Origin of the sequence: Pseudomonas sp. URIL14HWK12:I5 (genome assembly GCF_900176445.1) — a bacterium.
In the GTDB taxonomy this organism is placed as follows: Bacteria; Pseudomonadota; Gammaproteobacteria; order Pseudomonadales; family Pseudomonadaceae; genus Aquipseudomonas; species Aquipseudomonas monteilii.
This window is the reverse complement of the sequence record NZ_FWXQ01000008.1, coordinates 230,687-288,357: the sequence shown is the minus strand read 5'-3', so window position 1 is coordinate 288,357 and position 57,671 is coordinate 230,687. Positions and strand designations below refer to the sequence as shown.

General features: G+C 62.4%; 52 protein-coding genes and 1 tRNA gene (2 of these 53 running past the window's edge). 34 read left to right on the top strand and 19 right to left on the bottom strand.

The window, feature by feature from the left end:
* The 7 genes from apaG to B9A31_RS19770 all read left to right on the top strand — a co-directional run.
* Positions 1-302: the 3' portion of a Co2+/Mg2+ efflux protein ApaG gene (gene apaG, locus B9A31_RS19800; protein ID WP_019099225.1), read on the top strand. 79 nt of this gene lie to the left of the window's left edge; the window shows 302 of its 381 coding nt (coding positions 80-381); the start codon falls outside the window, past its left edge; it ends in the stop codon at positions 300-302.
* A complete protein-coding gene (locus B9A31_RS19795; protein WP_016715768.1) occupies positions 302-1,168 on the top strand; it encodes a symmetrical bis(5'-nucleosyl)-tetraphosphatase in 867 nt (288 codons plus the stop codon). Before apaG ends, B9A31_RS19795 begins: the two co-directional genes overlap by 1 nt.
* Positions 1,169-1,182: 14 nt before the next feature.
* Positions 1,183-1,515: a thiosulfate sulfurtransferase GlpE gene (gene glpE, locus B9A31_RS19790; RefSeq protein ID WP_016715767.1), complete on the top strand. Its 333-nt coding sequence runs from the start codon at positions 1,183-1,185 to the stop codon at positions 1,513-1,515.
* 284 nt (positions 1,516-1,799) lie between these two features.
* A complete protein-coding gene (locus B9A31_RS19785) occupies positions 1,800-3,722 on the top strand; it encodes a PrkA family serine protein kinase (RefSeq protein WP_019097136.1) in 1,923 nt (640 codons plus the stop codon).
* Between the two features lie 130 nt (positions 3,723-3,852).
* A complete protein-coding gene (locus tag B9A31_RS19780; protein WP_025754030.1) occupies positions 3,853-5,127 on the top strand; it encodes a YeaH/YhbH family protein in 1,275 nt (424 codons plus the stop codon).
* Positions 5,124-6,692, top strand: a complete 1,569-nt coding sequence (locus tag B9A31_RS19775; protein ID WP_084297287.1) for a SpoVR family protein — start codon at positions 5,124-5,126, stop codon at positions 6,690-6,692. The genes B9A31_RS19780 and B9A31_RS19775 overlap by 4 nt, the downstream gene beginning before the upstream one ends.
* A gap of 55 nt (positions 6,693-6,747) precedes the next feature.
* Positions 6,748-7,863 (top strand): multifunctional CCA addition/repair protein, encoded by a 1,116-nt coding sequence (locus tag B9A31_RS19770; protein ID WP_084297286.1) that lies wholly within the window; start codon positions 6,748-6,750, stop codon positions 7,861-7,863.
* 60 nt (positions 7,864-7,923) lie between these two features.
* Here the strand turns inward: B9A31_RS19770 and folK are convergent, their stop codons facing one another.
* The gene (folK, locus tag B9A31_RS19765; RefSeq protein WP_019097140.1) at positions 7,924-8,433 is read right to left on the bottom strand and encodes a 2-amino-4-hydroxy-6-hydroxymethyldihydropteridine diphosphokinase; all 510 of its coding nucleotides are present in this window, start codon (positions 8,431-8,433) and stop codon (positions 7,924-7,926) included.
* Positions 8,424-8,780, bottom strand: coding sequence for a dihydroneopterin aldolase (folB, locus tag B9A31_RS19760; RefSeq protein WP_084297285.1), 357 nt, complete (start codon positions 8,778-8,780; stop codon positions 8,424-8,426). Before folB ends, folK begins: the two co-directional genes overlap by 10 nt.
* Positions 8,781-8,854: 74 nt before the next feature.
* Here folB and plsY point away from each other — a divergent pair, with 74 nt between their 5' ends.
* Positions 8,855-9,424: a glycerol-3-phosphate 1-O-acyltransferase PlsY gene (gene plsY / locus B9A31_RS19755; RefSeq protein ID WP_016715760.1), complete on the top strand. Its 570-nt coding sequence runs from the start codon at positions 8,855-8,857 to the stop codon at positions 9,422-9,424.
* A gap of 3 nt (positions 9,425-9,427) precedes the next feature.
* Here plsY and tsaD read toward each other — a convergent pair whose 3' ends face one another.
* Positions 9,428-10,453: a tRNA (adenosine(37)-N6)-threonylcarbamoyltransferase complex transferase subunit TsaD gene (tsaD, locus tag B9A31_RS19750; RefSeq protein WP_019097141.1), complete on the bottom strand. Its 1,026-nt coding sequence runs from the start codon at positions 10,451-10,453 to the stop codon at positions 9,428-9,430.
* 204 nt (positions 10,454-10,657) lie between these two features.
* On the opposite strand from tsaD, the gene rpsU reads away from it, so the two are divergent.
* From rpsU to B9A31_RS19725, 5 genes are all read left to right on the top strand, one after another.
* A complete protein-coding gene (gene rpsU / locus B9A31_RS19745; protein WP_003255575.1) occupies positions 10,658-10,873 on the top strand; it encodes a 30S ribosomal protein S21 in 216 nt (71 codons plus the stop codon).
* A 301-nt stretch (positions 10,874-11,174) separates the two neighbouring features.
* Positions 11,175-13,157 carry a DNA primase gene (dnaG, locus tag B9A31_RS19740; RefSeq protein WP_019097142.1) on the top strand — a complete coding sequence of 661 codons (1,983 nt, stop codon included), beginning with the start codon at positions 11,175-11,177 and terminating at the stop codon, positions 13,155-13,157.
* 67 nt (positions 13,158-13,224) lie between these two features.
* Positions 13,225-15,075, top strand: coding sequence for an RNA polymerase sigma factor RpoD (gene rpoD, locus B9A31_RS19735; RefSeq protein WP_019097143.1), 1,851 nt, complete (start codon positions 13,225-13,227; stop codon positions 15,073-15,075).
* A gap of 126 nt (positions 15,076-15,201) precedes the next feature.
* Entirely contained in the window at positions 15,202-18,945 is a 3,744-nt protein-coding gene (locus B9A31_RS19730) for a bifunctional diguanylate cyclase/phosphodiesterase (RefSeq protein ID WP_027610116.1), read from the top strand.
* A 16-nt stretch (positions 18,946-18,961) separates the two neighbouring features.
* Positions 18,962-19,038: transfer RNA gene (locus tag B9A31_RS19725), tRNA-Ile, on the top strand.
* Between the two features lie 129 nt (positions 19,039-19,167).
* Here B9A31_RS19725 and B9A31_RS19720 read toward each other — a convergent pair.
* The gene (locus B9A31_RS19720; protein WP_256576261.1) at positions 19,168-19,455 is read right to left on the bottom strand and encodes a hypothetical protein; all 288 of its coding nucleotides are present in this window, start codon (positions 19,453-19,455) and stop codon (positions 19,168-19,170) included.
* 219 nt (positions 19,456-19,674) lie between these two features.
* Positions 19,675-20,229, bottom strand: a complete 555-nt coding sequence (locus tag B9A31_RS19715; protein ID WP_084297284.1) for a serine acetyltransferase — start codon at positions 20,227-20,229, stop codon at positions 19,675-19,677.
* Between the two features lie 135 nt (positions 20,230-20,364).
* Here B9A31_RS19715 and B9A31_RS19710 point away from each other — a divergent pair, with 135 nt between their 5' ends.
* On the top strand, positions 20,365-20,826 hold the full coding sequence (locus B9A31_RS19710; RefSeq protein WP_025754035.1) for an Lrp/AsnC family transcriptional regulator: 462 nt from the start codon (positions 20,365-20,367) through the stop codon (positions 20,824-20,826).
* 4 nt (positions 20,827-20,830) lie between these two features.
* Here the strand turns inward: B9A31_RS19710 and B9A31_RS19705 are convergent, their stop codons facing one another.
* The gene (locus B9A31_RS19705; RefSeq protein WP_027610118.1) at positions 20,831-21,121 is read right to left on the bottom strand and encodes a hypothetical protein; all 291 of its coding nucleotides are present in this window, start codon (positions 21,119-21,121) and stop codon (positions 20,831-20,833) included.
* A gap of 475 nt (positions 21,122-21,596) precedes the next feature.
* Here B9A31_RS19705 and B9A31_RS19700 point away from each other — a divergent pair, with 475 nt between their 5' ends.
* The 9 genes from B9A31_RS19700 (at position 21,597) to B9A31_RS19660 (ending at position 31,651) form a co-directional block, all read left to right on the top strand.
* Complete coding sequence (locus B9A31_RS19700) at positions 21,597-23,279, top strand: flavin monoamine oxidase family protein (protein WP_016714578.1); 1,683 nt, start codon at positions 21,597-21,599, stop codon at positions 23,277-23,279.
* A 14-nt stretch (positions 23,280-23,293) separates the two neighbouring features.
* Positions 23,294-24,088 (top strand): carbon-nitrogen hydrolase family protein, encoded by a 795-nt coding sequence (locus tag B9A31_RS19695; RefSeq protein WP_027610119.1) that lies wholly within the window; start codon positions 23,294-23,296, stop codon positions 24,086-24,088.
* 82 nt (positions 24,089-24,170) lie between these two features.
* Positions 24,171-26,459 (top strand): pyrroloquinoline quinone biosynthesis protein PqqF, encoded by a 2,289-nt coding sequence (gene pqqF, locus B9A31_RS19690; protein ID WP_084297283.1) that lies wholly within the window; start codon positions 24,171-24,173, stop codon positions 26,457-26,459.
* 171 nt (positions 26,460-26,630) lie between these two features.
* Positions 26,631-26,702, top strand: coding sequence for a pyrroloquinoline quinone precursor peptide PqqA (gene pqqA / locus B9A31_RS19685; protein ID WP_003243383.1), 72 nt, complete (start codon positions 26,631-26,633; stop codon positions 26,700-26,702).
* A 79-nt stretch (positions 26,703-26,781) separates the two neighbouring features.
* On the top strand, positions 26,782-27,693 hold the full coding sequence (gene pqqB / locus B9A31_RS19680; RefSeq protein WP_019097150.1) for a pyrroloquinoline quinone biosynthesis protein PqqB: 912 nt from the start codon (positions 26,782-26,784) through the stop codon (positions 27,691-27,693).
* Positions 27,694-27,702: 9 nt separating this feature from the next.
* Entirely contained in the window at positions 27,703-28,458 is a 756-nt protein-coding gene (gene pqqC / locus B9A31_RS19675) for a pyrroloquinoline-quinone synthase PqqC (protein ID WP_019097151.1), read from the top strand.
* Entirely contained in the window at positions 28,455-28,730 is a 276-nt protein-coding gene (gene pqqD / locus B9A31_RS19670; protein WP_003255595.1) for a pyrroloquinoline quinone biosynthesis peptide chaperone PqqD, read from the top strand. The genes pqqC and pqqD overlap by 4 nt, the downstream gene beginning before the upstream one ends.
* The gene (gene pqqE / locus B9A31_RS19665) at positions 28,702-29,862 is read left to right on the top strand and encodes a pyrroloquinoline quinone biosynthesis protein PqqE (protein WP_019097152.1); all 1,161 of its coding nucleotides are present in this window, start codon (positions 28,702-28,704) and stop codon (positions 29,860-29,862) included. The genes pqqD and pqqE overlap by 29 nt, the downstream gene beginning before the upstream one ends.
* The gene (locus B9A31_RS19660; RefSeq protein WP_084297282.1) at positions 29,828-31,651 is read left to right on the top strand and encodes a S9 family peptidase; all 1,824 of its coding nucleotides are present in this window, start codon (positions 29,828-29,830) and stop codon (positions 31,649-31,651) included. The genes pqqE and B9A31_RS19660 overlap by 35 nt, the downstream gene beginning before the upstream one ends.
* A 33-nt stretch (positions 31,652-31,684) precedes the next feature.
* On the opposite strand, the gene B9A31_RS19655 is transcribed toward B9A31_RS19660, so the two are convergent.
* Both B9A31_RS19655 and B9A31_RS19650 read right to left on the bottom strand, forming a co-directional pair.
* The gene (locus B9A31_RS19655; RefSeq protein WP_009681539.1) at positions 31,685-31,843 is read right to left on the bottom strand and encodes a YqaE/Pmp3 family membrane protein; all 159 of its coding nucleotides are present in this window, start codon (positions 31,841-31,843) and stop codon (positions 31,685-31,687) included.
* 152 nt (positions 31,844-31,995) lie between these two features.
* Positions 31,996-33,276, bottom strand: a complete 1,281-nt coding sequence (locus B9A31_RS19650) for an aspartate aminotransferase family protein (protein ID WP_084297281.1) — start codon at positions 33,274-33,276, stop codon at positions 31,996-31,998.
* Between the two features lie 210 nt (positions 33,277-33,486).
* Between B9A31_RS19650 and B9A31_RS19645 the strand changes: the two genes are divergently transcribed.
* The gene (locus B9A31_RS19645; protein ID WP_012270171.1) at positions 33,487-34,410 is read left to right on the top strand and encodes a LysR family transcriptional regulator; all 924 of its coding nucleotides are present in this window, start codon (positions 33,487-33,489) and stop codon (positions 34,408-34,410) included.
* Positions 34,411-34,690: 280 nt separating this feature from the next.
* Here the strand turns inward: B9A31_RS19645 and B9A31_RS19640 are convergent, their stop codons facing one another.
* The 9 genes from B9A31_RS19640 to bioB form a co-directional block, all read right to left on the bottom strand.
* The gene (locus tag B9A31_RS19640; RefSeq protein WP_019097155.1) at positions 34,691-36,469 is read right to left on the bottom strand and encodes an acyl-CoA dehydrogenase C-terminal domain-containing protein; all 1,779 of its coding nucleotides are present in this window, start codon (positions 36,467-36,469) and stop codon (positions 34,691-34,693) included.
* Between the two features lie 124 nt (positions 36,470-36,593).
* On the bottom strand, positions 36,594-37,877 hold the full coding sequence (locus B9A31_RS19635; RefSeq protein WP_019097156.1) for a GGDEF domain-containing protein: 1,284 nt from the start codon (positions 37,875-37,877) through the stop codon (positions 36,594-36,596).
* A gap of 157 nt (positions 37,878-38,034) precedes the next feature.
* Positions 38,035-39,840, bottom strand: coding sequence for a phenylacyl-CoA dehydrogenase (locus B9A31_RS19630; protein ID WP_019097157.1), 1,806 nt, complete (start codon positions 39,838-39,840; stop codon positions 38,035-38,037).
* 289 nt (positions 39,841-40,129) lie between these two features.
* Positions 40,130-40,426, bottom strand: coding sequence for a hypothetical protein (locus B9A31_RS19625; RefSeq protein ID WP_019097158.1), 297 nt, complete (start codon positions 40,424-40,426; stop codon positions 40,130-40,132).
* A 146-nt stretch (positions 40,427-40,572) separates the two neighbouring features.
* Positions 40,573-41,253: a dethiobiotin synthase gene (gene bioD / locus B9A31_RS19620; RefSeq protein ID WP_019097159.1), complete on the bottom strand. Its 681-nt coding sequence runs from the start codon at positions 41,251-41,253 to the stop codon at positions 40,573-40,575.
* Positions 41,254-41,263: 10 nt separating this feature from the next.
* Positions 41,264-42,082: a malonyl-ACP O-methyltransferase BioC gene (gene bioC, locus B9A31_RS19615; protein ID WP_019097160.1), complete on the bottom strand. Its 819-nt coding sequence runs from the start codon at positions 42,080-42,082 to the stop codon at positions 41,264-41,266.
* A complete protein-coding gene (locus tag B9A31_RS19610; protein ID WP_019097161.1) occupies positions 42,075-42,806 on the bottom strand; it encodes an alpha/beta fold hydrolase in 732 nt (243 codons plus the stop codon). Before B9A31_RS19610 ends, bioC begins: the two co-directional genes overlap by 8 nt.
* Positions 42,799-43,971, bottom strand: coding sequence for an 8-amino-7-oxononanoate synthase (gene bioF, locus B9A31_RS19605; RefSeq protein WP_019097162.1), 1,173 nt, complete (start codon positions 43,969-43,971; stop codon positions 42,799-42,801). The genes B9A31_RS19610 and bioF overlap by 8 nt, the downstream gene beginning before the upstream one ends.
* A gap of 1 nt (position 43,972) precedes the next feature.
* Positions 43,973-45,031 (bottom strand): biotin synthase BioB, encoded by a 1,059-nt coding sequence (gene bioB, locus B9A31_RS19600; protein WP_016714563.1) that lies wholly within the window; start codon positions 45,029-45,031, stop codon positions 43,973-43,975.
* Positions 45,032-45,120: 89 nt separating this feature from the next.
* Between bioB and B9A31_RS19595 the strand changes: the two genes are divergently transcribed.
* The 4 genes from B9A31_RS19595 (at position 45,121) to rarD (ending at position 48,767) form a co-directional block, all read left to right on the top strand.
* Positions 45,121-45,852 carry a ComF family protein gene (locus B9A31_RS19595; protein ID WP_025754042.1) on the top strand — a complete coding sequence of 244 codons (732 nt, stop codon included), beginning with the start codon at positions 45,121-45,123 and terminating at the stop codon, positions 45,850-45,852.
* A gap of 59 nt (positions 45,853-45,911) precedes the next feature.
* A complete protein-coding gene (locus B9A31_RS19590) occupies positions 45,912-46,676 on the top strand; it encodes a TOBE domain-containing protein (protein ID WP_084297280.1) in 765 nt (254 codons plus the stop codon).
* A 164-nt stretch (positions 46,677-46,840) separates the two neighbouring features.
* On the top strand, positions 46,841-47,815 hold the full coding sequence (locus tag B9A31_RS19585; protein ID WP_019097165.1) for a serine/threonine protein kinase: 975 nt from the start codon (positions 46,841-46,843) through the stop codon (positions 47,813-47,815).
* 64 nt (positions 47,816-47,879) lie between these two features.
* Positions 47,880-48,767: an EamA family transporter RarD gene (rarD, locus tag B9A31_RS19580; protein ID WP_016714559.1), complete on the top strand. Its 888-nt coding sequence runs from the start codon at positions 47,880-47,882 to the stop codon at positions 48,765-48,767.
* Between the two features lie 231 nt (positions 48,768-48,998).
* On the opposite strand, the gene B9A31_RS19575 is transcribed toward rarD, so the two are convergent.
* The gene (locus B9A31_RS19575; RefSeq protein WP_019097167.1) at positions 48,999-49,517 is read right to left on the bottom strand and encodes a glycine cleavage system transcriptional repressor; all 519 of its coding nucleotides are present in this window, start codon (positions 49,515-49,517) and stop codon (positions 48,999-49,001) included.
* Positions 49,518-49,966: 449 nt separating this feature from the next.
* Between B9A31_RS19575 and B9A31_RS19570 the strand changes: the two genes are divergently transcribed.
* Positions 49,967-52,144, top strand: coding sequence for a malate synthase G (locus B9A31_RS19570; RefSeq protein WP_016714557.1), 2,178 nt, complete (start codon positions 49,967-49,969; stop codon positions 52,142-52,144).
* Positions 52,145-52,178: 34 nt separating this feature from the next.
* On the opposite strand, the gene B9A31_RS19565 is transcribed toward B9A31_RS19570, so the two are convergent.
* Positions 52,179-52,718 carry a response regulator gene (locus B9A31_RS19565; RefSeq protein ID WP_019097168.1) on the bottom strand — a complete coding sequence of 180 codons (540 nt, stop codon included), beginning with the start codon at positions 52,716-52,718 and terminating at the stop codon, positions 52,179-52,181.
* 116 nt (positions 52,719-52,834) lie between these two features.
* On the opposite strand from B9A31_RS19565, the gene B9A31_RS19560 reads away from it, so the two are divergent.
* The 5 genes from B9A31_RS19560 to B9A31_RS19540 all read left to right on the top strand — a co-directional run.
* Positions 52,835-54,772, top strand: coding sequence for a DUF294 nucleotidyltransferase-like domain-containing protein (locus B9A31_RS19560; protein WP_019097169.1), 1,938 nt, complete (start codon positions 52,835-52,837; stop codon positions 54,770-54,772).
* The gene (locus B9A31_RS19555; RefSeq protein ID WP_084297279.1) at positions 54,769-55,479 is read left to right on the top strand and encodes a 3'-5' exonuclease; all 711 of its coding nucleotides are present in this window, start codon (positions 54,769-54,771) and stop codon (positions 55,477-55,479) included. The genes B9A31_RS19560 and B9A31_RS19555 overlap by 4 nt, the downstream gene beginning before the upstream one ends.
* Positions 55,480-55,625: 146 nt before the next feature.
* On the top strand, positions 55,626-56,144 hold the full coding sequence (locus B9A31_RS19550; RefSeq protein WP_019097171.1) for an RNA polymerase sigma factor: 519 nt from the start codon (positions 55,626-55,628) through the stop codon (positions 56,142-56,144).
* Positions 56,141-57,097: a FecR domain-containing protein gene (locus tag B9A31_RS19545; protein WP_025754046.1), complete on the top strand. Its 957-nt coding sequence runs from the start codon at positions 56,141-56,143 to the stop codon at positions 57,095-57,097. The genes B9A31_RS19550 and B9A31_RS19545 overlap by 4 nt, the downstream gene beginning before the upstream one ends.
* A 108-nt stretch (positions 57,098-57,205) precedes the next feature.
* Positions 57,206-57,671: the start of a TonB-dependent siderophore receptor gene (locus B9A31_RS19540; RefSeq protein WP_084297278.1), read on the top strand. The gene runs 1,970 nt beyond the window's last position; only the first 466 of its 2,436 coding nucleotides appear in the window; the start codon lies at positions 57,206-57,208; its stop codon lies beyond the right edge, outside the window.

The following is a 57,671-nucleotide window of genomic DNA, read 5'->3' as shown; positions in this document are numbered from 1 at the left end:
GTTTCGCGTTCGCCTACACCATCACCGTGCAGAACAACGGCTCGCTCAAAGCCAAGCTGTTGTCGCGGCACTGGCTGATCACCAATGGTGACGGCGAAGTCGAGGAAGTGCGCGGCGCCGGTGTGGTTGGCCAGCAACCCAACATCGACCCGGGCCAGAGCCACACCTACAGCAGTGGTGCAGTTATCAGCACCCGCGTGGGCACCATGCAGGGCAGCTACCAGATGTTCGCCGAAGACGGTAAGCGCTTCGACGCCGAAATCGAGCCCTTCCGCCTGGCGGTGCCCGGGGCGCTGCACTGATGGCTACCTACGCCGTTGGCGATCTGCAAGGCTGCCTGCAACCTCTCAAGTGCCTGCTTGAACGCGTCAATTTCAACCCGGCCGTCGACCGCCTGTGGCTGGTCGGCGACCTGGTCAATCGCGGCCCCGAGTCGCTGGAAACCCTGCGCTTCCTGTACTCGATCCGCCAGTCGCTGGTCTGCGTGCTGGGTAATCATGACCTGCACCTGCTGGCGGCTTGGCACAACGTCGAGCGCCTCAAGAAAAGCGACACCCTGCGCGAAATCATCGAAGCGCCGGATGCCGATCAGCTGTTCGACTGGCTGCGCCAGCAAAAGCTGCTGCATTACGACGAGGCACGCGGCATTGCCATGGCGCACGCCGGCATCCCGCCACAGTGGACGCTCGGCCAGGCACTTGGTCTGGCGGCTGAGGTGGAAGAAGTACTGCGCGACGATGGCCGACTGAAGCTCTACCTCGACGGCATGTACGGCAACGAGCCGAACAAGTGGAGCAAGAACCTCACCGGCGTCGAACGCCTGCGGGTCATCACCAATTACTTCACCCGCATGCGCTTCTGCACCGCCGAGGGCAAGCTCGACCTCAAGAGCAAAGAGGGCCTGGGCACCGCACCCAAGGGCTACAAGCCCTGGTTCGCACACAAGGACCGCCGCTCGCGGCATGTGAAGATCATCTTCGGCCACTGGGCCGCCCTCGAAGGCCGCGCAGACGCGCCAGGCGTCATCGCACTGGACACCGGCTGCGTGTGGGGCGGCGCCATGACCCTGTACAACGTCGACAGCGGCGAATACCACCGCTGCGACTGCGCCGACGACGGCACCCTGCGCCAGCCGACACAACCCACTACACTCAACGACCACACCTGAAGGAAGTAGTACCCATGAGCGAATTCAAGCGCATCCCTCCCGAGCAGGCCTTGGAGCTTCGCAAGCAAGAAGGTGCGGTCGTCGTCGACATTCGCGACCCGCAGGCCTTCGCCGCCGGCCACATCACCGGTGCCCAGCATCTGGATAACCATTCGGTTGCCGAGTTCATCCGCAATGCCGACCTCGACGCCCCGACCCTGGTGGTCTGCTATCACGGCAACTCCAGCCAGAGCGCTGCCGCCTACCTGGTAGGCCAAGGCTTCTCCAACGTGTACAGCGTGGACGGCGGCTTCGAACTGTGGCGCGCCACCTACCCGGCCGAGACCGCCCAAGGCAGCGCCGAATAAATATTTTCATTTTTCCTGCAGCCCGCGCCCCGTGCGGGCTTGCGGCTTATCTGACGAACGGTCGTTCGTAACTTCTGCCCACCTCGCCCCTTGACCTTGCAGATAACCAACTACGCTTAAGCTCAGGCCATCCAAAAAAGGGGAGAGCCGGTACACCGGCGTGCGGGTCATCGGTAGCGTTACAGGGTGTTCTGGGGGGTTTACAGCAATCGGCGAACCCGGTTGCATGCCAGCATCAGCTGACTGATCCGGCGTCGTCTCCACGTATCGAGCGAGGTGACGTCATGAGTATTTTTAGCCACTTCCAACAACGTTTCGAGTCTACGCGCCAGGAAGAACTCTCGCTGCAGGAGTACCTCGAGCTGTGCAAAGAGGATCGCAGTGCCTACGCATCGGCGGCCGAACGGCTGTTGCTGGCCATCGGTGAGCCAGAGCTGATCGACACCTCTACCAACTCCAGGCTGTCGCGCATCTTTTCCAACAAGGTTATTCGCCGCTATCCGGCCTTTGCCGACTTCCATGGCATGGAAGAGTGCATCGACCAGATCGTTTCGTACTTCCGTCACGCCGCCCAAGGCCTGGAAGAGAAGAAACAGATCCTCTATCTGCTGGGCCCGGTGGGCGGCGGCAAGTCGTCGCTGGCCGAAAAACTCAAGCAGCTGATGGAAAAGGTGCCGTTCTACGCCATCAAGGGTTCACCGGTGTTCGAGTCGCCCTTGGGTTTGTTCAACGCCACCGAAGATGGGGCCATTCTCGAGGAAGAGTACGGCATCCCACGGCGCTATCTGAACACCATCATGTCGCCATGGGCCACCAAGCGTCTGCAGGAGTTTGGCGGCGATATCTCCAAGTTCAAGGTAGTGAAACTCTACCCGTCGATTCTCAACCAGATCGCCATTGCCAAGACCGAGCCCGGCGATGAGAACAACCAGGACATCTCGGCCCTGGTCGGCAAGGTCGATATCCGCAAGCTTGAAGAGTACCCACAGAACGACGCCGATGCTTACAGCTACTCGGGCGCGCTGTGCCGGGCCAACCAGGGCCTGATGGAATTCGTCGAAATGTTCAAGGCGCCGATCAAGGTCCTGCACCCCTTGCTCACTGCCACCCAGGAAGGCAACTACAACAGTACCGAAGGCCTTGGGGCCATTCCCTATACCGGTATCCTGCTGGCGCACTCCAACGAATCGGAGTGGCACACCTTCCGCAACAACAAGAACAACGAAGCGTTCATCGACCGGATCTACATCGTGAAGGTGCCGTACTGCCTGCGCGTCAGCGATGAGATCAAGATCTACGACAAACTGCTGGTCAACAGCTCGCTGTCCAAGGCCCATTGCGCGCCGGATACACTCAAGATGCTGGCTCAATTTACGGTGCTTTCCCGCCTTAAAGAGCCGGAAAACTCCAATATCTATTCCAAGATGCGCGTTTACGACGGGGAGAACCTCAAGGATACCGATCCGAAGGCCAAGTCGATCCAGGAATACCGTGACTCCGCTGGCGTTGATGAAGGCATGAACGGCCTTTCGACCCGCTTCGCCTTCAAGATCCTGTCCAAGGTGTTCAACTTCGACCCACACGAGATTGCCGCCAACCCGGTGCACTTGCTGTACGTGCTGGAACAGCAGATCGAACAGGAACAGTTCCCGGCGGAAGTGCGCGAACGCTACCTGCGCTACCTGAAGGAATACCTGGCACCACGCTACATCGAGTTCATCGGCAAGGAAATCCAGACGGCCTACCTGGAGTCCTACAGCGAATACGGCCAGAACATCTTTGACCGCTATGTGCTGTACGCCGACTTCTGGATTCAGGACCAGGAATACCGCGACCCGGAAACCGGCGAAATCCTCAACCGCATCGCCCTCAACGAGGAGCTGGAAAAGATCGAGAAACCGGCCGGCATCAGCAACCCGAAAGACTTCCGCAACGAGATCGTCAACTTCGTACTGCGCGCACGCGCCAACAACAACGGCAAGAATCCAAGCTGGCTGAGCTATGAAAAACTGCGGGTCGTGATCGAGAAGAAAATGTTCTCGAACACCGAAGACCTGCTGCCCGTCATCAGCTTCAACGCCAAGGCCAGCAAAGAGGACCAGAAGAAACACAACGACTTCGTCACCCGGATGGTGGAGCGTGGATACACCGACAAACAGGTGCGCCTGCTGTCGGAATGGTACCTGCGGGTCAGGAAATCGCAATAAAGCGACAAGCTATACACCGCGCGCCCAAGGCTGCCATGCCGGCCTTGGGCGGCGGCAGCTGCTTTGCTGCCATGACGTGCAGCAGCTCGTAGCTTGAAGCGTGCAGCTGTTCCCAGCTACCGGAGGGACCATGAGCTACGTTATCGACCGACGCCTGAACGGCAAGAACAAGAGCACGGTCAACCGCCAGCGCTTTTTGCGGCGGTACCGCGAACACATCAAGAAGGCCGTCGAAGAGGCGGTGAGCCGCCGTTCCATCATGGACATGGAACATGGCGAGCAGATCAGTATTCCCGGTCGCGACATCGACGAACCGGTGCTGCACCATGGTCGCGGGGGCAAACAGACCATCGTGCATCCTGGCAACAAGGAATTCACTGCAGGTGAACACATCCCAAGGCCGCAAGGCGGTGGGGGTGGCGGCGGTGGCCGTGGCAAGGCCGGTAATTCCGGCGAAGGCATGGACGAATTCGTCTTCCAGATCACTCAGGAAGAGTTCCTCGAATTCATGTTCGAAGACCTCGAACTGCCCAACCTGGTCAAGCGTCACCTGACAGGCGCCGACACCTTCAAGACCGTGCGCGCCGGTATCGCCAATGAAGGTAACCCATCGCGCATCAATATCGTGCGTACCCTGCGCTCGGCCCATGCCAGGCGTATCGCCCTGACCGGAAGCAGCCGCGCACTGCTGCGCGAAGCACAAAAGGAACTCGCCCGCCTGCGGGTCGAAGAACCGGACAATTTCACCGATATCCAGGAAGTCGAACAGGAAATCGAACGCTTGAAGGCGCGCATCAACCGCCTGCCCTTCCTCGATACCTTCGACCTCAAGTACAACCTGCTGGTCAAGCAGCCCAACCCCAGCTCGAAGGCGGTGATGTTCTGCCTGATGGACGTGTCCGGCTCGATGACCCAGGCCACCAAGGACATCGCCAAGCGCTTCTTCATCCTGCTGTACCTGTTCCTCAAGCGTAACTACGACCGCATCGAAGTGGTGTTCATCCGCCACCACACCAGCGCCCGGGAAGTCGACGAGGAAGAGTTCTTCTACTCGCGGGAAACGGGCGGCACCATCGTTTCCAGCGCACTCAAGCTGATGCAGGAGATCATGGCTGAACGCTACCCGGCCAGCGACTGGAACATCTATGCCGCGCAGGCCTCCGACGGCGATAACTGGAACGACGACTCGCCCATCTGCCGCGAGATCCTCTCCAAGCAGATCATGCCGCATGTGCAGTACTACACTTACGTCGAGATCACTCCCCGTGAGCACCAGGCGCTGTGGTATGAATACGAACGCATCGGTGAAGCCTACCCCGATACGTTCGCTCAGCAGCAGCTGGTATCGGCCGGCGACATCTACCCGGTCTTCCGTGAACTCTTCCAGCGCAGGTTAGCCACATGACCGCCAGAGCACAGAGACGCCAACCCATTTCCACCGGGTCCGAGTGGACGTTCGAGCTGATCCAGACCTACGATCGGGAAATCAGCCGCCTGGCCGAGCGTTACGCCCTGGACACCTACCCCAACCAGATCGAGGTGATCACGGCCGAGCAGATGATGGACGCCTACGCCTCGGTCGGCATGCCGCTGGGCTATCACCATTGGTCCTACGGCAAGCAGTTCCTCAGCACAGAAAAGTCGTACAGCCGTGGCCAGATGGGCCTGGCCTACGAGATCGTGATCAACTCCGACCCGTGCATCGCCTACCTGATGGAAGAAAACACCATGTGCATGCAGGCACTGGTGATCGCCCATGCCTGCTACGGGCATAACAGTTTCTTCAAGGGCAACTACCTGTTCCGCACCTGGACTGACGCCAGTTCGATCATCGACTACCTGGTGTTCGCCAAGCAGTACATCGCCCAGTGCGAAGAGCGTCATGGCATTGATGCAGTGGAAGACCTGATCGACTCCTGCCATGCCCTGATGAACTACGGTGTCGACCGCTACAAGCGGCCCTACCCCATTTCTGCCGAGGAAGAGCGGCGTCGGCAACAGGAGCGCGAGGAGCACCTGCAGCGCCAGATCAATGACCTGTGGCGCACCATTCCGAAAAGCGCGGGAAAGGGTAACGACCGCGATGACGGGCGTTTCCCCGCCGAACCTCAGGAAAACATCCTGTATTTCATCGAGAAAAACGCCCCGCTGCTTGAACCCTGGCAGCGCGAAGTGGTGCGCATCGTGCGCAAGATAGCCCAGTACTTCTACCCGCAGCGCCAGACCCAGGTAATGAACGAAGGCTGGGCGACGTTCTGGCACTACACCCTGATGAACGACCTGTACGACGAGGGGTTGATTACCGAAGGCTTCATGATGGAGTTCTTGCAGTCGCACACCAGCGTGGTGTTCCAGCCTGGCTTCGACAGCCCGTACTACAGCGGCATCAACCCGTACGCATTGGGCTTTGCCATGTACACCGACATCCGCCGCATGTGCGAAAACCCGACCGAGGAAGATCGCCGCTGGTTCCCCGACATTGCCGGCAGTGACTGGCTTTCTACCATCAAGTTCGCCATGAGCAGCTTCAAGGACGAAAGCTTCATCCTGCAGTACCTGTCACCCAAGGTGATGCGCGACCTCAAGCTGTTCAGCATCCTCGATGACGACCAGCGCGACGACCTGCTGGTGCCCGCGATTCACGATGAAGCCGGGTATCGGGTGATTCGTGAGCAACTTGCAGCACAGTACAACCTGGGCAACCGTGAACCGAACGTGCAGATCTGGAGCGTCGACCGCCGTGGCGACCGCTCGCTGACCCTGCGCCACCAGCAGCACAACCGCAAACCGCTGGGCGACTCGACCGATGAAGTGCTCAAGCACCTGCACCGCCTGTGGGGCTTCGATATCCACCTGGAAACCGTGCAAGGTGAGCAGGTGATAAAGACCCATCACATGCCGCCGCGTGGCGAGCATGGCGAAAGCGCGGACTACGGGCGCATGGACCTGGCGGTCATCCACCACCTCTAGTGCAACGCCATGACGGCCGACAGGTTATCCTGTCGGCAGTTATGGAGAGCTGCACATGCACATCTACAAAGTCGGCGGCGCCGTGCGCGACCGCCTGCTCGGCCGCCCGGTCAGCGATATCGACTGGCTGGTGGTGGGCGCCACCGTCGAAGAAATGCTCGCCAATGGCTATCGGCCGGTCGGCGCCGATTTCCCGGTGTTCCTGCACCCGAAAACCGGCGAGGAATACGCGCTGGCGCGCACCGAGCGCAAGAGCGGGCGCGGCTATGGCGGTTTCACCTTTCACGCCAGCCCTGACGTGACCCTGGAAGAAGACCTGATCCGCCGCGACCTCACCATCAATGCGATGGCCGAGGATGAGGCGGGCACGGTGTACGACCCTTACCACGGCAAGGACGATCTTGATCAACGCCTTTTACGCCACGTTTCCCCGGCGTTTGCCGAAGATCCTTTGCGTGTGCTACGCGTTGCCCGCTTTGCTGCCCGCTATGCACCACTGGGTTTCCGGGTTGCCGACGAAACCCTGGAGCTGATGCGTCAGATCAGTGCCTCTGGCGAGCTGCAGGCCTTGACTGCCGAACGTAGCTGGAAGGAAATCGAGCGGGCGCTGATGGAAGCCCAACCGCAGGTGTTCTTCCAGGTGCTGCGCGCGTGCGATGCCCTACAGGAGCAACTGCCCGAGCTTCTAGACGATTCCCAGGCCCTGGCGGCGCTGGAGCAAGCAGGTTTGCACAAGCAGCCACTGCACATACGCTGGGCCTGCCTGCTGCATGGGCTGGAACCAGCATCGATCAAAGCCGTCAACCAGCGCCTCAAGGCGCCGCGGGAATGCCAGGAATTGGCACTGCTGACAGGGGAATGCCTGGCACAGGGCAATCATGCGCTGGATTTACCTGCTGCGACACTGCTGGAGCTGTTGCAAAAGTTCGATGTGTATCGGCGACCGCAGCGGTTCGAGGACTTCATTGCCACGTGCGAGATGGTGGCGCTGGGTGATGGCAAGGAGGGTTATCCACAGGCAGCTTATCTGCGGGGTGCATCCACCGCAGCGCGAGCGGTGGATGTGAAGCCCTTGGTGCAGGCCGGGCTGACGGGCCAGGCACTGGGCGAGGCGCTGAAGGCTGAGCGATTGAAGGCGATTGAAGCCTACATCGGTGTTGCAGAAGGGTGATTTTTCGGCTGCCCGTACTGGCCCTTTCGCGGCTAAAGCCGCGAAAGGGCGGGTACAGACTTATGCCGGTGTCAACTGCAACCCACGCCATTCAAAGGCGACCGGCGCCAACACCTGATCGATCTGCGCCTCTTGCCACAACTTCGCCATGGTCTTGCCCGCCCCCGGATGCACCAGCTCAGGCGCCAGCAACGACAATGGCCACAGCACAAACGCGTTCTTCAGGATCTCGGCCCTGGGCAGCACCAGCCCATCGAACGTACCGTGCAAATCGTCATACATCAGCACGTCGATATCCAGCGGCAACCCTTTACGGTCCGGCGCATAGCGGCCATTGTCGGCCTCGATGAACTTCAGCCGGCGGTCCAGCTCGATCAAGGGCAACGCGGTTTGCCCGGTCACCACAAAGTTGATGAATGGCCCGCTCTTGATCCCCACCGCCTGGCTTTCGAACGCCGGTGAGCAGCGCATGTCGGTCAGAATGCCCGCCAGGGCATCGAGCCCGGCGCACAAATGCGCCTCGCGGTCGATGTTGCTGCCAAGGCCCAGGTAAACCGTGCTCAGAGACATCCGCGCTCGATCTCCACGCCTACACCACCTCGGGCCGCCGGCACCGCCCCCGGCTTGGTCAGTTTCAACCGCACCCACGGGATCTGGAACTCTTCCATCAAAGTGGCCACCAGGCGCTCGGCAAAGGTTTCCACCAACTCCAAGCGCGCCTGCTCGGCAAACGCCTGGACGCGCGCCGACACGCTGGCATAGTCCAGCGCCAGGCTCAGGTCGTCACCCGCCGCCGCCGGGCGGTTGTCCCAGGCAAAGCTCAGGTCCAGGCGCAAGCACTGGCGAATATCCCGCTCCCAGTCATAGGCACCGATGACGGTATCGACTTCCAGGCCTTCGATGAACACTCTGTCCAAGCACTTCTCTCCACAGCACGACAAGGGCGACTGGCGCCGTTAGAATCAGGGCGTCCTCGCCCGGAATAGTTAGCATGTTTTGGTTACTGGCGTTGCTCGCCTACCTGCTCGGCTCGCTGTCCTTCGCCATTGTCCTCAGCCGCCTTTCGGGCAGCCCGGACCCGCGTTCCAGCGGCTCAGGCAATGCCGGCGCCACCAACATGCTACGCCTGGCAGGCCGTAAACTGGCGATCCTGACCCTGCTTGGCGACCTGTGCAAGGGCCTTTTGCCGGTATTGCTTGCCCGCTTTGCCGGGCTGGACCTGCACGCGCAAGCCTGGGTAGGCGTATGTGCGGTGCTGGGCCACCTGTTCCCGCTGTATTTCTGCTTCCGCGGTGGCAAAGGCGTAGCCACCGCCGCCGGCATGCTCATGGGCCTGTACTTCCCGGCCGCGCTGCTGGCCATCGGCGCCTGGCTACTGACGTTCTACCTTACCCGTACCAGCTCGCTGGCGGCGCTGATTGCCACGCCACTGACCTTGCCATTGCTGGCCTGGCGCGAGCCGGAAGCCCTGCTACCGATCACCGTGCTGACGGTGATGATCGTGTGGCGCCACCGCAGCAACCTGCGCGACCTGTTTGCCGGGCGCGAACGGCACTTCTGAAACCTACAGCGGCGGCAACTGTTCCATCGGCCAGCGTGCCTGCACGCTGATGGCCAGGTCCTGCTGCTGCCCGGCCAACAGGCGCTGGCAGCCGGCGTAAGCGATCATCGCGCCATTGTCGGTACAAAACTGTGGCCGCGCGTAGTACACGTTGCCCTTGATGCTGCCGAGCATGTCCTCGAGGGAGGCCCGCAACGCCTTGTTGGCACTCACGCCACCGGCGATGACCAGGCGCTTGAGGCCAGCCTGCTTGAGCGCCCGCTTGCACTTGATGGTCAAAGTCTCCACCACCGCCTGCTGGAATGCCAGGGACACGTCGCAACGGGTTTGCTCACCGTCGTCGCCAGCATCCTTGCATTGCTGCCAGGTGTTGAGGGCGAAGGTTTTCAGGCCGCTGAAGCTGAACTCCAAGCCCGGGCGATCAGTCATCGGCCGTGGGAAAACGAAACGCCCAGGCACACCCTTTTCAGCAAGGCGCGCGATTTCCGGGCCACCGGGGTAGTTGAGACCGATCAGCTTGGCGGTCTTGTCGAACGCCTCACCGGCAGCGTCATCCAGGCTCTCGCCCATCAGTTCGTACTGGCCGATACCATCGACCCGAACCAACTGGGTATGCCCGCCGGAAACCAACAAAGCGACGAACGGAAACTCCGGTGGGTTTTCTTCCAGCATGGGCGCCAGCAAGTGGCCTTCCATGTGGTGTACGCCAATTGCCGGAATGTCCCAGGCAAAGGCCAGTGCCTGGGCGCAGGAAGCACCCACCAGCAATGCACCGACCAGGCCAGGGCCTGCGGTGTAGGCGATGGCGTCGATCTCGGTGGCGACGCAACCGGCCTCGTCCAGCACCTGGCGGATGAGCGGCAGCATGCGCTTGACGTGGTCACGCGAGGCAAGCTCGGGCACCACACCGCCAAACACGCGGTGCAGGTCGATCTGGCTGAACAGTGCGTCGGCCAACAAACCGCGTTCACTATCGTATAATGCGACACCAGTTTCGTCGCAGGATGTTTCCAATCCCAGTACTAGCATGGGTTCGTCCCTTGTGGGGGCTGAATTCGAAGCCGCGCATGATAGTCCCCGTGTCGGATGCCGACCAGCGGTTTTCGATCAGAGGCTTTGCATTCCGGCTTGCTAAGGGTTAACATCCGCAACCCTTGAAAACCGACGTTCTCCAGCACACCTTTGTTTTGCCAGGAGCACGTCTACCCCGGTAATGAATTAAGGTAGCCCTGGATGCCAGCCGTCAAAGTTAAAGAGAACGAACCCTTCGACGTAGCTCTGCGTCGTTTCAAGCGCTCCTGCGAAAAAGCCGGTGTACTGGCTGAAGTTCGTAGCCGCGAGTTTTACGAGAAGCCGACCGCAGAGCGTAAGCGCAAAGCAGCTGCCGCTGTTAAGCGTCACGCCAAGAAAGTTCAGCGCGAACAGCGCCGCGCCGTTCGTCTGTACTAATACAGGCGTTCAACGCAAAGCTTCTGCCCTGCCCGGCTAACCGCCGGGCGATGGCAGTGGTCGCTTCAAACTTGAGCAGCTAGCTCAAGGCCCTGCACAAGCGTCATGCGAACTGCACATGGGCAACCTGCCTGAAACGTCAGAGCTGGTCCTTCTTGCTGTATGACCAGACGTGCACGTCCGACTGACGGGCCCTCAAGGGCCGGCGACGAGCACACTCCCTCGCACTTCCCCAAGCAACACTCGCCCCATTCGGCGCGTGAGCGATTAGACTTGCCAGTTGCCAGATGACGAGACTGCCATGGCCGGGCTGATTCCCCAGAGCTTCATTGACGACCTGATCAACCGCCTCGACATCGTCGATGTGGTGAGTTCGCGCGTCCAGCTGAAAAAAACCGGCAAGAACTACTCCGCCTGCTGCCCGTTCCACAAGGAGAAAACCCCCTCCTTCACGGTCAGCCCCGACAAGCAGTTCTACTACTGCTTCGGCTGCGGCGCAGGCGGCAACGCCCTGGGCTTCGTCATGGACCACGACAACCTGGACTTCCCCCAGGCCGTCGAGGAACTGGCCCGCGCAGCCGGCATGGAAGTGCCCCGCGAACAGGGCCGCCGCGACCACAAGCCGCGCCAGCCCACCGACTCGCCACTGTACCCGCTACTGGATGCCGCCTCGGAGTTCTACCGCCAGGCCCTGCGCAGCCACCCGACCCGCAAGGCGGCGGTGGATTACCTCAAAGGCCGCGGCCTGTCCGGGGAAATTGCCCGCGACTTCGGCCTGGGATTTGCCCCGCCAGGCTGGGACAACCTGCTCAAGCACCTGGGTGCCGACACCCTGCAGCAGAAAGTGATGATCGACGCCGGCCTGCTGATCGAGAACGCCGAAAGCGGCAAGCGTTACGACCGCTTCCGCGACCGGGTGATGTTCCCGATCCGCGACAGCCGTGGGCGCATCATCGCCTTCGGCGGCCGGGTACTCGGCGACGACAAGCCCAAGTACCTGAACTCCCCGGAAACCCCGGTGTTCCACAAGGGCCAGGAACTGTACGGGCTGTACGAGGCGCGCAAGCACAACCGCAACCTCGACGAAATCATCGTCGTCGAGGGCTACATGGACGTCATCGCCCTGGCCCAGCAAGGCTTGCGCAATGCCGTGGCCACCTTGGGCACCGCCACCAGCGAAGAGCACCTCAAGCGGCTGTTCCGCGTGGTGCCCAGCGTGCTGTTCTGCTTCGACGGCGACCAGGCCGGGCGCAAGGCCGCCTGGCGTGCGCTGGAGTCGACCCTGTCGAACCTGCAGGACGGCCGCCGCGCGCGCTTCCTGTTCCTGCCCGAAGGCGAAGACCCGGATAGCCTGGTGCGCGCCGAAGGCACCGATGCCTTCATGGCCCGTATCAACCAGCACGCCCAGCCCCTGGCCGACTACTTCTTCGAACAGCTGAGTGTCGAAGCCGACCCTCGCTCACTGGAAGGCAAGGCGCACATGGCGACCCTGGCCGCACCGTTGATCGAAAAGATCCCTGGCGCCAACCTGCGCCAGTTGATGCGCAACCGTCTGAAGGAAATCACCGGCCTCGACCCGCAGCAGGTCGAGCAACTGGCGCAACAGGCACCCGCGGCCAACAGCGTGCCGGACTACGACCCTGGCTACGACTACGACGCCATGGCCAGCTACACCCCCGACTTCGGCGACATGCCGCAGCACGACTACGCCCCTGTTCATCAGGAACAGGAGTGGAAGCCGAACAAGGGCGGCGGCAAGAAGCAATGGAGCGACAAGCCCTGGGACAAGAACCGCAAAGGCGGCAAACCCTGGCAGCAACGCGACGAAGCGCCGCCACGCGTACCGGCCCCGGTCGAGCCACCCACCCTGGCGGCCTTGCGCACCCTGCTGCACCACCCGCTGCTGGCCGGCAAGGTGGAAGACGCCAGCCATTTTGCCGACGAAGAACATCTGTACAGCCAGCTGCTGGTGGCGCTGATCGAAGCCGCGCAGAAAAATCCTGGGCTAAGCTCAATGCAGTTGATCGCACGTTGGCACGGCACCGAACAGGGCCGCCTGCTGCGGGCGCTGGCAGAAAAGGAATGGCTGATCGTGGCCGACAACCTTGAACAACAGTTTTTCGACACTATAACTAGCTTGTCCGCCCGCCAACGCGAGCGCAGCCTGGAACAACTGCTCAGGAAATCACGTCAAAGCGAATTGACCAGCGAGGAAAAAACCCAGCTCCTCGCCCTGCTGAGCCGGAATGTTCCCGCACAAACGCCGACCTCATCTGGCGCGTGAGGCCCATGCTCGGGTATAATCCTCGGCTTGTTTTTTGCCCGCCAAGACCTTCAGTGGATAGGGTGTTATGTCCGGAAAAGCGCAACAGCAGTCTCGTATCAAAGAGTTGATCACCCGCGGTCGTGAGCAGGGCTACCTGACTTACGCGGAGGTCAACGACCACCTGCCTGAGGATATTTCAGATCCGGAACAGGTGGAAGACATCATCCGCATGATCAACGACATGGGGATCAACGTATTCGAGAGTGCTCCGGATGCGGATGCCCTTCTGTTGGCGGAAGCCGACACCGACGAAGCCGCGGCCGAAGAAGCCGCTGCTGCGTTGGCGGCAGTTGAAACCGATATCGGCCGCACGACCGACCCGGTGCGCATGTACATGCGCGAAATGGGTACCGTCGAGCTGCTGACCCGCGAAGGCGAAATCGAAATCGCCAAGCGTATCGAGGAAGGCATCCGTGAAGTCATGGGCGCCATCGCCCACTTCCCGGGCACTGTCGACTACATTCTCGGCGAATATGACCGCGTCACCACCGAGGGTGGCCGTCTGTCGGACGTTCTCAGCGGTTACATCGACCCTGACGACAACATCGCTGCACCGACCGAAGAAGTGCCGATCCCTGGCACCAAGGCCGCCGCTGCGAAAGAAGAGGCCGACGACGACGAAGAAGAGTCCGAAGGCGGTGACGACGAGGAAGAGGCCGAAAGCGGCCCTGACCCGGTCGTCGCAGCCCAGCGTTTCGGTGCGGTATCCGAGCAGCTTCAGGCGACCACCAAGGTCCTGAAGAAAAACGGTCGTACCCACAAGGAAAGCGTCGAGGCCCTGCAGGCCCTGGCCGACCTGTTCATGCCCATCAAGCTGGTACCGAAGCAGTTCGAGGTACTGGTCGAGCGTGTACGTGATGCCCTGAACCGCCTGCGCCAGCAAGAACGCGCCATCATGCAGCTGTGCGTGCGTGACGCCCGCATGCCGCGTGCCGACTTCCTGCGCATGTTCCCAAGCAACGAAACCGACCAGACCTGGAGCGGTGACCTGGCCAAGCGCAACACCAAGTGGGCTGCTGCCCTGGGTGAAAAGGACGCCGCCATCGTTGCCTGCCAGCAGAAGCTGATCGACCTTGAGACCGAAACCGGCCTGACCGTTGCCGAGATCAAGGAAATCAACCGTCGCATGTCGATCGGTGAAGCCAAGGCCCGCCGCGCCAAGAAAGAAATGGTCGAGGCGAACTTGCGTCTGGTGATCTCCATCGCCAAGAAGTACACCAACCGTGGCCTGCAGTTCCTCGACCTGATCCAGGAAGGCAACATCGGCTTGATGAAAGCGGTGGACAAGTTCGAATACCGTCGCGGCTACAAGTTCTCGACCTACGCCACCTGGTGGATTCGTCAGGCGATCACCCGCTCGATCGCCGACCAGGCACGCACCATCCGTATTCCGGTGCACATGATCGAAACGATCAACAAGCTCAACCGTATTTCCCGCCAGATGCTGCAGGAAATGGGCCGTGAACCGACCCCGGAAGAGCTGGGCGAGCGCATGGAAATGCCTGAGGACAAGATCCGCAAGGTATTGAAGATCGCCAAAGAGCCGATCTCCATGGAAACCCCGATCGGTGACGACGAAGATTCGCACCTGGGCGACTTCATCGAGGACTCGACCATGCAGTCCCCGATCGACGTTGCCACGGTCGAAAGCCTCAAGGAAGCCACCCGCGACGTGCTCTCGGGCCTGACCGCACGCGAAGCCAAGGTGCTGCGCATGCGTTTCGGTATCGACATGAACACCGACCACACCCTCGAAGAGGTGGGCAAGCAGTTTGACGTAACGCGTGAGCGTATCCGTCAGATCGAAGCGAAGGCGTTGCGCAAACTGCGCCACCCGACTCGCAGCGAGCACTTGCGCTCCTTCCTCGACGAGTGAAGACAAACCCCGGCCCAGGCCGGGGTTTTTCTTTAGTGGCCCGAAACATAAAGCCCGGCTTCCACTGCACATCTGCCGCAATGCCCGTCTACACTCGACTTCAGACCACCTGAATGCGAGGCTGCCATGTCCTTGAAGCCGGCCATTCTGTTGCTGCTCCTGATGCTGTGGAACACAACGGCCGGCGCCCTGACCCTGACAGACGAGGAAAAAGCCTGGCTGGCTGCCCACCCGCAGCTAAGCCTGGGTGTCGACGCCTCTTGGCCACCGTTCGAGTTTCGCGACCAGGAGGGCCGGTACCAGGGATTGGCCGCCGATTACATCGCCATGATCCAGCAACGTCTGGGTGTGACGCTAAAACCGGTCGAACCCAGTAGCTGGACCGAGGTATTGGCGCAGGCGCGCGAAAGCCGCATCGACCTGCTGCCCGGCATCATGTCTACCCCTGAACGCCAGGGCTACCTGGCTTTCACCCGCCCATACCTCGACTTTCCCATTGTCATCCTTGCCCACAAAGGCGGCGCACAGCCGCGCAAACTGGAGGACCTGTACGGCCTGAAAATCGCTGTGGTCGAAAACTACGCCCCCCACGAGTTGCTGCGCACCCACCACCCGGACCTCAACCTGGTCGCACTGCCCAATGTAAGCTCCACGCTGCAGGCCTTGGCCACCGATCAGGTAGATGCCGTCGTCGGCGACCTCGCTTCCAGCATCTGGAGCCTGCGCCAGCTCAAGCTCGACGGCCTCTACGTCAGCGGCGAAACGCCCTATCGCTACCAACTGGCGATGGCCGTCCCCCGCAGCAACCACGTACTGGTCGGTATTCTCGACAAAGTGATGGCCGACATGAGCAGCAGCGAAGTCAGCCAGATACAACAGCGCTGGGTAGGCAATGTGGTCGACCAGCGGATGTTCTGGTCCGACCTGCTGGTGTATGGCCTGCCAACGGTGTTGTTGCTGATGGCCGTACTGGCCGTGGTGATCCGCATCAACCGCCGCCTCAGTTCGGAAATTTCACGGCGCATTGCCTTGGAGCAGGAGCTGCGCAGCAGCGAATACCACTACCGCGGCTTGATAGAAAGCCTGTCGGCCATCGCCTGGGAAGCCGATGCCAACGACTTCACCTACAGCTACGTTTCGCCGCATGCCGAAGACCTGCTCGGCTACCCCCTGAATGACTGGCTCAAGCCTGGCTTCTGGCGCAGCATTCTGCACCCGGAAGACGCCCTCTGGGCCCAGGCCTACTGCGACAGCGAAACTGCAGCCGGGCGCGACCACAGCCTGGATTACCGGGTAATCCGGGCCGACGGACAACCCCTCTGGGTACGCAACATCGTCAGCATGATCAAACACGGCCACCAACCGGTGATGCGCGGGCTGATGATCGACATCAGCGAAACCAAGCGCACCGAAGATGCCCTGCGTTTGTCCGAGCAGAAGTTCGCCTCGGTGTTCCAGCAGTGCCCCGATATTTTGCTAATCGCCCGTCACAGTGACGGTTGCCTGTTGGAGGTGAACGAAGCTTTCGAAGAACAGATCGGCCTGACCCCAGGCCAGGTGATTGGCCGTACCGCCACCGACCTCAACCTGTGGGGTGTCGAAGGCAGCGGCCCGCGGGTGCTCGAACGCCTGCACCAGGGGGGTATCCGTAACCTTGAAATGAGCTTCCGCCGCAGCAACGGCCAACTGTTCACCGGCCTGACCTCGGCCGAAACCTTCGAGCTCGACGGCACCCCGGCGCTGGTGGTGGCAGTACGCGATATCAGCCAGCTCAAGGAAACCCAGGAACAGCTGCAAACCTCGGAAGAGAAGTTCGCCAAAGCTTTCCACGCCTCGCCCGACGGCCTGTTACTGTCGCGCCAGAGCGACGGTTTGCTGCTGGAGGTGAACGAGGGCTTCTGCCGCCTCACCGGCTATGACCTCAACCCGACCATCGACCAGACCTCGCTGGACCTGGGTATCTGGGTCGACCTCAACGAGCGCAAGCGCCTGGTCGACCAGCTCAACCGCGACGGCTTCGTGCGCGACTTCACCTGCCACATCCGCCGCAGTGACGGGCAGATCCGCCTCTGCGAGCTATCCGCCAGGCCCCTGCCGATTGCCGGCGTCGATTGCATGCTGACCATTGCCCGCGACATCACCGAACGCCATCTGATGCAGGAAAAGCTACAACTGGCGGCCACCGTGTTCGAAAACACCGCCGAAGGCGTGCTGATCACCGACATCGACCAACGTATCAGTGCCGTCAACCGCGCCTTCAGCGAAATCACCGGCTATAGCGAAATCGAAGCCCTTGGCCAAACCCCGCGCCTGCTCGCTTCCGGCCAACACGACAGCGCCTTCTACGCCGCCATGTGGCACCAGCTTACCGACGAAGGCCACTGGCAAGGCGAGATCTACAACAAGCGCAAGAACGGCGAACTGTACCCCGGCTGGCTGACCATCAGTGCGGTGCGCAACAACGAGCGCGAGATCACCCATTTCGTGGCCGTGTTTGCCGATATTTCCAGCCTCAAGCACGCCCAGGCCAAGCTCGACTACCAGGCCCACCACGACCCGCTGACCGGCCTGCCCAACCGTGCCCTGTTCGAGAACCGCCTGCAGGCCGTGCTTACCTGCGCGCAAGTATCAAACCGCCAGGGCGCGGTGCTGTTCCTCGACCTCGACCGCTTCAAGCACATCAACGACAGCCTGGGCCACCCGGTCGGCGACCTGCTGCTCAAAGGCATCGCTCAGCGCCTGAAGGAGCAGGTGCGTGACGTCGACACCGTGGCCCGCCTGGGCGGCGACGAGTTCATCATCCTGCTACCTGGCTTGCACAAGCCCAGTGACGCCAGCACCATCGCCAACAAGCTGCTGGCCTGCTTCGTCGCGCCGTTCCAGGCCGGTGAGCACGAGTTCTTCACCAGCGCCAGTATCGGCATCAGCCTGTACCCACAGGACGGCACTGATGTCGCGACACTGATCCGCAACGCCGACGCGGCCATGTACCGCTCCAAGGCCAAAGGCCGCAACCGCGTCGAAGCCTACACCCGCGACCTCACCGCTCAGGCCAGCGAGCGCATCGCCCTTGAGCACGAGCTGCGCCGCGCCGTCGAACGCAACGAAATGAGCCTGTGCTTCCAGCCCAAGCTCAGCCTCAAGACCCAAAGCCTGGTAGGCGCCGAGGCGCTGATCCGCTGGAGCCACCCCACCTTTGGTGAAGTACCGCCGGAGCACTTCATCCACCTGGCGGAAGAGAACGGCACCATTCTCCAGCTCGGCGACTGGGTGCTGGAGCAAGCCTGCCGACAGATGCAGGCCTGGAAGCAACACTACGAACCGTTCGGCCCGCTGTCGATCAACCTCGCCGGCGCCCAGCTACGCCACCCACACCTGGCCCGACGCATCGAGCAACTGCTCAAGCAGCACCAGCTCAAGGCCGGCGACTTGCAGTTGGAAATCACCGAAAACTTCATCATGAGCCAGGCAGAAGAGGCCTTGGCCGTGCTGTACCAGCTGAAAAAACTGGGCGTGCAGTTGGCCATCGACGACTTTGGCACCGGCTACTCATCACTGAGCTATCTCAAGCGCCTGCCGCTGGACATCCTCAAGATCGACAAATCGTTCATCCGTGGCCTGCCTGACGACCCACACGACGCTGCCATCGCCCGTGCGATCATCGCCCTGGGCCGCAGCATGCAACTGGCGATCATTGCCGAGGGTGTTGAAAACCAGGCCCAGCAGCGTTTTCTGGCAGCGGAGGGATGCGAGCAGATCCAGGGCTACATCGTCAGCCTGCCACTGCCACCCGAGGAATTTGCGGCCGCGTTTCTTCGCATAGCACTATCGGATCTTTCAGATGGCACAGGTGCGAAACCCTCGTTATAATCCGGCCACTTACTGAGGGCCTATAGCTCAGTCGGTTAGAGCAGAGGACTCATAATCCTTTGGTCCACGGTTCGAGTCCGTGTGGGCCCACCAGATATGAAAAAGCCGCGCAATTGCGCGGCTTTTTTGTGCCCGTTGTCTTTTTAGGTATCGCGCCCGTTTCTTCGAGGCATGTCCTGCCGCTGCGCTTACCACATCAGCCATCCGCAACGCTTCCCCCCTTCATTGCCAGGGCGACTGTCCTAGGCACAGGTTCTCGCCGCTTCGGTAGTAAGCCAGCAGGCGCCAGCTCAAACCCAGCTCCTGAGCTGCACGATCCAACGTCAACCCATGCTGGGCCATCCAGTTCCAGATAAGCTCATGCGAACACTCCCCTGCTTGTTCGACCGCGCGTACGCGCAGGTTGGCGGCAGCAAGCTCAAGATTGTCGTCACCTGCCCGGATGATCGTGTCGTTGCACTCACCCATTGCAGCCGGTGCGAATACCTTAGGGTCGGCAAGAGGAGCCAAAGATGCGTGTTCCGGATGATTTCATCCAGAGCTACAGTGAATTGCTGCCTGTCCGCAAAGGTTAGTCGCAAGGTACTCGCGGGCGTAGCAACGACCTCGCTCTACTGAAAATGATTGGTGATCATGGGTTCGGTTCCGAACTCCGCCTCATGAGCGGACCATTCTCGACCTTACAACGGCTAATACCGCAGGGATTAAATCGTTAGATTTTGTGAGCCCTTACTCGCCTATCGGCCGCATCTCGACCTGCCTCTGGTTGTAGAAGACCATCCCAGTCGGAATATCACGCGTAACCAGCGACATCGCGCCAATCACCACGTCGTCACCAATAACGATGCGATCAGCAACGATGCAGCTGTTGGCACCCATGCTCACGTTGTCGCCAATGCACAGCGCGTACTCCTCCAGCCCGAGCGTCTTGATGCCGATAGAGCAGTTCTGGCGAATGAAGAAATTGCGCCCGATGCTGACATGCCGGGTAATCACCACCCCCGGCAGGTGCGCGATGCGCAGGCCGGGCGCGATTTGTGCGCCGATGTCGATGTCCAACGCGTACTTGAGGTTAAGCCGTTGTTGCATGCGCCGAGCGTGACGCCGGGCCAGGCCGCCGCGAGCATCGAGGTATTGGGCCAGTCGGTAGGCAAAGAGAAAGCGCAGTTTGTTGTCCTTGCGTGCGCGGCGCAGTACGTTGAACAGCAGGTTGATACGGCGTCCTGGCCTTTTCTTGTTGGAGACTTCCAGTCGCCAGCATTCGAGCAGGTTGTCGAGGTTCACGCTCAGGTTCTCGTTGGACTAGCGTTTCATCATGCCGAAGGCCCAGCCTTCAGGCCAGCGCGGTCGCTGTAGATGCGGTCTTGCCCTGATTGGCAGTCGCTCGATAGGCTAGCAGGCCAACCGTAGAGACTCGCCATGTCGGATTCCCGCTCCATCACGCTGGATGAAATCGATCGCCAGCTGATCGCCCTGCTGCAAATCAACGCCCGCGAAAGCGTCGCCACCCTCGCCCGCCAGTTGGGTATCGCCCGCACCACCGTCAATTCGCGCCTGGAGCGTCTGGAGAAGAACAAGGTCATCTCCGGTTATGGCGTACGTCTGGGTCAGCGGGTGCTGGGAGGCGGGCTGCAGGCGTATGTGGGGATCAAGGTGCAGCCGCGCTCCGGCAAGGAAGTGGTGCGGCGCCTGGGTGCCATGGGGCAGGTGCAGCAATTGTGCGCGGTAAGCGGCGAGTTTGACTATGTAGCCTGGCTGCTTACGGATTCACCCGAACAGCTGGACCAGTTGCTCGACCAGATCGGCAGTGTCGACGGGGTGGAGAAGACCACCACGTCGATCATTCTCAGCAGCAAGGTGGACCGGGGGCAGCCGCTCTGATCAATCAGGCCTCCTGGCCGTCGAGCAGCCCCTCCAGAATCGCCGAAAGGCTCTCGGCAGAATGCTGCATCGACCAGACGATGTCTCGGCTACGCTCGGGGGCGTGGTGCTGGGCGTAGTCAGTGACAATCTGGTTGAGGCCACGGGCCAGCAGGCAGGCGTGGACTAGAGCGTCGGCGGCGTCGATGCCAGGACGGATGGCAAATAACGGCGGGTGGCTGGATTCGCAGTTGCAAAAGGGTTTTTCAGCGGTGGGTTGCAGTTTTACAGGTTGATCGGGCAAACGGTCAGTCATGGTATAGCCTCCAGATCACAGGGATGACTGGCGGCCAGTCGCTTCCTTCTCACGGGAATTGGGTGGCAGCCATGCGCGAGGTGAGAACCGGCGAACTTGGAGGCGCATACCCGGCCAGGCAAAGCCTGCCCGCGCACAGCTGCCATAGCAGTGCGCCTCTAGCTGCTCACACCCCGTCCAACGTGTACTTATGCCCGCCGGAGAGGCCGCGTGAGGCCCAGGTGCTTGCCTTGCAATTCACTGCGCCTATCAGATCGAGCGCCGCGCGGGCGGCGCTCGATCTGATAGGCGCAGCAAATCGCACTACAAACACTTCGTCATAAATAACTTTAAACTTATGTTTTCGACGAAAAGTAATACATTAAGACACCAATATGCACCTTAATTACGATTCCCCCACTCCTTAAAATGACCTCCAGCCATCTCCTATACTCAGGCTCCGCCACCCGCGCAGCCCCTCTGGCAAGGTCACTTCATGAACAAGAAAAACCGCCACCCCGCCGACGGCAAAAAGCCCATCACCATCTTCGGCCCGGACTTCCCCTTCGCTTTCGATGACTGGCTGGAGCACCCCGCAGGCCTGGGCAGTATTCCGGCTGAGCGCCAGGGTGAAGAAGTGGCCATCGTGGGTGCCGGTATTGCCGGCCTGGTGGCGGCCTACGAGCTGATGAAGCTAGGCCTAAAGCCGGTGGTGTACGAGGCCTCCAAGCTGGGCGGCCGGCTGCGTTCGCAAGCCTTCAATGGCACCGACGGGATCATCGCCGAGCTGGGCGGCATGCGCTTCCCGGTGTCGTCCACTGCCTTCTACCACTACGTGGACAAGCTGGGCCTGGAAACCAAGCCTTTCCCCAACCCGCTGACCCCAGCCTCGGGCAGCACCGTGATCGACCTTGAAGGCCAGACCTACTACGCCGAAAAAACCACCGACTTGCCCAAGCTGTTCCACGAAGTGGCCGACGCCTGGGCCGATGCGCTGGAAAGCGGTGCCCAGTTCGCCGACATCCAGCAAGCCATCCGCGATCGGGATGTACCGCGCCTTAAAGCGCTGTGGAACAAGCTGGTCCCACTGTGGGACGACCGCACGTTCTACGACTTCGTCGCCACCTCACGTTCGTTCGCCAAACTGAGCTTCCAGCACCGCGAAGTGTTCGGCCAGGTTGGCTTCGGCACCGGTGGCTGGGACTCGGACTTCCCAAACTCGATGCTGGAAATTTTCCGCGTGGTGATGACCAACTGCGACGACCACCAACACCTGGTCGTCGGCGGTGTGGAGCAGGTACCGCAAGGGATCTGGCGCCATGTGCCGGAGCGCTGCGCCCACTGGCCGGAGGGCACAAGCCTGAGCGGCCTGCATGGCGGTGCACCGCGTACTGGGGTCAAGCGCATCGCCCGCGCTGCTGACGGCCGCCTGGCGGTTACCGACAACTGGGGCGACACTCGCCACTACGGCGCCGTGCTCGCCACCTGCCAGACCTGGCTGCTGACCACCCAGATCGACTGCGAGGAATCACTGTTCTCGCAAAAGATGTGGATGGCCCTGGACCGCACCCGCTACATGCAGTCATCGAAGACGTTCGTCATGGTCGACCGGCCATTCTGGAAGGACAAGGACCCGGAAACCGGTCGTGACCTGATGAGCATGACCCTCACTGACCGCCTCACCCGCGGCACCTACCTGTTCGACAACGGCGACGACAAGCCGGGGGTGATCTGCCTGTCCTATGCATGGATGAGCGATGCGCTGAAAATGCTGCCGCATCCGGTGGAAAAGCGCGTGCAGCTGGCCCTGGATGCGCTGAAGAAGATCTACCCGAAAACCGATATCGCCGGGCACATCATCGGCGATCCGATCACCATTTCGTGGGAGGCTGATCCGCACTTCCTGGGCGCCTTCAAGGGCGCACTGCCGGGTCATTACCGCTACAACCAGCGCATGTACGCACACTTCATGCAGCAGGACATGCCCGCCGAGCAGCGCGGCATGTTCATCGCCGGTGACGATGTATCGTGGACACCCGCCTGGGTGGAGGGCGCAGTGCAAACATCGCTGAATGCGGTGTGGGGTATCATGAACCACTTCGGTGGCCACACCCACCCGGACAACCCAGGCCCAGGCGATGTGTTCGATGAAATCGGCCCTATTGCCCTGGCAGACTGAATCAAGGAGGCGTCATGCGCATCGCTTTGTTCCAGGGCGCACCCAAGCCACTGGATGTGCCCGGCAATCTGCAACGGCTGCGCCATCAGGCGCAGTTGGCAGCCGAGCGCGGCGCACAGCTGCTGGTGTGCCCGGAGATGTTCCTCACCGGCTACAACATCGGCCTGCCCCGGGTCGAGCGCCTGGCCGAAGCTGACGATGGCCCGGCGGCCATGGAGGTAGCGGAAATCGCCCAGGCGCACCGCATTGCCCTTGTCTATGGCTATCCGGAGCGGGCGAACGATGGCGCGATCTACAACAGCGTGCAGTTGATCGATGCCCATGGCCGCAGCCTGTGCAACTACCGCAAGACCCACCTGTTTGGCGAACTGGACCGTTCGATGTTCAGCGCAGGCCCGGACCACTTTCCGGTGGTAGAGCTTGAAGGCTGGAAAGTCGGCCTGCTGATCTGCTACGACATCGAGTTCCCGGAAAACGCCCGACGCCTGGCGCTGGCGGGTGCCGAGCTGATCCTGGTGCCGACGGCGAACATGGCGCCGTATGACTTCATCTGCCAGGTGACCGTAAGGGCACGGGCGCAGGAGAACCAGTGCTACCTGGTGTATGCCAATTATTGCGGCGCGGAAGACGAGATCCAGTATTGCGGGCAAAGCAGCATCATCGGCCCGGATGGTAGTTTGCTGGCCATGGGCGGGCGGGATGAATGCCTGTTGCTGGCCGAGCTGGAACATGAGCAGGTTGTGCAGGGGCGGGAGGCATTCCCGTACCTGAACGATTTGCGTCAGGAACTGCACATGCGTAAAGGCTGATGGCCCTTTCGCGGGCAAGCCCGCGAAAGGGCCGGGCCTGCAAACAAATGGGTTAGCATGGACAGCAGCAACCGGAGCCCCCATGCCTGACGCCATCCGCCACCTCACTCTCGCCAACTGCCTGCAACTGACACTGCGCCACGCCCCGCGCCTGAAACGTTCGGCCGCCGCACTGCGGGTGCATGCGGGCAGCCACGACGCACCGGGCAAATGGCCGGGCCTGGCCCACTTCCTCGAACACCTGTTCTTCCTCGGCACCCCACGCTTTGCGCTGGACGACGGCCTGATGCGTTACGTGCAGACCCTGGGCGGCCAGGTCAACGCCAGCACCCGGGAACGCACCACCGACTTTTTCTTCGAAGTCCCGCCCAATGCGTTGGCCGGGGGCCTTGAGCGCCTCTGCCAGATGCTGGCCGAACCGGATCTGGGCATCGAGCGCCAACGCCGCGAGCGTGAAGTGATCCACGCCGAGTTCATTGCCTGGTCACGCAACCCGCAGGCCCAGCAGCAATTCGCCTTGTTGCAGTCGGTGTCGCAAGGCCATCCGCTGGGCGCATTTCATGCCGGCAACCGGTATACCCTGGCCCTGCAGGCCCCTGCCTTTCAGCAAGCACTGACGGGCTTCCACCAACGCTTCTACCAGGGCGGCCAGATCGTCTTGAGCCTGTGCGGGCCGCAGCCGCTGGATGAGCTGGAGCAATTTGGCCGGCAGCATGCGACGCTGTTCGCCACAGGCAAGCATGTGCCGCAAATCAAACCGCCGCCATTGTCGGCGACGGCTACACCACTGGCCTTCACTCACGAAAACCTCCCGGCAGGTGCCGAGCAAGCGCTGGAGCTGCTGATCGCCTGCCTCGGCGACAGCCGCCCGGGTACCTGGCTGGGTGCACTTCGCGAGCGTGGCTGGCTGCAACGTTTCAAGGCCGAAACACTGTATGCCTTTGCCGGCCAGTTGCTGTGGCACCTCGACCTCAAGCTCAGCGCCGACGCCTGCCCAGACGAAGCCAGCGCCCTGTTGCACGGCTGGTTCAGCTTCATCCGCCAGGCCGACCTTGAGCTGTTGAACCGCGAATTCGGCCTGTTGCAGCACAGCCGCGAACGCAGCGCCAGTGCACTTGAACTGGCCCGCCGTGACAGCACGGGGCAGCCGTTTGCCCAGTTGGATGCGCACGGTTTGCAGGCCCTTCAAGCCGTGCTGCAAGGCCTGCCATGCAACGTGTATGGCCAATGGCACATGCCCTTGGTCGACCCCTTGCTGATGGCTGATCTGCCCCAGGCCAATGCCATACCGCTACCGGCAGCGCTGAGGGTCAGTGAGCAGCTCCCTGGTGCCCGCCAATACGCAGCGCTCTACCTGCGCTGGCACGTACCCTCACCGTTGCGCCAACGTTTGCAGGGTGTGCTCGAACAGGCCCTGGCGCCACTGCAGGAGCGCTGTGAACGCGCCTCGGTACAACTGCAATTCACGGCTGCCGGGGAATACTGGCAGTTACGCTGCGCCGGGCTACCGGCAGCGGTGCTGCGGGCAGTGACGCAGGCCTTGGCGTTGATGGTCACCCCCCCGGCCAGATGCTGGTTGCCTTGCACAACGCCAACAGCGGCGCTGATCCCCATCAGGGCCTTGCTCAAGCAACTGCCCGACGCGGTGCTCGGCACCCCGCCCCCAACTGGCCCTGCCTGTACGCTGGAGCAGCAGCAACTCGACAAGCTGTGGCAGCACACACGCTGGCACGGCCTGGTCGCAGGCTTCGACGATTCAGCCCTGAGCGCCCTGGGCACTGCGCTACAGCACTGCCCGGGGCGCGGCTCGCTGCCTAGCCCCCTGCCCACTTGGGCCAAACGCCGTTGGCAGCATGCCGAAGTACCGGGCAGCGAACACGCCATGCTGCTGTTCTGCCCGCTACCTGCCGCCAGCGAAGCCAGCGGCCGCCTGCTCGCGCAACTGCTGCAAGGGCCGGTTTACCAGCGGCTGCGGGTGGAACTGCAACTCGGCTATGCGGTATTCAGTACCTTTCGTCAGATAGAGGGGGTCGGCGGCCTGCTGTTCGGGGTGCAATCGCCTCATACCCACCAGGCACAGATCCTCGACCACCTGCTCACGCTACTCAACAAGGGTGTCACCCTTGACCCAGGCACCCAACAAGCCCTGGCCAGTCAATTCGATGAACCGGCCATGGCCAACGCCGATGTCGCCGAATGGGCGTGGCAGACACACCTGGCTACACAACCCGGCAGGCTGGATACGTTGCGCAGGGCTATTCTGAACACGCGGCAGACGGATCTGGACAACCTGCTGGGTAACCTGCTCGATGCAGACGCCTCCTGGTTGTGTTTGGCCAACGCTGCCGCGCCAACCCCTACGTGGAAGTGATCCAGGCCCGTGATTGTTACGCAACATGCAACGGCACTTTTCGAATAATTAACCTTCCAGTACAAATTTTTCTTGTAAGATAGCGCAATCCCAGTTCCGGGAACCGCCTTTGCGCGGTGGTACCCAAGTAGTAACTGAGCAACCCCAAACCCATCCGGAAGGAGTAATCCCATGTGGACCAAACCTGCATACACTGATCTGCGTATCGGCTTCGAAGTCACCATGTACTTCGCTAACCGCTAAGCCCGGCTTAGGGTTCCACGCCTCGGCCTGCCGGGGCGTTTTCGTTTTTCCGATCCGGTTTTCTGCATAGAGAGTGGCCATGTACATCCAGGTTCTCGGCTCCGCCGCCGGTGGCGGGTTCCCGCAGTGGAACTGCAACTGCATCAACTGCAAGGGCTTTCGTGACGGCACCCTGCGGGCCACCGCGCGCACCCAGTCGTCCATCGCCCTGTCCGACGACGGCGTACACTGGGTGCTGTGCAATGCCTCGCCCGACATCCGCGCCCAGCTCCAGGCCTTCGCGCCGATGCAGCCAGCCCGGGCCCTGCGCGACACCGGCATCAACGCCATCGTGCTGCTGGACAGCCAGATCGACCACACCACAGGCCTGCTCAGCCTGCGTGAAGGCTGCCCGCACCAGGTGTGGTGCACCGACATGGTCCACCAGGACCTCACCACCGGCTTCCCGTTGTTCAACATGCTCAGCCACTGGAACGGTGGCCTGCAGTGGAACCGCATCGAGCTGGAAGGTAGCTTCGTTATCGAGGCCTGCCCAAACCTCAAGTTCACCCCATTCCCCCTGCGCAGCGCCGCACCGCCTTATTCGCCGCACCGCTTCGACCCGCACCCGGGCGACAACCTGGGCCTGCTGGTCGAAGACACCCGCACCGGCGGCAAGCTGTTCTACGCCCCAGGCCTGGGCCAGGTGGACGACAAGCTGCTGGCGATGATGCACGGCGCCGACTGCCTGCTGGTCGACGGCACGCTGTGGGAAGACGATGAGATGCAACGCCGTGGCGTGGGTACTCGCACGGGCCGCGAAATGGGCCACCTGGCGCAGAACGGCCCGGGCGGCATGCTCGAAGTGCTGGACGCTTTCCCGCGTCAGCGCAAAGTGCTTATTCACATCAACAACACAAACCCGATCCTCGATGAAGACTCCCCGGAGCGCGCCGAAGTCCAGCGCCGCGGTGTCGAAGTTGCCTTCGACGGAATGAGCATTGAGTTGTAAGGAGCCCTGATGAGCGACGCATTGCCAATGTCCCCTGCCGAATTCGAGCAGGCCCTGCGCGCCAAGGGCGCCTATTACCACATTCATCACCCGTACCACGTGGCGATGTACCAGGGCCGCGCCACCCGTGAGCAGATCCAGGGTTGGGTAGCCAACCGCTTCTATTACCAGGTCAACATCCCGATGAAGGATGCCGCGATCCTGGCCAACTGCCCGGACCGCGAAGTACGTCGCGAGTGGATCCAGCGCCTGCTCGACCACGACGGCGCGCCCGGCGAGGACGGCGGCATCGAAGCTTGGTTGCGCCTGGGCCAGGCTGTCGGCCTGGACCCGGACCAGCTGCGTTCGCAAGAGCTGGTGCTGCCCGGCGTACGTTTTGCCGTCGATGCCTATGTCAACTTCGCCCGCCGCGCCAGCTGGCAGGAAGCGGCCAGCAGCTCGCTGACCGAGTTGTTCGCCCCGCAAATCCACCAGTCGCGCCTGGACAGCTGGCCACAGCACTACCCGTGGATCGACCCGGCCGGCTACGAATACTTCCGCACCCGCCTGGGCCAGGCTCGTCGTGACGTAGAGCACGGCTTGGCGATTACCCTGCAGCACTACACCACCCGCGCGGCCCAGGAGCGTATGCTGGAGATCCTGCAGTTCAAGCTGGATATCCTCTGGAGCATGCTCGACGCCATGAGCATGGCCTACGAGCTGAACCGCCCGCCCTATCATTCCGTCACCCAGGAACGGGTGTGGCACAAGGGGATCACCCTATGAGTTTCGACCGCAATCAGGTGCCAAACTGGCGCCCCGGCTACCGCTTCCAGTACGAACCGGCGCAGAAAGGCCATGTGCTGCTGTACCCCGAAGGCATGATCAAGCTCAACGACAGCGCCAGCCTGATTGGCGGCTTGATCGACGGCCAACGTGACGTGGCCGCCATCATCAGCGAACTCGAACAGCAATTCCCCGATGTCCCGGAAGTGGCCGACGACATCGAGCAGTTCATGGAGGTGGCCCGTGCCGAACACTGGATCGTCCTCGCCTGAGTTGCCGCCCACGCCGCAGGTCGGCCTGCCGCTGTGGTTGCTGGCCGAACTCACCTACCGCTGCCCGCTGCAATGCCCGTACTGCTCCAACCCGCTGGACTTTGCCGCCCAGGGCCAGGAGCTGAGCACCGAGCAGTGGTTCAAGGTCATGGCCGAGGCGCGGGAGATGGGCGCGGCGCAAATCGGCTTTTCCGGCGGTGAACCGCTAGTTCGCCAGGACCTGGCTGAGCTGATCGGCGAAGCCCGCCGGCTGGGTTACTACACCAACCTGATCACCTCGGGCATCGGCCTGACCGAAGCGCGTATCGCTGACTTCAAGAAGGCCGGCCTGGACCATATCCAGATCAGCTTCCAGGCCAGCGACGAGCAGGTGAACAACCTGCTGGCCGGTTCTAAGAAGGCCTTTGCGCAAAAGCTGGAGATGGCCCGCGCCGTGAAGGCCCACGGCTACCCGATGGTGCTCAACTTCGTTACCCATCGGCACAACATCGACAAGATCGACCGCATCATCGAGCTGTGCATCGCCCTGGAAGCAGACTTCGTCGAGCTTGCCACCTGCCAGTTCTACGGTTGGGCGCACCTCAACCGTCTGGGCCTGCTGCCGACCCGTGCGCAGCTTGAGCGGGCCGAGCGCATCACCAACGAATACCGGGACAAACTCAAGGCCGAGGGCAACCCGTGCAAGCTGATCTTCGTCACCCCGGACTACTACGAAGAGCGTCCCAAGGCCTGCATGAATGGGTGGGGCAACCTGTTCCTCACCATTACCCCGGACGGCACCGCGCTGCCCTGCCACGGCGCCCGCCAGCTGCCGGTGCAGTTCCCCAATGTCCGCGACCACGACCTGCACCACATCTGGTATGAGTCGTTTGGCTTCAACCGCTTCCGTGGTTACGAGTGGATGCGCGAACCGTGCCGCTCCTGTGACGAAAAAGAAAAGGACTTCGGCGGCTGTCGCTGCCAGGCCTTCATGCTGACCGGTGATGCCAGCAACGCCGACCCGGTGTGTGCCAAGTCGGCCGACCACCGCATCATCCTCAAGGCCCGCGAGGAGGCAGAAAGCGCCCAGCTCGCCATTGAACAGATGACCTTCCGCAATGAACGAAACTCCCGTGTCATCGCCCGTGGCTGAATTCAGCGCAGCCCAGGCCGTTGCCGCCGGCACCGACTTCGCCGAACTCAAAGCCAGTGCCGACGGGCTGTTCTGGATCGAGTTTCGCCCGGCCGATGGTGCTTGCCGTATCTGGCACTGGCTGTACCACCAGGCCCGCTGCCTGACGCCGGATGGCTTCAGCGTGCGCAGCCGGGTCTACGAGTACGGCGGTGGTAGCTTCTGCCTGGGTGGCGACGGGCTGGTGTTCGTCAACGAAAAGGACCAGCAGGTCTACACCCAGCCGCTGGACGATTCGCAACCGCGTGCGCTGACCCAGGATGCCAGCTGCCGCTACGGCGATGTGCAGTGGCACGATAGCCAGGTGCTGGCCGTCGAGGAACGCCATGCCGAGCAGGTGGAGCATCGGCTTGTCGCGTTGAGTGAGAGCGACCGGGTGGTGCTCGCCGAGGGCGCCGATTTCTACGCCTCACCCACAGTGAGTGCAGATGGCATGCGCCTGGCATGGATCGAATGGGACCGGCCGGCACAGCCCTGGACTATCACCCGATTGATGTGCCGCTCACGCGACAGCAGTGGCCACTGGGGCCCCGTGCAATGCGTGGCAAGCGATGATGAATCGCTGCAACAACCGCGTTTCGATGCCGAAGGCCGACTCTACGGCCTGTCCGACCGCAATGGCTTCTGGCAGCCCTGGGGCGAGGTCGATGGCCACTGGCAGGCGTTGCCTGCCGAGACTGCGGACCATGCTGCTGCGCCCTGGCAATTGGGTACCTGCACCTGGCTGGCACTGGGGCCGCAAAGCTATCTGGCGAGTTGGTTCAAAGACGGCTTCGGGCAACTGGGGCTGCGTAACACCGATGGACGTATGGAGCGCTTCGCCAGTGCCTACACGCGCTTTCGCAGCCTGGCCATGGACAGCGATCACCTTTATGCCATTGCCGCCTCGCCCATCAGCCCGCCTGCAGTGATTGCCATCGACCGCAGTAACCACGAAGTACGTGTGCTTGCCGGGGGGGCCGAGATACTGCCGGCAGGGCAAATCAGCCTGCCGCAGTCGATTCACTATGGCAGTGACGGCGAGCGGGCCCACGGATTCTTCTACCCCGCAGCGCACTCACAAGGCGCCACGCCGCTGGTGGTGTTCATCCACGGCGGGCCGACCTCGGCCTGTTATCCGGTGCTCGAGCCTCGCATCCAGTACTGGACCCAGCGCGGCTTTGCCGTGGCCGACCTGAATTACCGGGGCAGCACCGGCTATGGCCGGGAATACCGCCAGGCATTGCACCTGCGCTGGGGCGAAAGCGATGTGGCCGATGCCTGCGCGGCGGTCGAGTACCTGGCGGCTCAGGGCCTGGTCGACAAACGCAAGGCGTTCATCCGTGGCGGCAGCGCGGGTGGCTACACCACCCTCTGTGCCTTGGCCTTCCACGACGTGTTCCGCGCCGGTGCCAGCCTGTACGGGGTCAGCGACCCGGTTGCCCTGGGCCGGGCCACGCACAAGTTTGAGGGCGATTATCTGGACTGGCTGATCGGCGATCCGCAACAGGATGCCGAGCGCTACCGCCAGCGCACGCCGCTGCTGCATGCGGGGCAGATCAAGGTGCCGGTGATTTTCTTCCAGGGTGAGCTGGACGCGGTGGTGGTGCCGGAACAGACGCGGTCGATGCTGGCGGCGCTGCAGGCTAACGGGATTGAGGCCGAGGGGCACTTCTATGCGGGGGAACGGCATGGGTTCCGCAAGGCAGAGAACCTGGCGCATGCGCTGGAAGAAGAGTGGAAGTTCTATTGCCGGGTGTTGAAAGGTTGAAATACCGGGGCCGCTTGGCGGCCCCGGAAAACCTCACCGTTTGGCGATGATGTACACCGCATGCACGATCCCCGGAATGTAGCCCAGCAAGGTCAGCAGAATATTCAGCCAGAACGCCCCGCCAAACCCCACCTGCAAGAACACGCCAAGCGGCGGCAGGATGATGGCGATGATGATGCGAATAAAGTCCATGCAAGTCTCTCCTGAAGGGGTTATCTCACAGACTAGCCGCTCTACGCAGAGGTTCCACAGGCAAAAAAAACGCCCCGGGCCGAATGAAACAGGCCAGGGGCGATGCGCAGGAACGCCAGACGGTTCGTTGAATTCTCAGTGTTGCTACACAGTCAGGCCGGCACTTCGCGGCGGGCCTGCTGCTGGGCATGAAGGCGGGCAAAAGCGCGTGCCAGGCGTAGCAGCATTTCGTCGATGTTGCCCTTGCTCACGGTCAGCGCAGGTGAAAAACGCACCACATCCGCTTGTGGCGCATTGAGCAGCAGGCCTTCGTGCAGCGCCGCAGCCACCAGTTCACGGGCCAGGTTTTCTTTGAGTTGCAATGCCCACAGCAGGCCTTGCCCACGCACTTCGCCCTGGCCATAGCGCCCGGCCAGCCGGCTCAGGCCTTCACGCAGGTGACGGCCGTTGTCCTGCACTTGCGTGAAAAAGTCAGGCTCCAGCACGGTGTCCAGCACCGCCAGGCCGGCAGCGCACATCAGTGCATTGCCGTGGTGGCTGCCTTCCAGTTCGCCAGGCTCGGCGCAGCACGCCGTACCCCGAGCCAGCAAGGCGGCCAGTGGCACCCCACCGCCCAAGCCCTTGCCCAGGGTGATAATGTCGGCACGCACGCCGTAGGTTTCCTCGGCCAGCAGCGCACCACAGCGGCCAATACCGGTCTGCACCTCATCGAGGATCAGCAGGATGCCTAGTTCGCGGCAGAGCGTTTCCACACCCTTGAGGTATTCCTGGGTTGCCGGAATCACGCCCGCCTCGCCCTGGATCGGCTCGAGCATAATCGCCACGGTGCGTGAATCCACCTCGGCGTGCAGTGCCGCCAGGTCATTGAACGGCACCTTGCTGAACCCCGGCAGCCCAGGCTCGCAGCGGTTGCATGGCAGCGGGTCGGACGCCGACAGAGCACCCAGGCTGCGACCGTGACAGGCCTGGCTGGCCGTGATGATGTGATAGGCGCCGTTGCGGTGCAGTTGGCCCCACTTGCGCGCCAGCTTGATCGCGCCTTCGCAGGCCTCGGCACCACTGTTGAGCAGGTAGGCCTGGTCGCTGCCAGTGCTCTGACACAAGCGGTTCACCAACCCCAGCAAGCCACGGCTATGGAAACCCGACCCCGGGTTGATCAACGCCTGGGCCTGGTTACTCAGCGCTTTCACCAGCACGCTGGGGCTGTGGCCCAGGCTGTTGACCGCGCCGCCTTGGGTGAAGTCCAGGTAGGCATGCCCTTCACTGTCCCACAACCAGGAGCCTTGGCCGCGCACGAACACCTGCGCTGCGCGCTCGGCGCTGGGCATCAGGCGATCACGCGACAGCTCATCGGCTTGCGGCACGATCACCGGCGCACGCTTGGGCTCAGCGGCAGCGACAGGGGCCGAGCGGCGCAGGTTGAACAGGTTCATCAGGGCTCCAACCAATCACGGTAAGGGGCGGCAACGGTGCGGTCATGGTGCCGCCACTCGATATTTTGCCTTTCCTATCAAAAGTGTTTTTCATCCGGGGTAACAATCGAACGATTCATCGCTGTAACCCGTTGGAATACGGCGATAGACTAGGCTTCGCAAGGGTTTTCGACCATTTCGTTTTTCCAGCATTTTCGATAAGTGTTACTTATGGATTTCCGCCAACTGCGTTATTTCGTCGCGGTGTATGAAGAAGGCCACGTGGGCCGCGCTGCAGAACGCCTGTCGCTGTCCCAGCCGGCACTCTCCCAGCAGATCCGGCAACTGGAGCACAGCCTTGATTTGAGCCTGTTCGAGCGCAGCAACAAGCGCCTGTTGCCCACCTTGGCTGCCCATACCCTGTACAACCATGCCTTGCCCTTGCTTGACGGCCTACAGCGCGCCCACGAAGCCATGCGCAACTTCAAGGGCCAGTCGTTACGCACCCTGGCCATCGGCGTGCTGCAGACCGTGCGACCGAGCCTGGTGCCACAGCTGCTCGAACGGCTACGCAAGGCACAGCCGCACCTTGTCGTGCAGATCTACGAGTTGTCGGGGCTGGAGATCGAACGGCGCCTGCTCAACGGCAGCCTGGACATCGGCATCAGCTACCTGCCACCGCGCCAGCCCGGGTTGCATGGCCTGCTGCTGTATGAAGACGAGCTGCAGTTGGTCATCCCAGATACTCACCCGCTGAAGGATTTCAAGAAGGTGTCTATCCGCCAGGCTGCCGAATTGCCCATGCTGATGCTGGGCGAAGAATTCCAGATCCGTCAGATCTGGCAGGCGCAACTGGCCAGCCAGGGCCGTCGACCGCAGGTTCAGGCTGAGATGAACAACATGGCGGGTATTCTCGACAGCCTGGCGCACACGGCGCTGGCAACCATCCTGCCGGGGCGGGCCAAGGAGGCCGCCGAAGATGATCAGGGGCTGTTGTGGAAACCATTGAGCGAGCCACGGGTGCCGCTGAAGGTTGGCTTGGTGTTCCGCGATGCCCAGCGCCAGCAGGCCTCTGTGGAGCTACTGCGCACGCTGCTGGAAGAAGAGACGGACGCCCGCCTGTTGGGCGCATCACCGCTGGATGTGCTGGCCTGAAAAAACACGCACACAAAGAAAACCCCGCCGAAGCGGGGTTTTCCAGACTGTTTCCCTGTGACATCCGTATCGCCCCGCCATCCTGGCAGGTGGTCCTTCGTCGTCTTCCTTGATCTGTCCTTTGCGCTTCCTGCGCAACGTCCATGGGGTAAAGATTAACCGTGGATCCAATCTGAGAACAGTGGTGAAAAGTCACCACGTCGTGTAGGAAAAAGCTTACAAAGGGGATTCATTCCCAGACATACCGAAAATCGGGGCCGCCGCGCGGCCCCTAAATACGTCAGAACTGCTCGGCATCCAGCAGGTACAGCGATTCACTGCCCGCCTTCACCGACGCCACCAGCGAATCCACCCTTGGCAGCAACCGCGCAAAGTAGAACCGCGCCGTACCCAGCTTGCCCAAGTAGAACGCCTCGTCGCCCTCACCCGCCTTGGCCGCCCGTGCCATCAGTGCCCACATATAGCCGTAGGCCACATAACCAAACGCATGCAGGTACTCGACCGAAGCCGCGCCGATTTCATTCGGGTTGCCCTTGGCCTTTTCCAGCACCCACTCAGTCAGCCCGTCGAGCTGGTCGAGGCTGGCCGCCAACGGCTTGGCAAATTCGTCCAGCTCGCCACCTGCGCTGGCAATGAACTGGCGGATCTCGTCGGAGAACAACCGGTAGTACGCGCCACCACTGGCCACCACCTTGCGCCCCATCAGGTCGAGGGCCTGGATGCCGTTGGTGCCTTCGTAGATCTGTGTGATGCGCACATCACGCACCAACTGCTCCTGCCCCCATTCGCGAATGTAGCCATGCCCGCCGAACACCTGCTGACCATGCACCGCGCACTCCAGCCCCAGGTCGGTGAGGAAGGCCTTGGCCACCGGCGTGAGCAGCGCCACCAGCTCTTCGCTGCGTTTGCGCACACTGGCATCTTCGCTGTACTTGGCACTGTCCAGTTGCATGGCTACGTAGGTGGAGAAGGCGCGGCCGCCCTCGATCAGCGCTTTCATGGTCAGCAGCATGCGGCGCACGTCCGGGTGGACGATGATCGGGTCGGCGGCCTTGTCCTTGGCCTGCGGGCCAGTAGGGGCACGGCTCTGCAGGCGGTCGCGGGCGTATTCCACGGCGTTCTGGTAGGAGCGCTCGGCCGAGGCCAGGCCCTGTATACCAACACCCAGGCGCTCGTAGTTCATCATGGTGAACATGGCCGCCAGGCCCTTGTTCGGCTCACCGACGATATAGCCGACTGCTTCGTCGAAGTTCATCACGCAGGTAGCCGAGGCCTGGATGCCCATCTTGTGTTCGATCGAACCGCAAGTGGCCGGGTTGCGTGCACCGAGGCTGCCATCTTCGTTGACGAGGAATTTGGGCACCAGGAACAGCGAAATACCTTTCGGCCCCGCCGGTGCGTCCGGCAGCTTGGCCAGCACCAGGTGGATGATGTTCTCGGTCAGGTCGTGCTCGCCACCGGTGATGAAGATCTTGGTGCCGCTGACCTTGTAGCTGCCATCGGCCTGGGGCTCGGCCTTGGTACGGATGATGCCCAGGTCGGTCCCGGCGTGCGGCTCGGTCAGGCACATGGAACCGGCCCATACGCCGGCATACATGTTCGGCAGGTACTTTTCCTTCAGCGCTTCGCTGGCGTGGGCGTTGATCGACAGGCAGGCACCGGCGGTCAGCATCGGGTACAAGCCAAAGGCCAGGCTGGAGGCGTTGACCATTTCCTCGACCTGGGCCGAGATGGCCTTGGGCATGCCCATGCCTCCGAACAGCGGGTCGCCACCCACGCCGACCCAACCGCCTTCGGCGTAGGTGTTGTAGGCCTCGATGAAACCGGCGGGGGTGCGCACAGCGCCGTTGTCCCAGTGGCAACCTTCTTCATCTGCGGCACGGCTGAGCGGCGCGATGGACTTGGCGGTGACCTTGCCGGCTTCCTCCAGCACGGCCAGAGCGGTGTCGGCATCGACAACGTCAGCCAGCCCGGGCAACTGCGCCCACTGCTCGGCCACGTTGAAGACTTCATTCAGTACGAAGCGCATGTCGCGCAGGGGCGCTTTATAGTCAGCCATGACAACCTCTCGCTAGTCGGGTCGGGGCGGTCTCGGGGAACCGCGACACAGGGGTTACTGGCAGTGTAACCGAACAACTTTTACGAGACATAGGGTCATCAATTGACCATACAGTATTGCATGGTCACGCGGTGCGTACGGCCCCTCGCTGCGATTGTTGCCCATGCACCATGACACAATTGCGTCCCGCGCCTTTGGCGCTGTACAGCGCCTGGTCGGCGGATTTCAGCACCGCTTCGGGGTTGCGATGATCGGCCTGGCGCTCGGCCACGCCGATACTGATGGTGACCGACACCGTGCCGCCACTGCTGCCCGCCCGGCGCTGGCGCCCGGCCGTATCGTCCTGCGGGCGGTTGTACTGATCGCGCAGGTGCATCACATAGTTGGCGATCACCTCACGCACCGCTTCCACGTGGGGCACGCACTCCTCGGCTGTCTTGCCCGCGAACACCAGGGCGAACTCCTCGCCGCCATATCGGTAGGCCCGGCCGCCGCCAGTCACCTTGGACAAACGGCTGGCCACCAGGCGCAACACCTGGTCACCCACGTCGTGGCCATGGGTATCGTTGAATTTCTTGAAGTGGTCCACGTCGGTCATGGCGATCACATAGTTGCGCCCCAGGCGCTGCATGCGCTCGTTCAGCGCGCGGCGCCCCGGCAGACCGGTCAGCTCGTCGCGGAAGGCCATCTGGTAGGCCTCGTGCGCTACCGCTGCGGCGATCATCAACATCACCTGGCTGCACATGATGTTAAGGGTGAACGGCAGGATGAACGTTTGCGGCAGCATCCAGAAAATGCCCAGCAGGCCGGTCAACTGCGCAGCATGCAGCGGCCTGGGGGCACGCAGGTATTGCACTACCAGCAGGATGAACACTACGAGGAACAGTGGGTAAACCATCTGGATCAGGCTCATCCACTGGCCATGCAAGGCTGGCCAGCGGATTTCCGCCAACCAGCTCAAGAGGGCTTCGGGGTAACTTTGTTCGAGGGCCACCGCCACGCTGCCCACGGCAAACAGCACAGCGCCGCGGGCAACCAGGTCCTGCAGCAAGTGGGTACGTTCCTGCCAGGCGCCATACAAGCCGAACAGCGTGGGCAGCAACAGGCACACCAGGTGGAAGATTACCGCCGCGTCCTCGCGCACGCGGCCATGGTCACGGTAGAAGTCGGTCTGGGTGTCGAGCAGAAAGTAGGCGATGTACACCGTAAGCATCAGGAACAGCTCACGTTGCCGGCGATACACGGCGCAGTAGGCGCCGCCCAGCAGCAGAACCAAAGTAGGCAAGACATTGAACAGCGATGTGAAAAAGACGCTGAGGTCTCTCACATAGGCTGCGGCGAGCCCTGCCAGCAACAAGAACAGCGAAGGCAGGAAGTGGCTTGCGCGAACAGCATTAAGACGAAACAAGGGTAATCTCCAACCCGGCAGATCAATAGTGGCATTGTGCCCTTAGTTCATCGGCAGTGCACATGAACAGTTGAATTTGCCGTTGGGTCAATTGGCCCCAGATGCGAAAAACCCGCCTGCCGGTGAGGGCAGGCGGGTTCCGTGTACAGCGGTAGGATCAGTACGACAGGCCGAAGTTTTCTTCGTCCATCGCCATCAGGTTGTTGGCACCCGACAGCATGGTCGCCACATGGGTACGGGTGCGCGGCAGGATGCGCTGGAAGTAGAAACGCGCCGTTTGCAGCTTGGCGGTGTAGAACGCCTCTTCGCTGGTGCCGGCTGCCAGTTTTTCGGCCGCCAGGCGGGCGATGTCGGCCCAGAAGTAGGCCAGGCAGGCATAGCCGGAATACATCAGGTAATCGACCGAGGCCGCACCCACCTCTTCGCGGTCCTTCATGGCGGCCATGCCCACTTTCATGGTCAGCTCGCCCCACTCTTTGTTGATTGCCGCCAGCGGCTCGACGAACTCCTTGACCGCTTCGTTACCTTCCTGCGCCTGGCAGAACTTGTGCACGATCTTGGTGAAGCCCTTCAGTGCTTCGCCCTGGGTCATCAGCACTTTACGGCCGAGCAGGTCCAGCGCCTGAATGCCGGTGGTGCCTTCGTACAGCATGGAGATACGGCTGTCGCGTACGTTCTGCTCCATGCCCCACTCGGCGATAAAGCCGTGGCCGCCGTAGATCTGCACACCATGGTTGGCGGCCTCGAAGCCGACTTCGGTCATGAACGCCTTAGCAATCGGGGTCAGGAACGCCAGCAGGGCATCGGCCTTCTTGCGCTCTTCTTCGTCCTGGCTGTACTTGACGATGTCCACCTGCTTGGCCGTGAAGTACACCATCGCGCGGTTGCCTTCGGCGAAGGCCTTCATGGTCAGCAGCATGCGGCGCACGTCCGGGTGGACGATGATCGGGTCAGCAGCCTTGTCCGGCGCTTTCGGGCCAGTCAGGGAGCGCATCTGCAGGCGCTCACGGGCGTACTTCAGGCCACCCTGGAACGCCACTTCGGCGTGGGCCAGGCCTTGCAGCGCGGTACCCAGGCGAGCGGTATTCATGAAGGTGAACATGCAGTTCAGGCCTTTGTTCGCCGGGCCGATCAGGTAACCGGTGGCCGCATCGAAGTTCATCACGCAGGTAGCATTACCGTGGATGCCCATCTTGTGTTCGATGGAGCCGCAGCTCACGCCGTTGCGCTCACCCACACCGCCCTCGGCGTTAGGCAGGAACTTCGGCACGATGAACAGCGAAATACCCTTGGTACCGGCCGGTGCGTCCGGCAGGCGGGCCAGGACGATATGGACGATGTTGTCGGCCATGTCGTGTTCACCGGCCGAAATGAAGATTTTGGTACCCGACACCTTGTAGCTGCCGTCAGCCTGTGGCTCGGCCTTGGTGCGCAGCATGCCCAGGTCGGTGCCGCAGTGTGGCTCGGTCAGGCACATGGTGCCGGTCCACTCGCCGGACACCAGCTTGGTCAGGTAAGTGTGCTGCTGCTCGGGGGTGCCGTGCGCAGAGATGGTGTTCATCGCACCATGGGACAGGCCTGGGTACATGCCCCACGACCAGTTCGAACCACCGACCATTTCACTCAGGGCCAGGCCCAGCGACTCTGGCAGGCCCTGGCCGCCGTGCTCGACGTCATGGGCCAGGCTCGGCCAGCCGCCTTCGACGAACTGTTCGTAGGCTGCCTTGAAGCCAGTCGGGGTCTTAACGCCCGATTCGCTCCAGGTGCAGCCTTCCTGGTCACCCACACGGTTCAGCGGCGAAAGCACCTGCTCACAGAACTTCGCGCCTTCTTCGAGGATCGCGTCGACCATGTCAGGCGTGGCGTCCTGGCAGCCCGGCAGGCTCTGATAGTGCGCCTCATAGCCAAGCAGCTCGTCGCGAACGAAGCGGATATCACGCAAGGGGGCTTTGTAATCAGGCATTGCGATGAACCTCTGAGTCAGTTCTGTGGGGTGACCAGCTCTTGGCGGCCGTCTTATCAAACAGTTGTTTGAAACTTACGTTTAGCACCGCGTTCTGTCAAGGATGGACTATGGTGCCATTTACGCCACGAAAAATGGCAAATACGCCAAACCTAGAGAAAACAATGCTCCTGTGGGAGCGGGCGTGCCCGCGAAAGCGTCCGATCAGGCCATTGAGGTGCCTGACCTGACGCTTTCGCGGGCACGCCCGCTCCCACAGGGGCTGGGTTAAATTCGAAGGGGCGAACTGTCAGGCGTAAGTGTCGATAATCCGGCCGAGCATTTCGTCGGATGCCTTGGCCACCTTTGCGCCAAGCCCGACTTCGGTTTTGCCCAAGGCCATCTGCACGGTGCTGGTGGCCAGGTCCATCTGCTGGCTGCGGTCGACCGCGCGCAAACGCTCAGCCTGAAAGTCGCTGGACTGGCTGGTGGCGGTACGTTCGGCGGTGGTGTTGGCGATCTGGCCGGCGGCCTGATCGACGCGGTTCTGGCCGGTCTGGATTGCGCTCAGGCCCGCGTAGTAGGCGGAGCTACCGGTGATTTCCATGTCAGGACTCCATTGACGCTGGATGACGAACAGGCTCAATTAAAGCAGGCCTGCCGTGAAAAGGCCCGTTTAAATCCCTAATGGCCTGGTGCCAGCTGATAGGCCTTGGGTATTCCTACACGCCAAACCGTCAGGCCAGGAAGCCACTAATCCAGAAGATCCAGTTGCAGGTGTTCAGCCACCATATCGGCACTGGCCTGCTTGAGTTTGGGTACCCGCCCCAGGCAAGGCGCCGGCAGGCGCTCGGCCAGGCTGGCCAGGTTTTCTTCCAGCCGCGAAGTACGCGGCTCGATGATGTTCGCTACCCACCCGGCCAACTGCAGCCCGTCACGCTCAATCGCCTCGGCGCTGAGCAAGGCATGGCTGATACAACCCAAGCGAACGCCCACAACCAGTATCACTGGCAATTTAAGGGCAACGGCAAGGTCCGAAAGGTTCTCCAACCCCGACAACGGCACACGCCAGCCACCCGCACCTTCAACCAACGTGAAATCGGCATTTTGTTGCAGCACATTGCGCATCGCTGCCAACAGCGCCGGCACGGCCAGCGTCACCCCCGCCTCGCGCGCCGCGACATGCGGCGCAATCGCCGGCTCGAAGGCGAACGGGTTGACCTGCTCATACGGCAACTTGATCGTACTTTCATCGATCAGCGCCTGGGCATCACTGTTGCGCAACCCTTTCGGCGTCATCGTGCAGCCCGAGGCCACCGGCTTGGCGCCCAGCGTGCTCATGCCCTGCAACCGCGCCGCATGCAACAGCCCGGCGGCGATGGTGGTCTTGCCGACATCGGTATCGGTACCGGCGATGAAATAGGCCTGGCTCATCGTGCTCCCCTTACGCCTGTGGCTTGCGCAACACACCATAGACCACTTGATAGGTGGCTGGCAGCCCCGCAGGCTGGCGAAATGCCTCATAGGCGTGCAACAGGCCCTGCATGCGCGCCCGACCGGTAAGCCCGGAAGGTCGCCCGGGGTTCAGGTTGTGTGCCCCCAACGCCTTGAGTTCATGGGTCAGGCTTCGTACATCCGGGTAGTGCAGCACGTGCGGGCAACGCTGCAATTGAAGCTGTTCCAGCCCGCTGCCAGCACACAGGCGCTGATAATCCTCAAAACGGCGGAAGCGGTTCACATGCACCAGGCCATCCACTGCCTGCCAACTGGTTCGCAGCTCGTCGAGGGTGCCCACGCACAGGCTGCTGAAGGCCAGCACACCGCCGGGGCGCAGCACACGCGAGGCCTCTGCCAGCACGCTGGCGAACTGGCCGCACCACTGCACAGCCAGGCTGGAAAACACCAGGTCGACACTGCCGTCACGCAGCGGTAAACGCTCGGCATCACCTGCCACGTGATACTGCGCCCCACCCTGTTCATGACGGGCATGGCGCAGCATGCCTTCGGCGATATCCACCGCCACGCCGCTGGCCAGGGTAAAACGCTGCGCCAGGATACGGCTGAAATGGCCAGTGCCGCTGCCCAGGTCCAGCCAGCGCGACGGCTGCAGGCCAGTCGGCAACTGCTCCAGCAGGCTTAAACCTACAGCGCGCTGCAAGGCTGCCACGCTGTCGTAGCTGGCGGCAGCGCGGGAGAACGAAGCGGCCACCTGGCGCTTGTCGGGCAGCGCGCCGGGTAAAGTCGGACGGGAAAGGTCAGTCATCGCCACTCTCATGCAGAAAACTCTTGATGCCCGCCGCCAGCTCCTGCGGATACTCCAGCAGGAATGCGTGGGAACTGTCTTCGACCAGGCCCACTTCCACATCGGGCAACAACTCGCTCAACGCTTTTGCCGCCTCTGACGGCACCAGTGCATCGCTACCGGCAAACAGGTGCAACTGCGGGCCGGCGTAGGCCTGCAGGGCTTCACGGGTATCAAGCCTGGCCAGCACTTCAAGGCCTGTGGCCAGGTACAGCGGGTCGGTATCCGGCACGCCGACACCCAGTTGCCGCAGCAACGTGCGCGGTTGCTGGGCGCCATCGCTGCACAGCGTGCGGAAGCGCTTGAGCGTGACCTGGGTATGGCTGCGGCAGCCATCGAGGAAGGTGCCGAAGGTGTCTTCGGCCATGCCATGGGGCCAGTCCGGGCGGGCCACGAAGCTGGGGTTGCTGGCCAAGGTCAGCAGGCCACAGCAATGGTCACCGCGCTTGTGTGCCAAGGCGCTGGCCAGCATGCCGCCGAGCGACCAGCCGCCCAGCCACACGTCGTTCGGCAGCTTGCGATCCAGGTGGTCGACCCAGGCCTGAACATCGCTGTCGGCCAGTTCCGGCAAGGGCATCAACTCCACCTGCAGGCGGGCGTCCTGCGCGCGCAGGCTGGCGGCCAGCGGCTCCAGTGAAGCAGTGCCCAGGCCCCAGCCGGGCAGCAGTACAAGGCGATTACGCATCGGCGTTCTCCAACTGTGGATAACACTCGGCCAATGCATTCAACAATAGCTGCACCTGCGCTTTGCTGTGCGCGGCGCTCAGGGTCACCCGCAGGCGCGCACTGCCTGCAGGCACGGTGGGTGGGCGTATGGCAGTCACCAGCAAGCCGCGCTCGCGCAGCATGCGCGACAGGCGCAGGGCCTGTGCGCTGTCGCCGATCACGATGGGCTGGATCGGCGTTGGGCTGTCCATCAGTTGCAGCCCGATCTGCTGCGCGCCTTCGCGGAACTGGCGAATCAACGCAGTCAGATGCTCACGCCGCCAGGTTTCGCGGCGCAGCAACTCCAGGCTCTTTAGCGTGGCACAGGCAAGTGCGGGTGGCTGGCTGGTGGTGTAGATGTAGGGGCGGGCGAATTGCACCAGCGCTTCGATCAGCTCTTCGCTGCCGGCAACAAAGGCACCGGCAGTACCGCAGGCCTTACCCAGCGTGCCGATCAGCACCGGCACGTCCTCCACGCCCAGGCCGAAGTGCTCGACGATACCGCCCCCCTGCGTACCCAAGGTACCCAGACCATGGGCATCGTCGACCATCAGCCAGGCACCACGCGCCCGGGCGACATCGGCCAGAGCCGGCAGGTCGGCCAGGTCGCCGTCCATGCTGAACACGCCATCGGTCACCACCAGGGTATTGCCGACTGCCTTGTCCAGGCGGCTGGCCAGGCTGGCCGGGTCGTTGTGCAGGTAGCGGTTGAAGCGGGCGCCACTGAGCAACCCGCCATCCAACAGGGACGCGTGATTCAAGCGGTCCTGCAGCACGGTATCGCCCTGCCCCACCAATGCGGTGATAGCACCCAGGTTGGCCATGTAGCCGGTGGAGAACAGCAGCGCACGCGGGCGCCCGGTCAGTTCGGCCAACGCCTCTTCAACCTGATGGTGCGGCGTGCTGTGGCCGACCACCAGGTGCGAAGCGCCGCCGCCCACACCCCAGCGCTTGGCGCCGGTCTGCCAGGCGGCGATCACTTCAGGGTGGTTGGCCAGGCCCAGGTAGTCATTGCTGCAGAAAGCCAGCAAGCGCTGGCCGTCGACCACCACTTCCGGCCCCTGCGGGCTTTCCAGCAGTGGACGCTGCCGATACAGGTCTGCAGCGCGCCGTTCGGCCAGGCGCGCCGCCAGGTCGAAGGCCATGTCAGGCCGATGCAGCGTTGTAGAACATCTCGCTGCTGCGCTGTTCGACCAACGCCTGCTCGATGGCCGCCTGGTGCACTTCGTCGGCGTGCTCTTCACGCGCTTCGGGCTTGATACCCAGGCGCGCGAACAGTTGCATGTCCTTGTCGGCCTGCGGGTTGGCGGTGGTCAGCAGTTTTTCGCCGTAGAAGATCGAGTTGGCGCCAGCCATGAAAGCCAAGGCCTGCATCTGCTCGTTCATTTGCTCGCGGCCGGCGGACAGGCGCACGTGCGACTTGGGCATCAGCAAGCGGGCCACGGCCAGCATGCGGATGAAGTCGAACGGGTCCACATCCTCTTCCTCGGCCAGCGGCGTGCCGGCCACCTTGACCAGCATGTTGATCGGCACCGACTCCGGGTGCTCGGGCAGGTTGGCCAACTGGATCAGCAGGCCGGCGCGGTCGTCCAGCGACTCCCCCATGCCCAGGATGCCGCCAGAGCAGATCTTCATACCAGCATCTCGCACGTAGGCCAGGGTTTGCAGGCGCTCGCTGTAGGTGCGGGTGGTGATGATGCTGCCGTAGAACTCCGGCGAGGTGTCGAGGTTGTGGTTGTAGTAGTCCAGGCCCGCCTGGGCCAAGGCCACGGTTTGCTCCTGGTCGAGTTTGCCGAGGGTCATGCAGGTTTCCAGGCCCATGGCCTTCACACCTTTGACCATCTCCAGCACATAGGGCATGTCTTTGGCCGACGGGTGCTTCCACGCCGCGCCCATGCAGAAACGGGTGGAGCCGATGGCTTTGGCGCGCGCGGCCTCTTCCAGCACCTTCTGCACTTCCATCAGCTTCTGTTTTTCCAGCCCGGTGTTGTAGTGGCCGGACTGCGGACAATATTTGCAGTCTTCCGGGCAGGCGCCGGTCTTGATCGACAGCAGGGTCGAAACCTGTACGCGGTTCGGGTCGAAATGCGCGCGGTGCACGGTCTGCGCCTGGAACAACAGGTCATTGAACGGTTGCTGGAACAGCGCCTTGACCTCGGCCAGGGACCAGTCGTGACGTGTTGTTGCAGTTGTGCTGGCGCTCATCGGCGTTTCCTTGTTTAGGCTGTAGCTGGCGCCGGGACAGGAAAGCCCGCCAGCGCATCACGGATAGCTCGCATACTCATGGAAGGCCTATGAACTGTCAACCATACTGGAAAACACTGGTTTACAAATGCTCATTTATTAATCAATCGTGTTTGTTGTGTGATGAACCTGCCGAGCAGGCCTACCCCCTGTGTATTGCCTGCGAGCAGGAATTACCTTGGCTAGGTGATCATTGCCTGCGCTGCGCCCTGCCGCTGCCCATGGCGGGCCTGACCTGCGCTCAGTGCTGTCGCCGCCTGCCGGCCTTCGACCAGGTGTTTGCGCTTTGGCAATTCGGCTTTCCGGTCGATACGCTGGTCAGCCGCTTCAAGCACAACCGACAGTGGCCCTTGGGGCGGTTGATGGCTGAATTGCTGGGGCATGGGCTGCTGCACCGCTTTGCCGAAGGGTTAGCCCGCCCTGACCTGCTGTTGCCCGTTCCCTTGGCCAGGCGTCGACTGCGCGAACGAGGGTTCAACCAGGCGGGGATGCTTGGGCGCTGGTTGGCTTCGCAACTTGGACTGGTTTGCGACGAGCGGTTATTGGTGCGCACGCGCGAGACGCCTGCACAACAACAGCTGGACGCCAAGGCACGGCAGCGCAATTTACGTCAGGCGTTTGCGGTCACGGGCGATTTGACAGGCAAGCATGTCGCCATTGTCGATGATGTGGTAACCACCAGTGCCACCGTGCAGGCCATTGCCGAAGTGCTGCGCAAGGCCGGCGCGCAGCGTGTGGATGTGTATTGCCTGGCGCGCACGCCCAAGCCGGGGTATGCATGACACTGCACAGTCCTACACAATCCACCTTCAGGCCCTTCACCTACAACGACTCAATGCTCATGCCGCTGCCTACTTTGCTTACCCAGCACATCGCCCGCCGCCCCCAGCGCATTGCGCTGCTGCAGCACATTGCCGAGCAAGGCTCGATAACCCGCGCCGCCAAGGCTGCGGGCATCAGCTACAAGGCAGCCTGGGATGCCATTGATGAGCTCAACAACCTGGCCAGCCAGCCCTTGGTGGAGCGCAGCACAGGTGGCCGTGGCGGTGGCGGTGCGCGTTTGTCGCCGGAAGGCGAGCGGGTGCTGCGCCTGTATCAGCGGCTGCAGGCCTTGCAGGCGCAAATCCTCGAGGCCGCCGAAGAGTCCAGCGACCTCGACCTGCTCGGCCGCCTGATGCTGCGCACCAGTGCACGCAACCAGCTGCAAGGCCAGGTCAGCGGCCTGCGCCGTGAAGGCCGGTATGACCGTGTCAGCCTGGCATTGGGCGGTGGGCTGGAAATTGATGCGCTGATCACGCACGACAGTACCGCGCGGCTGGAGTTGACACTGGGGACGATGGTGGTGGCGCTGCTCAAGGCTGGGTGGGTGCGGTTGTTGGCGGAGGGGGAAGAGGTCGAAGCGGGCAGCAATTGCTTGAGCGCAACGGTGGAAGACGTGCTGAGCGAGGATGATGGGCCTGGTGAGGTCCGGCTGGCGCTGGGCAACGGGCAGACGCTGTGCGCCATTGCCGAGGCGGATTGGTTGGCCGGGCAATCGGTGGCAGCTGGTAGTTCGGTACGGGCGCAGTTTCATCCGTCCTATGTGCTGATCGGGGTTCCTGCATAGCCTGGCCGCGCTTCAGCGCGGTTCGCGGGTGAGCCCGCTCCCACAAAAACTGCGCCGCCTGAGGCATTTGCACAAAACCTGTGGGAGCGGCTATAGCCGCGAAGAGGCCGGCGCAGGCGGAACGCGCTACCATGGCCCCACGCTGCTTACCCTCCGGAGTCACCATGTCCCACCCCTTCGACACACTCACCCCCGACCTGGTCCTGGACGCCGTGGAAAGCATCGGCTTTCTCAGCGATGCACGGGTGCTGGCACTGAACAGCTACGAGAACCGCGTCTATCAGGTGGGCATCGAGGACGCGCAGCCGCTGATCGCCAAGTTCTACCGCCCAGGCCGCTGGAGCGATGCGGCCATCCTTGAAGAACACAGCTTCACCGCCGAGCTCGCCGACTGTGAAGTGCCGGTGGTTGCGCCGATGCAGCACGACGGCCGCACCTTGTTCGAACACCAGGGCTTCCGCTTCACCCTGTTCCCTCGCCGCGGCGGCCACGCCCCGGAGCCGGGCAACCTCGACCAGCTCTACCGCCTTGGTCAGTTGCTCGGCCGGCTTCATGCGGTCGGTGCCACACGCCCGTTCGAACATCGAGAAGCGCTGGCGGTGGACAACTTTGGCCACGCGTCACTGAACACGTTGCTGGAGGGCAACTTCGTACCGCGAGAGCTGCTGCCTGCCTACGAATCGGTTGCCCGAGACCTGCTCAAGCGGGTCGAAGATGCCTACGCACGCACCCCTCACAATGTGATCCGCCTGCATGGCGATCTGCACCCCGGCAACCTGATGCACCGCGACGACGTCTACCATGTGGTCGACCTGGACGACTGCCGCATGGGCCCGGCCGTCCAGGACCTGTGGATGATGCTGGCCGGCAGCCGCGAAGAGCGCCTGGGGCAGTTGGCCGAGCTGATCGACGGCTACAACGAGTTCCACGACTTCGACCCGCGCGAGCTTGCCCTGATCGAACCCCTGCGCGCCCTGCGCCAGCTGCATTACAGCGCCTGGCTGGCACGGCGTTGGGACGACCCGGCGTTCCCGCCAAGCTTTCCGTGGTTCGGCCAGCCCCGCTACTGGGGCGACCAGATTCTCGCCCTGCGCGAACAAATGGCGGCACTGGATGAAGCACCGCTGAAATTGTTCTAGAAGCACGCCCGCCTCTGTCTACAATAGGCGTCGCTTTATTTAGCTACCTAAGCAAGGATTCTGCATGCACGCCGCAAACCCGCGTCGCGGGTACCTACTGGGCCTCAGTGCCTACATCATCTGGGGCCTGTTCCCCCTGTACTTCAAGGCGATCCAGAGCGTCCCGGCGGTGGAGATCATTGTCCACCGGGTACTCTGGTCGGCATTGTTCGGCTCGTTGCTGCTACTGGTGTGGAAGCACCCCGGCTGGTGGCGCGAACTGCGTGACAACCCGCGCCGGCTGGGCATCCTGGCCCTGAGCGGTGCGCTGATCGCCGGTAACTGGCTGACGTACGTATGGTCGGTGAACAACGGCCGGATGCTCGAAGCCAGCCTGGGCTACTACATCAACCCGCTGATCAATGTGCTGTTGGGCATGCTGATTCTTGGCGAACGCCTGCGCCGCCTGCAGTGGCTGGCGGTGGGCATGGCCGCTGTGGGCGTGGCCCAGCAGGTGTGGCAAGTGGGTAGCCTGCCCTGGGTGTCGCTGGTGCTGGCGCTGAGCTTCGGCTTCTATGGGCTGATTCGCAAACAGGCGCCAGTGGCGGCATTGCCGGGCCTGGTAGTGGAAACCTGGATGCTGGTGCCGCTGGCCCTTGGCTGGCTGCTGCTGCACCCGGCGGCGATGAGTGCCCAAGCGGCGTTCTATACCAGCAGCGAGGCGCTGTGGCTGATGGCTGCCGGGCCGGTGACGCTGATACCGTTGGTGTGCTTCAACGCAGCGGCGCGGCACCTGCCGTATACCACGCTGGGCTTCCTGCAATACCTGGCACCCACGCTGGTGTTGCTGCAAGCAGTGCTGCTGTTCGATGAGCACCTGTCGTCGAGCAACCTGGTGGCGTTCATGTTCATCTGGGCAGGTTTGGCCATTTACAGCGTCGACGCCTGGTTAAGTTTGCGCAAACGCAGCTGATCAAAAAACGATCAAATCTCTGCAGGCCAGGTGATGCGTGGCCTGCAGAGACATCTCCAAAGGTTATCCACACCCTCGTCCCCGTGCTTTGTGCACAAGGTGCTGATTTTTGGGTGTTTTTTGATCAAAGCTGTGCAAGGCACGCGCGGCCTGGGCTGGAGAGGGGAACCCCCAGGTTATCCACAGGGCCTTCCCCGTGATATCGGGATAACCGCAAGGGCCAGTCTCGAATCAATCCTCGGCCCGCAAGTGCAGTTCCACCATCAAGTCATCCGCCAGGCTCTCCAGCTTGTGCTGCAGCACATCCAGCGGCAAGGTCAACGGCAGCGCCAGCAGCGCATCGGCATGAAACAGCGGCTCGCTGCTCATCGGTGCAGGCCGCACCTCTGTGGAAAACCGCTCGACGTTCACCTGCAACTCAGCCAGCAAACGAGTAATGTCGCGCACGATCCCTGGCCGGTCGTTACCCACCAGTTCCATGGCAATCGGTTTCCATGTGCAAGAAGGCTCAATCCCGCTCTCGGCAATCAGCACCCGAATGTCATACCTGACCAACCCCTGCAGCGACGCCACCAGCTCATCGTAGTTTTCAGCCGGCACCGCCACCCGCAGGATGCCGGCAAACTGCCCGGCCATACGCGACATGCGGCTTTCCAGCCAGTTGCCACTGTGGTCGGCGATGCATTGGGCAATACGTTCGACCTGGCCGGCCTTGTCAGGGGCAATTACCGTCAGTACAAGATGATCCACAAGCCCTTCCTCGTGTCGGACCGCGCCGGGCGGCAGAAAATCGGGGGATCGACTCAGTATAGGCAAGGCGCGGCAACCTGCCGCAGGGCAATTCGCACGACCAATCGTGTACTGTTTCAAGATTTATCTGGAACAATCCACCTGTTTTTTGCGAACATACCAACTCCCAGCGTGACCATACGCGACCAACGGGTCGCATAACGGCGCTTTTAGTCTGATTTTGCCCCGCCTACTGCTTCATGTAGTATCCCGTGGCGCGGACTACAAAACGTCGTTTGGATGTCTGCCAAGGCGCCTGTGAAAATACGCACACTGCCCGCCAGCCAGTCTGGAAGGCCGCACCCAGCCGCGTCCGGCGCAACCCGGGGGCATGCACTGGTGCCGTGTTTAGAGAAGCGCTACAGGCTTAATACAGAAGAGCGAAATAGCTGAGCAGAGTGAGGCAAGCAATGACTGGATACGTTCAAGTCGGTGGCCTTCAGGTCGCCAAGGTCCTGTACGACTTCGTGAACAACGAAGCCATCCCCGGGACCGGCATCGTCGCCGAGCAGTTCTGGGCGGGTGCAGAGAAGATCATCAATGACCTCGCTCCAAAGAACAAAGCCCTGCTCGCCAAGCGCGACGAGCTGCAAGCCAAGATCGACGCCTGGCACCAGGCACGCAAAGGCCAGGCCCACGACGCCGTAGCCTACAAAGCATTCCTCCAGGAAATCGGCTACCTGCTGCCACAAGCCGACGATTTCCAGGCCACCACCCAGAACGTGGACGAAGAAATCGCCCACATGGCTGGCCCACAGCTGGTCGTTCCGGTGATGAACGCCCGCTTCGCCCTCAACGCCGCCAACGCCCGTTGGGGTTCGCTGTACGACGCCCTGTACGGCACCGACGCCATCAGCGATGAAGGCGGCGCCGAAAAAGGCCAGGGTTACAACAAGGTTCGTGGCGACAAGGTCATCGCCTTTGCCCGCGCCTTCCTCGACGAAGCCGCGCCGCTGGCCGCCGGCTCGCACGTCGACTCCACCGGCTACCGCATCGAAGGCGGCAAACTGGTTGTGGCCCTCAAAGGCGGCAGCAACAGCGGCCTGCGTGATGACGCGCAACTGATCGGCTTCCACGGCGATGCCGCCGCGCCGACTGCCGTGCTGCTCAAGCACAACGGCCTGCACTTCGAAATCCAGGTCGATGCCAGCACCCCGGTTGGCAGCACCGACGCTGCGGGTGTGAAAGACATCCTGATGGAATCGGCACTGACCACCATCATGGACTGCGAAGACTCGGTTGCCGCCGTCGATGCCGACGACAAGGTGATCGTCTACCGCAACTGGCTGGGCCTGATGAAAGGCGACCTGGCCGAAAGCGTGAGCAAGGGTGGCAAAACCTTCACCCGCACCATGAACCCGGACCGCGAGTACGCCGCACCAAACGGCGGCAGCGTGACCCTGCATGGCCGTTCGCTGCTGTTCGTGCGTAACGTTGGCCACCTGATGACCAACCCGGCGATTCTCGATGCCCAAGGCAACGAAATTCCTGAAGGTATTCAGGACGGCCTGTTCACCAACCTGATCGCCCTGCACAACCTCAACGGCAACACCACCCGCAAGAACACCCGCAGCGGCAGCGTGTACATCGTGAAGCCGAAGATGCACGGGCCGGAAGAAGTGGCGTTCGCCGCCGAGATCTTCAGCCAGGTCGAAGACCTGCTGGGCATGCCGCGCAACACCGTCAAGGTCGGCATCATGGACGAAGAGCGCCGTACCACGGTCAACCTCAAGTCCTGCATCAAGGCAGCCGCCGAGCGCGTGGCGTTCATCAACACCGGTTTCCTCGACCGCACGGGCGATGAAATCCATACCTCGATGGAAGCCGGCGCCGTGGTGCGCAAGGGCGCCATGAAGAACGAGAAGTGGATCGGCGCCTACGAAAACAACAACGTCGACGTTGGCCTGGCCACCGGCCTGCAAGGCCGTGCGCAAATCGGCAAAGGCATGTGGGCCATGCCCGACCTGATGGCTGCCATGCTGGAGCAAAAAATCGCCCACCCGCTGGCCGGTGCCAACACCGCCTGGGTGCCGTCGCCGACTGCCGCCACCCTGCACGCCCTGCACTACCACAAGGTGGACGTACAGGCGCGCCAGCGTGAACTGGCTTCGCGCACCCCAGCGTCGGTAGACGACATCCTGGCAATCCCGCTGGCTGCCGATACCAACTGGTCTGCCGAAGAAATCCGCAACGAGCTGGACAACAACGCCCAGGGCATCCTCGGCTACGTGGTGCGCTGGATCGACCAGGGCGTGGGTTGCTCGAAGGTGCCGGACATCAACAACGTCGGCCTGATGGAAGACCGCGCCACCCTGCGTATTTCGGCCCAGTTGCTGGCCAACTGGCTGCGCCATGGCGTAGTCAGCCAGGAGCAAGTGCTGGAAAGCCTCAAGCGCATGGCCGTGGTGGTTGACCAGCAGAACGCCGGCGACGCCCTGTACCGCCCGATGGCGCCGAACTTCGACGACAACGTCGCGTTCCAGGCCGCTGTCGAGCTGGTGGTGGAAGGTGGCAAGCAGCCGAACGGCTACACCGAGCCGGTGCTGCACCGTCGTCGCCGTGAGTTCAAGGCGCGTAACGGGCTGTAAATCGTAAGGGGCCGCTTGGCGGCCCCTTTCCGTATCACTCTAGTTTCAGTTCTTTCTTCACTAGCTCCAGCAGCTTGCCCAGGTCCACCGGCTTGAGCAGGAAATCCACCACCCCCAGGTGCATCACGTCTACCGCCTCTTTCACATCGGTGTCGCCCGACACCACGATGATCGACAACGCCGCCCGCTCCGACTCGCGAATGGTCCGTATCAAGTCCAGACCATCCTCAGGCTGCATGCGCAAATCCGTAATCATCAAGCTGATACGCTGCTGATAATGCAGGTATAGCCTGGCCTCCTCGGCCCCGTCCGCACCCACCGCATCAATCCCACGGCTTTTCAGGTAGAGGATCAATGCCTCCCTGTTCACCGCGTTGTCATCCACCACCAGCACCAATGGCCTGGGCGCCACAGGCGCACTCACCACGGCCAATGCCTCGCGCTCGGCGTCGCTCAGGATGTCGGTTTGCTCAGGCATGGTCATCTCGTCAAAAAAATTCCGCTTCAGCAGTAGGACCACTTTACTTGCGTAACCCGGTGCGCCTTTCGTCGGGTCTTTGACAGGAGTGCTCATAGACTTACGTCCAATGGGCACCACCCCGCCGCAAGCCGACCATGGAGGCAGAGAACAACAGGGCCGGCACCTATATATAGATATATATAGTTCGGCATAGCGATACGGTCAGTTTCATGAGCAAAAAGGACGCCTACAGCCAGGCGGGCAGGACGGCAGTGCTGCAGAACATCCAGGGCACCCTGCAGTTCCTGCAGCGCTTCCCGCCGTTCAACCAGATGGAGCACAGCCACCTGGCCTTCCTGGTGGAACAGTGCCAGCTGCGCTTCTACGCCAGCGGCGAAAGCATCGTCAAACCTGCCGACGGGCCGGTGGAGCACTTCTACATCGTCAAGCAGGGGCGAGTGGTTGGCGAGCGCCAGCACCTGGTCAAACCGGGCGTTGAGACCACCTTCGAAATTACCAGTGGCGAATGCTTCCCGCTGGCCGCACTGCTGGGCGAACGGGCAACCCGCACCGAGCACCTGGCCGGTGAAGACACCTTCTGCCTGCAGTTGAACAAAGCCGCGTTCATCCGCGTGTTCTCGATGTCTGAAGTGTTTCGGGATTTTGCCTTGCGTGGGGTCAGCAGCCTGCTCGACCAGGTCAACCAACAGGTTCGCCAGCGCGCGGTGGAAACCCTCGGGACCCAGTACTCACTGAACACCCCGCTGGGTGAGCTGGCCATGCGTCACCCGGTGGTGTGCAGCGCCGATACACCGTTGCGCGATGCCGTGCGGCTGATGCACGAACAGCAGGTCGGCAGCATCGTGGTGATCGACCTGCAGCGCTACCCTGTCGGCATCTTCACCCTGCGCGATCTGCGCCAGGTGGTGGCGTCGATGGATGCGGACCTGGGCGCCCCCATCGAGCGGCACATGACCGCCAAGCCGTTCTACCTCAGCCCCCAGGCCAGCGCCTTCGACGCGGCCATGGCCATGACCGAACGGCATATCGCCCACGTGTGCCTGGTGGAAAACCGACGCCTGTGCGGGGTGGTTTCCGAGCGTGACCTGTTCTCACTGCAACGGGTCGACCTGGTGCACCTGGCGCGTACCATCCGCCATGCACCTCGGCTGGACACCCTGGTTTCGCTGCGCGGTGAAATCAGCCAGCTGGTCGAGCGCATGCTCGCCCACGGCGCATCGTCCACGCAGATCACCCAGATCATCACCTTGCTCAACGACCACACCGTGTGCCGAGTGATCGAGCTGGCATTGGCCGAGCGCGGCGACCCGGGCGTGCCATTCAGTTGGCTGTGCTTCGGCAGCGAAGGGCGGCGCGAGCAGACCCTGCACACCGACCAGGACAACGGCATCCTCTTCGAGGCCGCCGACAGCGCCGAGGCCGACAGCATCCGTGCGCGCCTGCTGCCGCTGGCGCAGTACATCAACCAGTGCCTGGCACAGTGCGGCTTTACCCTGTGCAAGGGCAACATCATGGCCGGCAACCCTGAATTGTGCCTGTCGCGCAGCGAGTGGGCACGGCGCTTTGCCGGTTTTGTCCGCGAAGCCAGCCCGGAGAACCTGCTGGGCTCCAGCATCTATTTCGACCTGCGCGTGGTGTGGGGCGACGAGCAAGGCTGCGAGCAGTTGCGCCAGCGCCTGCTGGAGCAAATAGCCGACAACCGCCTCTTCCAGCGCATGCTGGCCGACAACGCCCTGCGCCAGCGCCCACCGGTAGGCCGCCTGCGCGAATTCGTGCTGACCCGCCAGGGCAACGACAAGGCCGCCACCCTCGACCTCAAGGTCCAGGGCCTGACGCCCTTCGTCGATGGCGCACGCTTGCTGGCCCTGGCCAATGGCATTGGCGCCTGCAATACCCTGGAGCGCCTGCGCCAATTGGTGGCCAATGGCGTGATCGAGCCACTGGACGGCGCTGCCTATGAAGAGGCTTATCACTTCATCCAGCAGACCCGCATGCAGCAGCATCAGCGCCAGACCCGCGACAACCTGCCGTACTCCAACCGGCTCGACCCGGACAGCCTCAACCACCTGGACCGGCGCATCCTGCGCGAGTCCCTGCGCCAGGCCCAACGCCTGCAAAGCAGCCTGGCCTTGCGGTATCAGCTATGAGCCTGTTTGCCTGGCTGCGCCCCAGCGCGCCCGAGCTGGACCACGCCATGCGTCAGCGCCTGGCCCGGCTGCCCAAGCCCGCACCGCTGGGTGTGTGCAGTTTACGTGAGCAGCGCTGGGTAGTGCTGGATCTGGAAACCAGCGGGCTTAACCCCAACCGTGATCAGGTGTTGTCGATCGGGGCGGTGGCTATCGAGGACGGTGCCATCGACTTTGCGCAACAGTTCGAACGTACCCTGCACAGGCCTTTGCAGAAAACCAACGCCAGCGTGCTGATTCACGGCCTGGGCCCTAGTGCCTTGGCCGCCGGTTGCGACCCGGCCGAGGCCTTGCTGGATTTGCTCGATTTCATTGGCAGCAGCCCGGTACTGGCGTTTCACGCGCCATTCGACCAACGCATGCTGGCGCGGGCGCTGAAGGAAAGCCTGGGTTGCCGCTTGCAGTCACCGTTCCTCGATGTGGCCGAACTGGCGCCGATGCTTAACCCCGACACCGTGCTGCGCGAGGCCGGGCTGGATGACTGGGTCGCGCGGTTTGGCTTGCAGGTGGAAGAGCGCCACCATGCCAGTGCCGATGCTCAGGTTACGGCTGAACTGGCGCTGATTTTGTTCAGCCAGGCCCGGCGCCAGCAGCTGGACAGCCCTTTGCAGCTGGAGCAGCGGTTGCGTGGGTGGCGTAGGCGCAACGTGCACAGTCACGGTCTGTAGATTTGTATTGGCCTTGCCGGCGATTGGGCCATCAGCCTTTTCCATGATGGCAATCCGATAAGCGTCCATTGCACCCACCCCCTCCCCTCTGCAACAATCGCGAATAATTATCGTTAGTTAATGCATACGTTCCGGGGGGACGCTGCTTGTCTTCTGCACAGAGCCCACACGCCGATCTGGTCGGTGCGCTGTACCGCGACCATCGCGGCTGGCTGCTCGCCTGGCTACAACGCAGCATGGCCTGCCGCCAACGTGCCGAAGACTTGAGCCAGGACACCTTCGTGCGCCTGCTCGGCCGCGAGCAGCTGGACACCCCCCGCGAACCCCGCGCTTTCCTCGCCGCCGTGGCCAAGGGGCTGATGTTCGACCACTTCCGCCGTGCGGCGCTGGAACAGGCCTACCTGGCCGAGCTGGCGCTGATCCCGGAAGCCGAACAGCCCTCGCCCGAAGTGCAGCACCTGATCCTCGAAGACCTCAAGGCCATCGACCGCCTGCTGGGCAAGCTGTCGAGCAAGGCCCGCGCGGCGTTCCTGCACAACCGTCTGGACGGTATGGGCCATGCGGAGATCGCCGAGCGCCTGGGCGTTTCGGTATCGCGGGTGCGCCAGTACATCGCCCAAGGCATGCGCCAGTGCTACGTGGCCCTGTACGGGGAGCCGACGTGAGCAACGCGCCGGTTTCGTCCCGGGTACTTGAAGCCGCCATCGCCTGGAAACTGAGCCTCGGCGACGCCAGCGGCACACCGGATGAACGCAACGAATTCACGCGATGGCATGCCGCCAGTGAAGAACACGCGCGGGCCTGGCGCCAGCTCGGCGCCATGGACCAACGGGTCAGTGCGGCAGCCGGCCCGGCACGCCAGGCCCTGCTGCAGTCGCGCGTCAGCATGCGGCGCCGAATCGGCAAGGTTGGCGGCGGACTGGCCGGGATGTTCCTGCTCGGTTCACTGCTGGCCTGGGTCGGCGCCCCGTCGCTGGCACCCAGCTACTGGCTGGCCGACCAGCGCACCGCGACTGGCGAGTTGCGTACCTTGCGCCTGCAAGACGGCACATTGCTGAGCCTGAACACCCACACCGCCGTGGATATCGACTACGCAGGCGAGCAACGGGTGATCGTGCTGCACCAAGGCGAAATTTCGGTCGAAACCGGCCACCAGGACCCGCGTCCGCTGCTGGTACGCACCGACGATGGTCGCCTGCGGCCACTGGGCACGCGCTTCCTGGTACGCCGCGAGGCCGACGGTACGCGCCTGGAAGTGCTGCAAGCCTCGGTTGCGGCCATGCCGCATAACAGTGGCGACGAGCAGGTGCTGCGTGAAGGCCAGCAAGTGTTGATGAACGCCAACGGCCTTGGCCAGATCGGCACGGTGCCCGCCGGTGCCGATGCCTGGACCCGGGGCATGCTGGTGGTCGACAACGTGCGCCTGGGCGACCTGCTGGCCGCGCTGGGCCAGTACCGCAGTGGCCACCTCGGGGTGGACGCCAAGGTCGCCGACCTGCGCGTGACCGGCAGCTTCCCACTGACCGACACCGACCTGGCGCTGGCATCACTGGTGCCGGCTTTGCCTGTGAAAATCGAGCGGCATACCCAGTGGTGGGTGAACGTGGTACCGAAGTAAGGCCGAAAGCCAAAAATACTGCTCGATAATTTTCAGATCAGCCCTGTCACTTTTCAAATCTCGCTCGGCAAGGAAGCAGTTAGCACTTATCCGTCCAGGAGCCACTGCATGTCCCGTGCTGTTGATCGTATCTTGCGCCCTAGCCTGATGGCCCTTGCCATCGCCGTAGCCGCGCCATTGGCCAGCCCTGTCCTGTGCGCCGCCGAGCAATCCGCTGCGCGCGCCTATGACCTGCCCAGCGCCCCGCTGGCCACCACCCTGAACCAGATCGCCAGCCAGGTCGGTATCGCCCTGGCCATCGACCCGGCGTTGGTCAACGGCCGCTCCTCGGCCCCGGTGACCGGCCAGTACGACGGCCTAGGTGCCCTGCAAGCCGCCTTGCGCGGGACTGGCCTGCAACTGCAACAAAGCAGCGTGGGCAGCTACAGCCTAGTGGCTACGCCGGAAGGGACACTGGCGTTACCAGAAACAGCGATCAACGCTACAGCCAATTATGAAAGCGCCTGGGGGGCGGTTGAGGGTTACACCGCAACCCGCACGGCAGCAGGCACCAAGACAGACACTGCCATCGCCG

Bases quoted from the DNA above. Each gene is read 5' to 3' on its own strand.
- B9A31_RS19795 (WP_016715768.1), top strand. From the start codon at position 302: ATGGCTACCTACGCCGTTGGCGATCTGCAAGGCTGCCTGCAACCTCTC.
- glpE (WP_016715767.1), top strand. From the start codon at position 1,183: ATGAGCGAATTCAAGCGCATCCCTCCCGAGCAGGCCTTGGAGCTTCGC.
- B9A31_RS19785 (WP_019097136.1), top strand. From the start codon at position 1,800: ATGAGTATTTTTAGCCACTTCCAACAACGTTTCGAGTCTACGCGCCAG.
- B9A31_RS19780 (WP_025754030.1), top strand. From the start codon at position 3,853: ATGAGCTACGTTATCGACCGACGCCTGAACGGCAAGAACAAGAGCACG.
- B9A31_RS19775 (WP_084297287.1), top strand. From the start codon at position 5,124: ATGACCGCCAGAGCACAGAGACGCCAACCCATTTCCACCGGGTCCGAG.
- B9A31_RS19770 (WP_084297286.1), top strand. From the start codon at position 6,748: ATGCACATCTACAAAGTCGGCGGCGCCGTGCGCGACCGCCTGCTCGGC.
- folK (WP_019097140.1), bottom strand. From the start codon at position 8,433: ATGTCTCTGAGCACGGTTTACCTGGGCCTTGGCAGCAACATCGACCGC.
- plsY (WP_016715760.1), top strand. From the start codon at position 8,855: ATGTTTTGGTTACTGGCGTTGCTCGCCTACCTGCTCGGCTCGCTGTCC.
- tsaD (WP_019097141.1), bottom strand. From the start codon at position 10,453: ATGCTAGTACTGGGATTGGAAACATCCTGCGACGAAACTGGTGTCGCA.
- rpsU (WP_003255575.1), top strand. From the start codon at position 10,658: ATGCCAGCCGTCAAAGTTAAAGAGAACGAACCCTTCGACGTAGCTCTG.
- dnaG (WP_019097142.1), top strand. From the start codon at position 11,175: ATGGCCGGGCTGATTCCCCAGAGCTTCATTGACGACCTGATCAACCGC.
- rpoD (WP_019097143.1), top strand. From the start codon at position 13,225: ATGTCCGGAAAAGCGCAACAGCAGTCTCGTATCAAAGAGTTGATCACC.
- B9A31_RS19730 (WP_027610116.1), top strand. From the start codon at position 15,202: ATGTCCTTGAAGCCGGCCATTCTGTTGCTGCTCCTGATGCTGTGGAAC.
- B9A31_RS19710 (WP_025754035.1), top strand. From the start codon at position 20,365: ATGTCGGATTCCCGCTCCATCACGCTGGATGAAATCGATCGCCAGCTG.
- B9A31_RS19705 (WP_027610118.1), bottom strand. From the start codon at position 21,121: ATGACTGACCGTTTGCCCGATCAACCTGTAAAACTGCAACCCACCGCT.
- B9A31_RS19700 (WP_016714578.1), top strand. From the start codon at position 21,597: ATGAACAAGAAAAACCGCCACCCCGCCGACGGCAAAAAGCCCATCACC.
- B9A31_RS19695 (WP_027610119.1), top strand. From the start codon at position 23,294: ATGCGCATCGCTTTGTTCCAGGGCGCACCCAAGCCACTGGATGTGCCC.
- pqqF (WP_084297283.1), top strand. From the start codon at position 24,171: ATGCCTGACGCCATCCGCCACCTCACTCTCGCCAACTGCCTGCAACTG.
- pqqB (WP_019097150.1), top strand. From the start codon at position 26,782: ATGTACATCCAGGTTCTCGGCTCCGCCGCCGGTGGCGGGTTCCCGCAG.
- pqqC (WP_019097151.1), top strand. From the start codon at position 27,703: ATGAGCGACGCATTGCCAATGTCCCCTGCCGAATTCGAGCAGGCCCTG.
- pqqD (WP_003255595.1), top strand. From the start codon at position 28,455: ATGAGTTTCGACCGCAATCAGGTGCCAAACTGGCGCCCCGGCTACCGC.
- B9A31_RS19660 (WP_084297282.1), top strand. From the start codon at position 29,828: ATGAACGAAACTCCCGTGTCATCGCCCGTGGCTGAATTCAGCGCAGCC.
- B9A31_RS19655 (WP_009681539.1), bottom strand. From the start codon at position 31,843: ATGGACTTTATTCGCATCATCATCGCCATCATCCTGCCGCCGCTTGGC.
- B9A31_RS19650 (WP_084297281.1), bottom strand. From the start codon at position 33,276: ATGAACCTGTTCAACCTGCGCCGCTCGGCCCCTGTCGCTGCCGCTGAG.
- B9A31_RS19645 (WP_012270171.1), top strand. From the start codon at position 33,487: ATGGATTTCCGCCAACTGCGTTATTTCGTCGCGGTGTATGAAGAAGGC.
- B9A31_RS19640 (WP_019097155.1), bottom strand. From the start codon at position 36,469: ATGGCTGACTATAAAGCGCCCCTGCGCGACATGCGCTTCGTACTGAAT.
- B9A31_RS19630 (WP_019097157.1), bottom strand. From the start codon at position 39,840: ATGCCTGATTACAAAGCCCCCTTGCGTGATATCCGCTTCGTTCGCGAC.
- B9A31_RS19625 (WP_019097158.1), bottom strand. From the start codon at position 40,426: ATGGAAATCACCGGTAGCTCCGCCTACTACGCGGGCCTGAGCGCAATC.
- bioD (WP_019097159.1), bottom strand. From the start codon at position 41,253: ATGAGCCAGGCCTATTTCATCGCCGGTACCGATACCGATGTCGGCAAG.
- bioC (WP_019097160.1), bottom strand. From the start codon at position 42,082: ATGACTGACCTTTCCCGTCCGACTTTACCCGGCGCGCTGCCCGACAAG.
- B9A31_RS19610 (WP_019097161.1), bottom strand. From the start codon at position 42,806: ATGCGTAATCGCCTTGTACTGCTGCCCGGCTGGGGCCTGGGCACTGCT.
- bioF (WP_019097162.1), bottom strand. From the start codon at position 43,971: ATGGCCTTCGACCTGGCGGCGCGCCTGGCCGAACGGCGCGCTGCAGAC.
- bioB (WP_016714563.1), bottom strand. From the start codon at position 45,031: ATGAGCGCCAGCACAACTGCAACAACACGTCACGACTGGTCCCTGGCC.
- B9A31_RS19595 (WP_025754042.1), top strand. From the start codon at position 45,121: ATGAACTGTCAACCATACTGGAAAACACTGGTTTACAAATGCTCATTT.
- B9A31_RS19590 (WP_084297280.1), top strand. From the start codon at position 45,912: ATGCCGCTGCCTACTTTGCTTACCCAGCACATCGCCCGCCGCCCCCAG.
- B9A31_RS19585 (WP_019097165.1), top strand. From the start codon at position 46,841: ATGTCCCACCCCTTCGACACACTCACCCCCGACCTGGTCCTGGACGCC.
- rarD (WP_016714559.1), top strand. From the start codon at position 47,880: ATGCACGCCGCAAACCCGCGTCGCGGGTACCTACTGGGCCTCAGTGCC.
- B9A31_RS19570 (WP_016714557.1), top strand. From the start codon at position 49,967: ATGACTGGATACGTTCAAGTCGGTGGCCTTCAGGTCGCCAAGGTCCTG.
- B9A31_RS19565 (WP_019097168.1), bottom strand. From the start codon at position 52,718: ATGAGCACTCCTGTCAAAGACCCGACGAAAGGCGCACCGGGTTACGCA.
- B9A31_RS19560 (WP_019097169.1), top strand. From the start codon at position 52,835: ATGAGCAAAAAGGACGCCTACAGCCAGGCGGGCAGGACGGCAGTGCTG.
- B9A31_RS19555 (WP_084297279.1), top strand. From the start codon at position 54,769: ATGAGCCTGTTTGCCTGGCTGCGCCCCAGCGCGCCCGAGCTGGACCAC.